Consider the following 56883-nt stretch of genomic DNA (forward strand, 5'->3'; position numbering starts at 1 on the left):
CGCGGGCGTCCCGGCGGAGCGGGTGCTGCTCGACCTGGTCGCGCCCGCGCAGGCCGAGGTGGGTGAGCGGTGGGCCCGCAACGAGTGGAGCGTCGCCCAGGAGCACGCGGCAACCCACATCAGTGAGCAGGTGGTGGCGGCGGTCTCCGCGCACGCGAGGCCGCAGCCGATCAACGGCCGGGTCGTGGTCGCCTGCATGGACGGCGAGTGGCACGCGCTGCCGCCCCGGCTGGTGGCCGAGGTGCTGCGCTTACGCGGGTGGCAGGTGACCTTCCTGGGCGCCAGCGTCCCCGCGGCGCACCTCGTGTCGTACCTGCACCGCCACGACGCGCACGCGGTCGCGTTGGCGTGCGCGCTGCCGATGCGCCTGCCGTACGCCCACCGCATGATCGAGGCTTGCCGCCGCTCCGACGTCCCGGTGGTGGTCGGCGGGCGCGGGTTCGGCACGGACGGCCGCTGGGCGCGTCGACTCGGGGTGGCCTGGGCACCGGACGCGCCCTCGGCGGCCGAGCTGATCGCCGACGAGCGGGCGCTGCGCGCGGCGCCGCCGGCGCGGCTGGCCCACCTGGCCGACGACGAGTACGCCAGCCTGGTGCGCCGTCGCGGTGAGCTGATCGACAGCGCGTTGGCGCAGTTGCGGGAGCGGGTGCCGGCGGCACGGGCGTACACCGCCGCGCAGCTCGACGCGACAGTGAGCGACCTGGGCCACATCGTGGATTTCCTGGCTGCCGCGGTCTACGTCGACGACCCGTCCCTGTTCACGGAGTTCGTGCAGTGGCTGTCGGGGATTCTGGGAAGTCGTGGGGTGCCAGCCGGGGCGGTTGTCCTGCCGCTGGAGCACTACGCCGCCACGTTGCGGGACTTCCCCCGGGCGGCGCGGGCGCTGGCGCTGGGATGCGCGGCGCTGCCCGGCACCGCCCGCTGAGCGGCCCGTCGGGGGCATCCGGATCGATCACCGCGCTCGGCGGCGGACGAGTCAGCTCTGCGTATACTTGCCGGACTGCAAACGTCCCACCCCCCGGGTGGAGCGAGGGGGAGAACGGTGACGTTCAGCGTCGACGACGTCGAGCGCGACGGGGAAGGCGCCTGCCTGCGGCTCGTGGGCGAGCTGGACCTGAGCACCGCCCCCACGCTGACCGCCGCCATCGACCGGCTCACGGCGGCGGGCGAGACCAGGGTGCTGCTCGACCTGACCGACCTCACGTTCTGCGACTCGACCGGGATGGCCGTTTTCGTCCGGGGCGACAACCAGCTGGCGGCCGACGGGGGGTGGCTCCGGCTCACCGGTGCCCACGGGCGGGTCGAGCGGGTGCTGCGGGTGACCGGCCTCGCCGACGTGTTGCGGTACGAACCGGAGCCGGTCGACCCCGCGTCCCGCAGTGCTTCCTGATGGGCTAGATTTCCCCGCCAGCATTTCCCCCGCCAACGCGGTGACCGTCAGGGTCCCGTCCCCGTCGACTCCGAGGCAGGTAGTGATGGGCGCAGACAGCCCGCAGCCGGTACGCATCCTGGTGGTCGACGACGACCCGGGTGACGTGCTGATGATCGAGGAAGCGTTGGCGGACTCCGACGTCGACAAGATCATCGACGTGGTGAGTGACGGCGAGGAGGCGATGGAGTTCCTCCGCGCCGAGGGGCGGCACGAAGATGCCCGCCGACCCGACGTGATCCTGCTGGACCTGAACATGCCGCGGATGGACGGTCGCCAGGTGCTCGGGGCGGTCAAGCAGGACGAGGATCTGCGGACCATCCCGATCGTCGTGCTGACCACCTCCAACGCCGACACCGACATCGTCGGCAGCTACACCTTGCAGGCCAACGCGTACGTCACCAAGCCCATCGACCTGGACGACTTCAACGACGTGGTCCGCCGCATCGACGAGTTCTTCGGCCGGGTCGTCGTGCTGCCCAAGCGGGTCTGAGGTCCGCGCGCCACCTGCGCGCATGCTGAACATTTTCCCCGAACCCCCTCGGCGCGAGCGGTAGCGGCCGAGGATCCAGGTGGGGAAGTAACAGCAGCTGCCTGGGGGCGACAGTATGAGGTTCTCCGTCGTTGAGACCGGTTACGACCAGCGGCAGGTGGATTACTGCCTGGACGAGCTGGGGGTGCGGTTGTCCCGGCTCGCGGCGCGGGCCGAGGGCGCGGCCGGGGAATGGGACGAGATCCGGCAGGAGGCAGCCGCGCTCGGTGGCCTCCTGCGACGACTCGACCTGGGCGACGCCGCTACCACCCGGCCCGCCGGTGACGCGGTGCGGCGCGAGGCAGCCGATGTCCTGGCCCAGGCCCGCGCCGAGTTGGACGAGGCCCGCGACGAGGCACGGCGGGTGCGGGAGCGGGCGTACGCGGAGGCCGTGCAGGCCCGACGAGACTTCGAGGCGGCGCTGGACGCTCGCCGACGGCGCGAGGTACGGGTGGACGAGATCCTCAGCCAGGTGACCGTCGAGCAGGTGCCCGCCGACACTCCCACGGCAGCCGCCGGGGTGCCGGGTAGCCGGGTCGGGGTCGGCGGCGTGGACGAGGGCGCGCAGCCTCCGCCGGGCCGTCGCTGAGACGCGCGGGCGTAGGAGCCCGGCTCAGGCGGTGAGCGCCGCCGCGACGGTGGTCGCCCGATCCTCGTGCTGGGCGTACGCGTCCGGGTAGGCGGAGATCTGCACGGACTGGGCGGCTGCCGTGACGCTCATGTCCTGCCAGCCGGGGATCTCGTTGAGCGCGCTGTAGAAGGCCCGCGCGGCGTACGACGGGCGCATCAGCTGGGCCACCGTCCCCCAACCGCTGCTGGGCCGCTGCTGGAACAGCCCGACCGAGTCGTGGTCGGAGCCGCTGCCCTGGTTCGGGTACTCCGCCGACTCCGGCAGGACGTCGCTGGCCAGGTTGTAGAGGTTGCTCTCCTGCATGGCGGTGGAGAGTGCCACCACCAGGGCGCGGCGCGGCATCTTCATCTCCAGGCCGACGTCCACGATGATCTTCGCGTTGTCCATCTGCGCCTGGTCGAGGCCGGCGACCGGCCGGGGGCGGCGGGGCTTGACCGGCTTCTTGGGTGCCTTGCGGACGGCGGTGGGACTGGGCGTGGGCTTCGCCGTCGGGCTGGGCGGCAGGATCCGGGCGGGGGCGGCGTCGCGGTCCAGCGACCGGGAGGCGCGCTCGTCGGCGATGGCGGCGCGATCGGCCACCGCCTCGGCCAGCGGCTCGACCGTACGGGGGGTGTCGTCGTTGCCGCGCGCGGTGGCGACCGCGACGAGGCTGAGGCAGCAGGTGACGCCGGTGGCCAGCGCCACCCGCACCGGGGTCGAGCCCAGCAGGGCACGCCGCGGCGGCTCGGCAGCGCGGTGACGGCCGATCGTCCGTTCGGTTGAGGCGGCGTCGTCCGAAGGGGTGGTCGGGCGCGCGTCGGTCAGCTTCTGGGCGGAGGGGTCGTCGGGGTGCACCTGACGAGGCTAGAGAGCTGAATGCCCGATGCCACCAGCCCGTACGGTGGCATGCGCCACAATTTGCCCTGATCATGCCGACTTCAAAGGGCAAAGCGGGAGTAGAGTCGATCAACCTCGCGACTAACGCCAGACGGTTATTCCCGACTTGCCGGGTGAATCCACTCGCCCGCCCCTCGGCTGGCTGCATCTCCAGCCACCGCCAGAGGTAGGCCGAAGAGCCGAGGCGCACCCCCACCAACCGGCCCCCGCCGACGTCTGCTCTGCCCACCCCGCTCTGCCCGCCCACCCCGCTCTGCCCGCCGGCCCCGCTCTGCCCGCCGGCCCCGCTCTGCCCGCCGGCCCCGCTCTGCCCGCCGGCCCCGCCGGCCCCGCCGGCCACTCGCCACTCGCCACTCGCCGCCCGCCGCCCGCACCGCCCCGGGATCCCACCCGGCTCGCCGATCTTGCAGTTTCTGTCGCGGCATAAGGGGCATATCCCTCATTCCGACGACCGAAAGTGCAAGATCGGCGCGACGGGGCGCGACGGGGCGCGATGAGGCGCGATGCGGCGCGTGTGCAAGGTCGGCGCGGTGGGGCGTGCGAGGGCGCTAGGTCGGCGCTCGGTGGGTGGCACCGAGGCCGTCAGTGCCACGGGTGGCACCGAGGCCGTCAGTGCCACGGGTGGCACCGAGGCCGTCAGTGCCACGGGTGGCACCGAGGCCGTCCGTGCCGCGCCCGGTGGGGCGTGTGGGTGCGAGGTGGCTGGGGCCTGGGTCAGTGGCGGCCGTTTTCGGCTGGGGTGACGGTCAGGCGGTGGCGACTGGCGTCGCTGCTGGAGAACGGCCAGAGCCGGTCGGCGTACTCGACCAGGTCGGCCAGCTGATCCCGGCTCAGCCCGGCTGAGGAGATCTCCGCGTGGACGTCGGCCCGGTACCTGCCGTCGTTGTCCCGCCCCAGCTTCGCCTCCGCGCGGACCTGCACGGTGTGCGCCTCGTCGGTGATCTCCCCGGCCACCTCCACCGCCGCGTGGTGCAGGCAGGAGGCGAAGGCCGCGGCCAGCAACTGTTCCGGGGTCAGCCCGGTGCAGTGCGGCGCCAGCGGTGAGGCCAGCGCGGTGGAGAGCCCGCCATCGTCGGTGCGTACGTGACCGCCCTCGGCGGTCGCTGTGGCCTCACGCAGCCAGGAACTCTGATCCGGCATCGCGTTTCTCCCGTCGCTCACCAGCCGGCTACCCCTTCGCCGCCCAGCGAAACGCCGCAGGGCCGCGCCCAGCGAAACGCCGCCGCAGGCCGCGCCCGGCGAAACGCCGCCGCAGGGCCGCGCCCGGCGAGACGCCGCAGGGCCGGCCGTCAGCGCCCGGCGGGCAGGTTCGGCTCGTCCACCAGCGCAACCGCCTCGGTGGCCTCCGCGGCGGCCCGTTCGGTCCACGGCGACGTCGGGGCCGGCCGGCGGGTCGTCGGGATCGTCATCGGCACGTACACCCGGGCGTCCACGGCCTCGGCCAGCAGCAGCGCGGCGACCAGGCTGGTCGGACGCTGCTCGGGGTCCTCGTCGAGGCAGGAGTGGCACAGCTCGGCGGCCTCCGGTGGGAGCCCCGGAATGTCGGGCAGCGGCTCCGGTGGCTGACACCGGCGGGCGACGAGCAACTCGCTGGAGGTGGTAGCGCGGTAGGGCAGGCGGGCCGTCAGGCTGTAGTAGAGCAGCACGCCGAGGGCGTACATGTCGGCGGCGGGGGTGGCGGGCGCCTCGTCCAGCTGCTCGGGCGCCAGGTACGCCGGGGTGCCGAGCACCATGCCGGTCGGCATCGGATCGGCCTCTCCGGCGGCGATGGCGATACCGAAGTCGAGCACCTTCACCCCGGCCGGGGTGAGGATGACGTTGGCGGGCTTGACGTCCCGGTGCACGATGCCCTCGGCGTGCGCGGCGGCCAGCGCGGCGGCGACCTCCGCGCAGACCCGCACCGCGATCTGCCAGTCCAGCGGCCCGGCGCGCAGGTGCACGGCGAGCGTCTCACCCTCGGCCAGCTCCATGACGATGTAGGGCACCGGTCGGCCCGGCCACGTCGTGGAGGTGCCGAAGTCGTGCACGCTCGCCACGTTGGGGTGTTCCAGCCGGGCCGCCGACCGCGCCTCCGCCCGGATCCGGTCCACCGGGCCGTCCCGATCGTCGCGGCCGGGCGAGATGAGCTTCACCGCTACCGGCCGGTCCAGCACCTGGTCGTAGGCCCGCCACACCTCGGACATCCCGCCCACACCGATGCGCTGTTCGAGCCGGTACCGCTCGTCCAGCATCCGCATCGACCGCTCCTCGTCTTCGCCCCGCCGACGGCCGGGTTGCTCCGATCGCGGTACCCGCCCCCCGAACTGGGCAAACCGAGGCCCGTTCGGGGCGCGCGGGCCCCGCACACCTCGCTGCGACGAAGCGGTGGGTGCGGTAGCTTGCGAGCCAGAGCCGGCGTCACCGATTGTGCCGGCACGGTCACCCAAAGGGGGCGCCGCGATGAGCGAGGTCACCGTACGCTTCGTCGGCGGGCCCGCGGACGGCCTGGTCCGACTGCTGCCGGCCGGGTCGGACGGCGCCCCACCCCAGCGTTGGATCATGCGGCACCCGGACGGCACCGGGCCGGTGCAGCCCGGCCCCGACCACCTCTACGAACGCGACCGGCCCGACGAGGCCGGCGGCTGGAGCATGCGGTTCGTGCGCACCGACGCGTACGGGGTGTCCGAGTGACCACGAGGCGGGGCTGACCGGTGGTGTCGCCGGCGTCGCGTCGGCCCGCCCGCACAGCTCGCGCACAGCTTCCGCTGGGGCGCGGCACAGGCGTGGCGGCCACCATGGGGCCCATGGTCATGAACGGGCAGGCCGCGCCGAGCCGGATCGAGCTGCGTCGCCCCGACGGGGAACCCGTCCGGGTTCTGGTGGTCGACGACGAACCCACGCTCACCGACCTGCTGTCGATGGCCCTGCGCTACGAGGGCTGGCAGGTCCGCACCGCCGGCAACGGCATGGCGGCGTTGAGCACCGCCCGACAGTTCCAGCCGGATGCCGTGGTGCTCGACGTGATGCTGCCCGACCTGGACGGCTTCCAGGTGCTACGCCGGCTGCGCGAGCACGCCCCCTCCGTGCCGGTGCTCTTCCTGACCGCCCGCGACGCGGTCGAGGAACGCATCGCCGGGTTGACCGTCGGCGGCGACGACTACGTGACCAAACCGTTCAGCCTGGAGGAGGTGATCGCCCGGCTGCGCGCGCTGCTGCGCCGTTCCGGGCTGGCGATCGCCGCGCAGGAGGAGGCGGTGCTGACCGTCGGTGACCTCAGCCTCGACGAGGACAGCCACGAGGTCCGCCGGGCCGGTCAGCTGGTCACCCTCACCGCGACCGAGTTCGAGTTGCTGCGGTACCTGATGCGCAATCCGCGCCGGGTGCTGAGCAAGGCGCAGATCCTCGACCGGGTGTGGAACTACGACTTCGGCGGCCAGGCCAACGTGGTGGAGCTGTACATCTCGTACCTACGTAAGAAGATCGACGCCGGCCGGGCACCGATGATCCACACGCTGCGTGGCGCGGGTTATGTCCTCAGACCCGCCGAGTAGGCGCCGCCGGCTGCGCGCCGCCCGTGGGTGGCTGGCCGGGCGCTCCCTGCGTACCCGACTGGTGTTTGCCCTGCTCGCGCTTCTCGCGTTGGTGAGTGTCGCGATCGGGGGCCTGACCACCGTGGCGCTGCGGCACTTCCTGATCGACCGGCTCGACGCCCAGCTGGCCCCCGCGACGGCCATGCGGGGCGACCGTCCGGGGCGGCCGGCCTTCCCCGGTGACGGACCGGGCATCCCACCCGGGCTGCCGTCCGGCACCGTGGTCGCCGAGATCACCGACGGTCGCGTGACCAGCGCCCGGACCCTGACCAGGAGCGTCTCCAACGAGTTCCCCGACCCGCAGCCCGTCCAGGTGGGGGAGGTCGCCGTCCTGGCCGACCTGCCGGTCGACGCCAGACCGCGCACCGTCGACCTCGGCGATCGCGGTGACTACCGGGCCGTGGCCCGCCAGTACTGGGAAGGCCGGGTACGCGTCGTCGCGATCCCCCTCTCCGGTGTCCAGGAGACCATCTGGGCGCTTGTCGCCGCGCAGGCCGGGGTGGCCGCGGTCGGGCTGCTCCTCGCCGGTGTGGCGGGCGCGTTGATCGTGCGGGCGACCCTGCGACCGCTGCACCGGGTGGCCGCCACCGCCACCCGCGTCACCGAACTGCCCCTGGACCGTGGGGAGGTGGCGCTCGCCGTCCGGGTGCCGGCCGCCGACACCGACAGCCGCACGGAGGTCGGCCAGGTGGGGGCGGCGCTGAACCGGATGCTGGGCCACGTCGCCGACGCGCTCTCCGCCCGGCAGGCCAGCGAGACCCGGGTACGCCAGTTCGTCGCCGACGCCAGCCATGAACTGCGGACGCCGCTCGCGGCGATCCGCGGCTACGCCGAGGTGGCCCGCCGTGGCCGCGACGAGGTTCCCCCCGACGTGGCGCACGCGCTGCGCCGGGTGGAGTCGGAGAGCACCCGGATGACCAGCCTCGTCGACGATCTGCTGCTGCTGGCCCGCCTCGACAGCGGCCGGCCGCTCGCTGCCGAACCGGTGGACCTGACCGCTCTGCTGGTGAACGCGGTCAGTGACGCGCACGTCGCCGGCCCCGAACACCGCTGGCAGCTCGACCTGCCCGAGGTGGCGATCCGGGTGCCGGGCGACGCCGCCCGGCTGCACCAGGTGGTGGCGAACCTGCTCACCAACGCCCGCGTGCACACCCCGCCCGGCAGCACCGTCACCACCACCCTTGCTGTCGACGCCGCGAGTGCCGTGCTCACCGTCGCCGACGACGGGCCGGGCGTGCCGGTGCAGCTGCAACCGGAGATGTTCGAGCGGTTCGCCCGGGGCGACAGCTCCCGGTCCCGCGCGCACGGCAGCACCGGCCTCGGCCTGGCGATCGTCGCGGCGGTGGTGGAGGCCCACCACGGGACGGTCGAGGTGCAGAGCCGTCCCGGTCGGACGGTGTTCACCGTCCGGCTGCCGAATCCCACAGCTGACGCATAGTCTGCGCACGGGGTCGCGCCAGCCTGGCCGCCGAGGCTGGCCGCATGGACAGAACAGAGACCCTGCCGACGGCGCCCGCCGCACCCGAGCCGCCGACGGCCGCCCGCCCCGACGAGGACTCGCCGCCGACGTGCCGCCCGCCGGCCTGGGCCCGGCCCGCGCTGGTGATCCTGCTGCTCGCCACCGGCCTGCTCTACCTGTGGGGGCTGGGCGCGTCGGGCTGGGCGAACTCGTTCTACGCGGCGGCCGTGCAGGCCGGCTCGGTGAGCTGGAAGGCGTTCCTCTACGGCTCGTCGGACGCCGCCAACTCCATCACCGTCGACAAGACACCCGCGTCGCTGTGGCTGATGGCCCTGTCCGTACGGATCTTCGGGCTGAACAGCTGGGCGATGCTCGTACCGCAGGCGATCTGCGGGGTCGCCTCGGTGGGCGTGCTCCACGCGACGGTGAAGCGCTGGTACGGGCCGGCCGCCGCTCTGATCGCCGGCGCGGTCCTCGCGGTCACCCCGGTGGCGACGCTGATGTTCCGGTTCAACAACCCGGACGCGCTGCTGGTCCTGCTGCTGGTCGCCGGGGCGTACGCCACCGTGCGTGCGCTGGAGACGGCAAGCACCCGGTGGATCGTGCTGGTCGGTGTGCTCGTCGGCTTCGGCTTCCTCACCAAGATGTTGCAGGCGTTCCTTGTGGTCCCGGTCTTCGCCGGCGTCTACCTGCTGGCCGCGCCGACCGGGCTGTGGCGGCGGGTCCGGCAGGTGCTGCTGGCGGGGCTGGCGGTGGTGGTCTCCGCCGGCTGGTGGGTGGCGCTCGTCGAGGTGGTGCCGGCGAGTGCCCGCCCGTACATCGGCGGCTCGCAGGGCAACAGCATCCTGGAGTTGACCCTCGGCTACAACGGACTCGGCCGGATCACCGGCGAGGAGGTCGGCAGCGTCGGCGGTGGTGGCCCCCGGCCGGGCGGCGGTGGTGGCCCGTTCTCCGGGCAGAACGGCGTGCTGCGGATGTTCGGTGGCGAGATCGGCGGTCAGGTCTCCTGGCTGTTGCCGGCCGCGCTGATCCTGCTGGTCGCCGGTCTGCTGCTGGCCGGGCGGGCGGCCCGCACCGACCGCACCCGGGCCGGGCTGCTGCTCTGGGGCGGTTGGCTGCTGGTCACCGGCCTGATCTTCAGCTTCATGTCCGGGATCTTCCACGCCTACTACACGGTGGCGCTCGCACCGGCGATCGGCGCGCTCGTCGGCATCGGTGTGACGCTGCTCTGGCGGCACCGCCGACTGCGGCCCGCGCCCGGCGACGCTGGCGGCACTCGCTGGCAGCGGTGGAGTCCGCTGGCCGCCACGGCGACCCTCGCCGGCACCCTCGCGGTCACCGTCTGGTGGGCGTGGGTGCTGCTCGGACGCAGCCCCGACTGGTACCCGTGGCTGCGGACCGCGTTGCTCGTCGCCGGCCTGGTCGGCGCAGTGCTGCTCCTGCTCGTCACCCGACTGCCCCGCCGGTTGGCGCCGGTGGTGCTGGGCCTGGGCGCGGCGGCGGCCCTCGCCGGCCCGGTGGCGTACGCGGTGCAGACCGCCGCGACCCCGCACACCGGGTCGATCCCGAGCGCCGGCCCGTTCGTGGCGGGCGGATTCGGCCGGGGCGGCTTCCCCGGCGGGCGACCGCCCGGCGGCATGGAACTGCCGGCCGGCGGCCAACTCCCCGGCGGCGGCCAGTTCCCCGGCGGCGGCCAGAACGGTGGCGGCCAGAACGGTGGCGGCCAGAACGGTGGCGGCCAAAACGGTGGCGGCCAGAACAGCGGCGGGCAGAACGGTGGCGGGCAGAACGGCGGCCGCAATGGCGGTCAGGGGCCCGCCTTCCCGGGCGGTGGTCGTAACGGCGCACCCGGTTTCCCGGGCGGTCAGGGCCCCGGCGCCACCGGCGGGCAGGGGCGCTCGGCCGGTGGGGGCATGGGCGGGCTGCTCGACGCCCGTGAGCCGAGCGCCGCACTGCGCGAGCTGCTGGAGCGCGACAGCGCGGACTACACGTGGGTGGCCGCGACCATCGGCTCGAACAACGCGTCCGGTTACCAGCTCGCCACCGGTGACCCGGTGATGGCGATCGGCGGGTTCAACGGTAGTGACCCGTCACCGACGCTGGCGCAGTTCCAGCGCTACGTGGCCGACGGGAAGGTCCACTACTTCGTCGGTGGCGGTGGCTTCCGGGCCAACGGCGGCAGCGCGGCCTCCCAGGAGATCGCCGCCTGGGTCGCGGAGACGTTCACGGCGCAGACCGTCGACGGGGTCACCCTCTACGACCTCAGCGCCACTGCGGGGGCGTCGTGACGATGCTGGGCGGACCACGGCCCGCCATCCAGGCCCGACCCACCGCCGCCGTGTTGGACGTGGTCATCCCGGTCCACAACGAGGAGGTCGACCTCGGGCCGTGCGTACGACGACTGCACGCCCACCTGAGCGCACACTTCCCGTACCCGTTCCAGATCACCGTCGCCGACAACGCCAGCGTCGACGACACCCTCAAGGTGGCCGACGGCCTGGCCGCTGAACTGCCCGGCGTCGAGGTGCTGCACCTGGACGCCAAGGGACGGGGACGGGCGCTGTCGGCCGCCTGGTCGGCGTCGTCAGCGCCGGTGCTGGCGTACATGGACGTGGACCTCTCCACCGACCTGGCGGCGCTGTTGCCACTTGTCGCGCCGCTCATCTCCGGCCACTCCGACCTGGCGATCGGCACCCGGCTGGCGCGTACCTCCCGGGTGGTGCGTGGCACCAAACGGGAGGTGATCTCCCGGGCCTACAACCTGCTGCTGCGCGGTGCGTTGGCGGCGCGGTTCTCCGACGCGCAGTGCGGGTTCAAGGCGATCCGGGCCGACGTGGCCATGGAACTGCTGCCGGTGGTGCGCGACACCGGCTGGTTCTTCGACACGGAGCTGCTGGTACTGGCCCAGCGGGCGGGGCTGCGCATCCACGAGGTGCCGGTGGACTGGATCGACGACCCGGACAGCCGCGTGGACATCGTCGCCACCGCCCTGGCCGACCTGCGCGGCGTGGGTCGGCTCGGCCGGGCGCTGCTGACCGGGACGCTGCCTCTGGCCGACCTGCGCGCGCAACTCGGCCGGGAGCCGTTGACCGGGCGGCGAGCGCAATCGGGCGAGACGCCGTTGACCGGGCTCCGTGTGCAGGCGGGCGGAACGCCGCTGACCAGGTCGGGGACCGAGCCCGGCTCGGCGCTGCCGGGGCAGCTGCCGGTCGGGTTGCCCCGGCAGCTGGTCCGGTTCGCGGCGGTCGGTGTGGCGAGCACGCTCGCGTACCTGCTGCTGTTTGTGGCCATTCGGGGCCTGCTCGGCGCGCAGCCGGCGAACCTGTTGGCATTGTTGGTGACCGCGGTGGCGAACACGGCCGCGAACCGGCGGCTGACGTTCGGCATCAGTGGACGCCGCCACGCCGCCCGGCATCACGCGCAGGGGTTGCTGGCCTTCGCCCTCGGCCTGGCGTTGACCAGCGGCGCGTTGGCAGTACTCCATGCCGTCTCGGCCGTGCCGGGCCGGTCGGTGGAGCTGGCCGTGCTGGTGGCCGCGAACCTGGCCGCCACAGTGTTGCGGTTCGTGCTGCTGCGCCTCGGCATGCACCACCGCTAGCCCCACCCCTCGTCGATCTTGCACTTCCTGTCCCGACAAGAGTGCGCAAAAGGCGCGCTATGACCACCGAAAGTGCAAGATCGGCGGGGCGGGGCGGGGCGGGGCGGGGCGGGGCGGTGGCCGGGGCGGGGTCAGCCGACCAGCATCTCGGTGAGGACCTCGACGACGCGTCGGGTGTGCCGCCCGTCGGGGTCCTCGTCGACGTTCAGGTCGGTCACGCTCATCCCGAGCAGCCGGTCGGCGCGGGCCAGCGGCGTGACCAGTGCGATCAGATCCGCCCAGCGCGGGCCGTCCGGTTCGGGGTAGGTCACCGCGGGCAGGTCGCGCGGGTCCACCACGTCCAGGTCGAGGTGCAGCCAGGCGGGTCCGTCGCCGTCGGCGGCCAGGCTCGCGCCGACCGTCGCCGCGCCCCGGCGCAGCAGCTCGGCGGCGTTGATCTGGTGGATCGCCGGGTCGATCCGGGCCGCCTCGACCCGGCTGCTCTCGTCGGTGGCGGGGCGGTGTCCGAGCAGGTGGACGCGGCCGGGCTCGATCAGCGCGCCGCCGGGGCCGACGGCGGCGGGGCCGTACCCGGTGACCACCGAGAGGTCCATGTCGGCGGCCTCACCGGTCGGTGAGGTCGTGCCGTCGAGGAAGTCCGGGTGGGCGTCGACGAACCACAGGTCGGTCGCCGGGGGTAGGGCCCGGCAGATGCCGGGCAGGATCGCGCAGTCTCCGCCGAGCACCAGTGGTCGGTGGCCGTCCGCGACCAGCGCGCCGATCCGCGCGGCGATGGCGCCGCCGGCCCGGACCAGGCCCGCCGCGCCGATCACCCCGCTGACCGGGTCGCGGTTCGGGTCGCGCAACCGCGCCTCGTCGATCTGCCCGTCGTCGTCGGCGACCAGGGCCTCGCGCAGGCCGGCGCGGCGCAGCGCGACCGGGGCCCGCTCCTCGCCGCGTCCGCTTCCGGAGGAGTCCAGCGGCGCGTCCACGATCATCCAGGGCACGTCCGCAGCGTACCGGCGCGGGCGGCCGTCCCGGCCGCATTCTGTGGTGCGGCTGGGAGTACGCCGATGTGCCGGCGACGGCGACGACCGGCGGCGTACGGTGAGGGACAAGTCCGGCTTTATGGGTCAAAAGCCTCATCGGTGTACGCCCTGGACGCCGGTGTCGAGGCGGCGAGGGCAAGGAGCGATCGGTGGAACATCTGGCCTACCTGGACGCGGGGTCCGGCAGCCTGATCGTGCAGGCGGTCGTCGGTGGGGTGGCGGGCGCCGCGGTCGCCGCGAAACTCTACTGGCGACGACTGGTCGACCGGTTCCGCCGGCAACCCACCGACCAGCGCTGAGCGGACCAGCCCCGACGATGGCGATCTCACCCACCGAGGTACGGCCCGAGCCGGCCTCCTTCCGCGACCCCGCCAACCGGGTCTTCCACGTCGGCGACGAGGTGCTGCGCGGGCTGGACCCCCAGGCCGCCGAGCACTGGCGGGCACTGACCGGCAGCACGTTCTTCCCGGCGCTCGTCGCCGCGCGCAAGATCTGCGCCACCGAGGACGCACCGCCCAGCCTGGTGCCGGCCGCTGGCGCCACACCGTGGGCGGCGGTGCTGCGCCACGAGCGCATCCCGTTCGTCTCCCACCCGTACGAGTGGTCGTTCAGCATGCTGCGCGACGCCGCCCTGCTGCACCTGGAGATCCTGACCGCCGCGCTCGGCGAGGGTTTCACCACCAAGGACGGCTCGGCCTACAACCTCCAGTGGCGCGGCGCAGAGCCGGTCTTCATCGACATCGGCTCCTTCGAACCGGTCCGCGACGGCGAACCGTGGGCCGGCTACCGGCAGTTCTGCCAGACCGTGCTCTACCCGCTGCTGCTCACCGCCCACCTGGGCGTCGACTTCCAACCGTGGCTGCGCGCCCGGGTCGACGGCATCGAGGCCGACGAGCTGCGACCGCTGTTCACCGGGACCCGCCGGCTGCGCCCCGGCGTGCTGACCCACCTGCACCTGCACGGGGCCATGCAGCAACGCAACGCCGCCGCCAGCACCACCGAGGTACGCGACCAACTGCGGGCCGCCGGCTTCTCCCGGGAGTTGCTGCTCGCCACCGTCCGCGGCATCGAGAAACTGGTGCGCAAGCTGGACCGCCGCCCGCCCGAGAGCCACTGGTCGGACTACCAACGCACCTGCGGCTACTCGGCCCGCGACCGGGTGGCGAAGGAGCAGTTCGTGGCCGTGGCGGTGGCCGCCGGCGCCCGCCCCCGGCTGGTGCTCGACCTCGGCGCCAACGACGGCCGGTACTCCCGGCTGGCGGCCGGGCACGCCGACTACGTGGTCGCCGTCGAGCAGGACCCCACCGTCGTCGACGAGTTGTACCGACAGCTGCGCTCCGAGGGGCAGCGCCGCATCCTGCCGCTGGTGCTGGATCTGGCCGACCCCTCGCCCGGTGGCGGCTGGCGGGGCGTCGAGCGGGCCGGCTTCGCCGAGCGGGCGTCCGCCGACGTGGTGCTCGCCCTGGCCGTGGTGCACCACCTGGCGATCGGGCGCAACGTGCCGCTGCCGGAGGTCACCGACTGGCTGGCCGGGCTGACCGCGCCGGGCGGCGCGGTGGTGGTGGAGTTCGTCCACCCGGAGGACCCGATGGCGACCCGGCTGCTGGCCAACAAGCCCGCCGGTCTCTTCCCGGACTACCGACGCGACACCTTCGAGGCGCTGCTGGCCGCCCGGGGACGGATCACCGACCGGCTGGAACTGCCCTCGGGCACCCGCACGCTCTACCGAACGGTGATCGGTGGCTGAACCGGTCGCCGCCGACCAACCCGGACCGGCCCCGGCCGGCGCGGTTGGTCCGGCCCCGGCCGGCTCGTCGGGCGTGCTGTCGCGGCCGGAGGTACGGGGCTGGCGTGGGGAGCTGGCACGGGTGCTGGAGATCGCCGCGCTGGTCGGTCTCGTGGTCACCCAACCGCTGCTGGACGTGCTCGGCCGCAGCCCCGACTTCTTCCTCTTCCACCGCGCCGACCCGGCTCAGATCCTGCTGCTGCTCACCCTGGTGACGGTGCTCCCCACGGCCGCGGTGGCGCTGCTCGGCGCGCTCAGCCGACTGGCCGGCCGGACCGCCCGCGCCGTCACCCACACCGGGCTGGTCGGGCTGCTGGTCGCCGCCCTCGCCGTGCAGGTGGGCCGACACGTCACGCCGCTTCGGGGCGTACCGCTGCTGCTGGTTGCCGTGCTGGTCGGAGCCGCCGGCGCGGCCGCGCACCGGCGGTGGCGGGCGCCGGGCCGGGTGTTGCGACTGGCCGCCGCCGGCCCGGTGGCCTTCGTGGCGCTGTTCCTGCTCGCCTCACCCACCTCGGCGGTCGTCCTGCCGCGCGGTGACGGCGGCGCGGCCGGCACGGCGCAGGGCTCGGCCGTGCACCCGCCGGTGGTCATGCTGATCCTCGACGAGCTGCCACTGGTCAGCCTGCTCGGCGCGGACGGAAAGATCGACGCCGGGCGGTACCCGCACTTCGCCGAGCTGGCCGGCGGCTCCACCTGGTACCGCAACTCGACAGGGGTCAGCGGGTGGACGCCCAACGCGCTGCCGGCGATGCTCACCGGCCGCTACCCGGCCAAGCCGGTCGCCCCGCACTACTCGCAGTACCCGGACAACATCTTCACCGCCTTCGGCGGCCTGTACGACATCCGCGCCGAGGAGAGCATCACCCGGCTCTGCCCACCCAGCCGCTGCGAGCAGCCGGTGACCCCGGAGCAGGGGCTCGGGGTGCTGGTCCGGGAGACCGGCAAGCTGCTCGGCCGGGTCGCCGGGCCCACCGACAGCGCCGTCGACCCGGAGGACTCCTACCGCGAGCAGACCCGCGCCGAGGCCGGCCTGGACGCCGCCGAACCGGTGCCGGCCGACCCGAAGTTCCGCTGGGACAGCCTGGACGACAACCAACCGGCCCGGTTCACCAGCTTCCTGGCCGGGCTGAAGCCGACCGCCCGGCCCACCCTGCACTTCCTGCACCTGCTGATGCCGCACTCACCGTGGGCGTACCTGCCGTCCGGGGCGCGCTACGACGCCCCCGAGGACCTGCCCAACGACGGCGCCGGCTGGGTCGACCTGGCCCGGGCGCGGCACCTCGCCCAGCTCGGCTACACCGACCGGCTGATCGGCGAGACGCTGCGGACGCTGCGCGCCAACGGCCTCTACGACCAGGCCCTCGTCGTGGTGACCGCCGACCACGGGGTCAGCTTCCGCCCCGGCGCGCAGGGCCGCGGCATGGACGCCATCAAGGCCGCCGCCGGCGAGGTCGCCTGGGTGCCGACGTTCGTCAAGGAACCCCGGCAACAGAGCGGCCGGGTGGACGACCGCAACTGGGAACACGTCGACCTGCTGCCGACCGTGGCCGACGAGGCCGGCATCCGGCTGCCCTGGCGGGTCGACGGGCGCTCCGCCCGGCAGGCCCCCCGCACCGACGGCACGAAACACTTCTACGACCGCCCCGGCGAGCCGGTCACCTTTCCCGGTGGCGTGCCCGTCCCACCACCCCTGCCGGCACCCCACCCCCTGGTCGGCACCGAGGTACGCGCCGCCCCCGCCGCCGGCAGCGCCCGGGTCGCCGACCTGGCGGCGTTCACCGCCACCGACCCGGACACCGGGACCCTTCCGGCACTGGTCTGGGGCGACGTCCCGGACCGGATCCCGGACGGCACCCTCCTCGCCGTCGCCGTCAACGGCCGCATCGGGGCCGTCGTCCCGGTGGTGCCGACCGACCCCGGCGGACGCCGGTTCGCCGCGCTGCTCGCCGACGACAAGCTGTTCCACGCCGGCACCAACCGGCTCGACATCTTCCAGGTCGCGACGGACGGTACGCTGCGACGCCTCACCCTCTCCTGACCTGGCTTCCGGGTCCGGTCCGGCCTGGGTGCCCGGGTTGATCCGGCTCGCCTCGCGGGCTCCGGCCGGTCCGGTCCCGTCTGGCGGGATACCGGGTTTCCCGGCCGCCCGGTCGGGAATCGGGTGACGCATACCTCACCGCCGAACCACGGCGGGCGTTGTCCCCCGAGCCGCAATTACGGTAGAAGCGAAGGCAATTCAACGTAGATCTGCCGGCGAAGCGAGGAACCACATGACGGAAGTCAAGCTCGATCACCCCGGTGGGCAGCTGTCGATGCCGGTGCATCCTGCGGTCGAGGGCCCCGCCGGTGTCGGGGTGAGCAAGCTGCTGAAGGAAACCGGGATGACCACGTACGACCCCGGTTTCGTCAACACCGCCGCTGCCTCATCCGCGATCACCTACATCGACGGCGACGCGGGCATCCTGCGTTACCGGGGGTACCCGATCGAGCAGCTGGCCGAGAAGTCCTCCTTCCTGGAGGTCTCCTATCTGCTCATCTACGGTGAGCTGCCGACCGAGCAGCAGCTGACCGAGTTCACCGAGTGGATTCGGCGGCATTCGCTGCTGCACGAGGAGATGCGCCGCTTCTTCGACGGCTTCCCCCGGGACGCCCACCCGATGGCGGTGCTCTCGTCCGCGGTGAGCGCCCTGTCCACCTTCTACCAGGACAGCCTGGACCCGTTCGACTCCGAGCACGTGGAGATCTCCACGGTCCGGCTGATGGCGAAGGTCCCCACCATCGCCTCGTACGCGTACAAGAAGTCCATCGGTCAGCCGCTGCTGTACCCGGACAACTCCCTGGGGTACGTGGACAACCTGCTGCGGATGACGTTCGGCGTGCCGGCGGAGCCGTACGAGGTCGACCCGGTGATGTCGAAGGTGCTGGACATGCTCTTCGTCCTGCACGCCGACCACGAGCAGAACTGCTCCACGTCGACCGTCCGCCTGGTCGGCTCCAGCAACGCCAACCTGTTCGCCTCGGTCTCGGCCGGCGTGAACGCGCTGTTCGGCCCGCTGCACGGTGGCGCCAACCAGGCGGTGCTGGAGATGCTCCAGCAGATCCACGCCGGCGACGGCGACGTCCGGTCCTTCGTCCGCAAGGTCAAGGACAAGCAGGACGGCGTCAAGCTGATGGGCTTCGGCCACCGGGTCTACAAGAACTACGACCCCCGGGCGGCGATCGTCAAGAAGGCGGCGCAGGACGTGCTGGGCCGGATGGCCAAGCCCGACCCGCTGCTGGACATCGCCATGGAGCTGGAGGAGATCGCCCTCGCCGACGACTTCTTCGTCTCCCGTCGGCTCTACCCGAACGTGGACTTCTACACCGGCCTGATCTACAAGGCCATGGGCTTCCCGACCAAGATGTTCACGGTGCTCTTCGCGCTCGGCCGGCTCCCCGGCTGGATCGCCCAGTGGCGCGAGATGATCAACGACCCGGAGACCAAGATCGGCCGTCCGCGGCAGGTCTACGTCGGCTCCGCCGAGCGGGACTACGTCCCCTTCAACGAGCGCTGACCTCCGCTCCTCGCTTCACCAGCAGGCCGTCGACCCCTCCGGGTCGGCGGCCTGTCGCGTGTCGCCCCTGCTCGGTCGCGACATGTCGGTCGGCCCCGCCGGGTCCTGGCTTGACCGACTCGGTTTCCCGGAAGTCGGGGCATCGGCGGCCCTGGGATACCACGCCTTCACGGGACCCGAGTCGATCACGGTTGACTGTCGGCCGGGGCGGGGTCAGAAGGCGGAGATGTCCTGCGCCCGCTCGCTGCGACTCAACGCGCTGATCAGCGCGGACTGACCACGGCGGCGGACGGCCAGGCGGACCAGCAGGTCGCGAACGGGGTCGAAGACCTCCGCCGGGAACTCCGGTGTGGGCACCCCGACGCTCACCGCGAGGTCGTCGGAGTGGACCACGATCTCCAACTGGCGGGTGAGCAGGAAGTCACCGCGCCGCAGGGCCCACCCCTGCCACGGAATGGGTACGACGTCCCCAGCCGCGCCGCGTGCCAGCAGGATGCCCGCCTCCTCCAGCGCGGCGGCAGATCGGGCGTGCAGGGCGGCGGGGCCTCGGGTCGCGTCGGCTTCGTCGTCGCTCGCGGCGACCGAGGCTTCGTCCGGGGTTCCCTCGCTGACCCACGCGGCCCGCTCGTAGTGGTTGTCGGCCGACTCCAGCACCGGCAGATCGCTCGGCGTCGGCAGCAGCTCCGCCACCCGGACCGCCTGCCGCCCCAGGTGGCACGCCAGGCCGCCGATGGACAGGTGCGGCAGCACACTCGGAAGCGACCACTGCTCCGACACCTCGGGGCGGCGGATCAGGTCCAGCGCGATCGAGGCGGCAACCGGGAAGCTGGCATCAAGGGCGTCGGCAGGACGAGACATTCGCACATTCTGACAGGCCCCACCGACGAGCGCCGGGCGGCGAGGTGCGCCCGACAGGGCGAGATCGACTCGCGTTGCAGGAAGTCGGGGTGTCCCCGGCACTGGGACACCCCGACTTCAAGGAAACCGAGTCGATCAACCGCGCCGAGCCGGGCCCAGACCGGGCCGCGCCGGGCCCAGACCGGCCGAGACCGGGCCGGGCCCAGGCCAGACCAGACCGGGCCGGCTGGGTCAGCGCAGGCCGGCGGCGGCCAGCAGGTTGCCCTCGGGGAGCGCCGGGAGGGCGCGGCCCTGCGACATCCGCTGCTCGGCGCGCTCGGCGGTGAACGCGGCGTCGTGGTGGATGGCAGCGGCGTAGCTGGCGGCGGTGCGCTGGGCGATCGCGGCCCAGCCGTACTGGTCGTGGACCGTCCGGCGGGCGTTGCGGGCCATGACGCGGGCGCGGTCGGGGTCCGACAGGAGCGCGTCCACGGCGTCGGTGAGGCTGTCCGGGTCGTGCGGGCGGAAGGTCATCCCGGTGACGCCCGGCTCGACGATCTCGCCGAGGCCGCCGGTGGCGGCGACGGCCAGGGGAGCGCCGGCGGCGGCGCCTTCCAGGGCCACCATGCCGAACGGCTCGTAGATGCTCGGCACGGCGAAGCAGTCGGACGCGGCCATCAGCGCCGGCAGGTCGGTGCCGCCCAGGAAGCCCGGCATGGTGACCATGCCGCCCAGGCCGCGGCGGTGCACCTCGGCCTCCAACTCGGCCCGGTACGGGCCGTCGCCGGCGATCACGGCCCGCAGGCCGGGGTGCCGCTCACGCAGTCGGGGGAGCGCGGCGATCAGGTGCTGGACGCCCTTCTCGTACACGAGACGGCCGGCGAAGGTGACGAGCGGGCCGTCCCCGGCGAAGCGGGCGCGGGCGGCGGCCACGGCGCGGGCGGGTACCTGCCAGCGGTGCGGCTCGACGCCGTTGGCGACCACGTCGACCCGTCCGGCCGGTACGCCGAACAGCGCGTTGACCTCGTCGCGCATGTAGCCGGAGCAGACGATCACCCGGTTGGACTCGCTGCTGAGCCACTGCTCGACGCCGTGGATGGTGCGGTTCATCTCCTCCGGGAGCCAGCCCTGGTGCCGGCCGGCCTCGGTGGCGTGGATCGTGCTGACCAGCGGGATGTCCAGGTGGTCGCGCAACGTCATCGCGGTGTGCGCGACGAGCCAGTCGTGGGCGTGGATGACGTCGTACGAGCCGGCCTGGGTGGCGCGCAGGGCGGTGCGGGTGAGGGTGTGGTTGAACGCCATCGTCCAGGCCAGCAGCGAGTCGGTGGCGAGGGGGAAGGTCACCGGGTCTTCGGGGGCGCGCAGGATGCGCACACCGTCGGCGTACTCCTCCAGCGGTGCGCCCTCACTGTGCCGGGTGACGACGGTGACCTCGTGGCCGGCGGCGGCCAGGGCCACCGACAGGGCGTGCACGTGTCGGCCGAGGCCGCCGACGAGCACCGGCGGGTACTCCCAGGACAGCATGAGGATGCGACGGGTCTGCGGGGGCACCCCGGGGCCGGGCTGCGCCGGCACGACCGCGCCGGGCTGCGCGGACAGGCCGGACGGCGCGGGAAGACCGGGCTGGGTCGGGAGCTGGGGCCGGGAGGTCAGGGTGGGCCGGTGGGCCCGGTCCTTGGTGGCAGCGAGCTGCTCGTCGACCCGCAGGGTCGTCACATCAATCTCCGTCCATGCATGGTGGTGCGCGCCGGCGTCGGTGGCGGCGGAGCGAGAGGTGTAAGGGGTGGCCGAGGGCCTGGCGGGCACGCGCGAACGCTTGTCCCCGATCAAGGAAAGTCCATCGGGCCCGAGAACGCACCTCGAAAAGGGCCATCGTGACGGAGGACACCCGAGTGGTGTTGCCCGCTCAGACGGGTGGTTTCCGGGCACCGCCTGGAAGGATGGATTGGCGCGCCCGGGTCGGGGGCACTACCTGCTGGCGCGCGGGCGGTCTCGGCCGGTGCGCACATCACCATGGGTTGAAGGAGCGACATGCAGGTCTGGCCGGGCGAGCGGTATCCCCTTGGCGCCACCTACGACGGGATGGGCACCAACTTCGCCATCTTCTCCGAGGTGGCCGAGCGGATCGAGCTGTGCCTCTTCGACGAGTGGGACACCGGCGCGGAGCGCCGCGTCGAGCTGCGCGAGGTGGACGCGTACGTGTGGCACGCGTACCTACCGGGCATCGAGCCGGGGCAGCGCTACGGCTACCGGGTGCACGGCCCGTACGACCCTGCGAACGGGTTGCGCTGCAACCCGCACAAGCTGCTGATCGACCCGTACGCGAAGGCCATCGACGGTGACGTGACGTGGGACCCGGCGGTCTACGACTACGACATGGACGCCCCGGAGCGGATGAACGAGACCGACTCGGCGCCGTTCATGCCGAAGTCGGTCGTGGTCAACCCGTACTTCGACTGGGGCAACGACAAGCCGCCGCGCACCCCTTACCACCACTCGGTGATCTACGAGGCGCACGTGCGCGGGCTGACCATGCGGCACCCGGACATCCCGGAGGAGCTGCGCGGCACGTACGCGGGGATCGCCTCCCCGCCGATGATCGACTATCTGACCCGGCTCGGGGTGACGGCGATCGAGCTGATGCCGGTGCACCAGTTCATCCACGACAACCGCCTCGACGACCTGGGGCTGCGCAACTACTGGGGTTACAACACCATCGGCTTCTTCGCCCCGCACCACGGCTACTCGGCGCTGGGCCGCCTCGGCCAGCAGGTGCAGGAGTTCCGGGGCATGGTCAAGGCGTTGCACGCGGCCGGCATCGAGGTCATCCTCGACGTGGTCTACAACCACACCGCCGAGGGCAACCACCTCGGGCCGACGTTGAGCTTCAAGGGCGTGGACGCGCCGAGCTACTACCGGCTCAGCGAGGAGGACCGGCGCTACTTCGTCGACTACACCGGCACCGGCAACAGCCTCAACGTGCGCAGCCCGCACTCCCTGCAACTGATCATGGATTCGCTGCGCTACTGGGTGACCGAGATGCACGTCGACGGCTTCCGGTTCGACCTCGCCGCCACCCTGGCCCGCGAGTTCTACGAGGTGGACCGCCTCTCCACCTTCTTCGAGGTGGTCCAGCAGGACCCGGTGGTCAGCCGGGTGAAGCTGATCGCCGAACCGTGGGACGTCGGCCCCGGCGGCTACCAGGTGGGCAACTTCCCGCCGCTGTGGACGGAATGGAACGGAAAATACCGCGACACCGTGCGGGACTTCTGGCGCGGCGAGCCGGCCACCCTCGCCGAGTTCGCGTCGCGCATCTCCGGCTCCGCCGACCTCTACCAGGACGACGGCCGCCGACCGTTCCACAGCATCAACTTCGTCACCGTGCACGACGGGTTCACCCTCAACGACCTGGTGTCGTACAACGACAAGCACAACGAGGCCAACGGCGAGGACAACCGGGACGGCGAGAGCCACAACCGCTCCTGGAACTGCGGGGTCGAGGGCGACACCGACGACGAGGCGGTCCTCGCGCTGCGGGCCAAGCAGCGGCGTAACTTCCTGGCCACCATGATGCTGTCGCAGGGCGTGCCCATGATCGGCCACGGTGACGAGTTGGGCCGCACCCAGCGCGGCAACAACAACGTCTACTGCCAGGACAGCGAGCTGTCCTGGGTCGACTGGGACAACGTCGACGAGCAGCTGCTGGAGTTCGTGCGCACGCTCACCGCGTTCCGCAAACGTCACCAGGTGTTCCGGCGTCGCCGATTCTTCACCGGCCTGCCGGTGAACGGGCGCGGCATCGACGAGCCGCTGCCCGACCTGGCCTGGCACACCCCGGACGGGCGGGAGATGACCGGCGAGGACTGGGGCAACGACTTCGGCCGTTCGGTGGCGCTCTTCGTCAACGGCGAGGGCATCCGCGAGCGCGGCCAGTACGGCCAGAAGCACCACGACGCATCGTTCCTGCTGTGCTTCAACGCCCACGACGCGCCACTGGACTTCACCATGCCCGGCAGCGAGTACGGCCAGAAGTGGGAACGGGTGATCAGCACCGCCGAACCCGAGCCGGACGACGCCACGATGATCAGCGCGGGCGGCACCATCCGGGTGCCGGACCGGTCCCTCGTCGTGCTGGAGAGGATGATCTGACATGCCGGCCACCCCTCCCAAGGCCACCTACCGGATCCAGGTCCGCCCCGGCTTCGACCTCGACGCCACCGCCGCGATCGTCGACTACCTGGACGACCTCGGCGTCAGCCACCTCTACAGCGCCCCGCTGCTGACCGCCACCCCTGGCTCGCAGCACGGCTACGACGTGGTCGACCACCGGGCGGTCAGCCCGGAACTGGGCGGGGAGGCCGCCCGGCAGCGGCTGCTGGCCGCCCTGCGTGACAGGGGGCTCGGCCTGGTCGTCGACATCGTGCCCAACCACGCCGGGGTCGCCGTCCCGGCTGCCAACCCGGCGTGGTGGGACGTGCTGCGCCGGGGGCGCGACTCGTCGTACGCCGACTGGTTCGACATCGACTGGGACCGGGGCCGGCTGCTGCTGCCGGTGCTCGCCGACGACCCGGCCGCCCTGGACGACCTCAAGCTCGTCGACGGGGAGTTGCGCTACCACGAGCACCGCTTCCCGGTCGCCGACGGCACCGGCGACGGCACCGCCCGGGAGGTCCACGACCGGCAGCACTACGCGCTGATCTCCTGGCGGCGCGGTGACGCCGAGCTGACGTACCGCCGGTTCTTCGCCATCGCGGGCCTGGCGGGCCTGCGCGTGGAGGACCCGGCGGTCTTCGCCGCCACCCACGAGCTGGTCCTGCGCTGGGCCGCCGCCGGGGAGGTCGACGGCATCCGGGTCGACCACCCCGACGGTCTGCGCGACCCGGCCGGGTACCTGGCCCGCCTACGGGAGGCCGCACCGGACGCCTGGCTCGTGGTGGAGAAGATCCTGGAGTACGGCGAGGAGCTGCCGGACTGGCCGGTGGACGGCACCACCGGCTACGACGCCCTGGCCATGGTCGGTGGGCTCTTCATCGACATCGACGCCGAGGGCGACTTCACCGTGCTGGACACCCACGTGACCGGCCGGCACACCTCCTGGGAGGACCTGACCCACGCCACCAAGCTGGCCGCCGCGACCCGGCTGCTCGCCGCCGAGCTGACCCGGCTGGCCGCCCTCGCCCCCGAGGTGCCGACCGAGCAGGCCCGCGCGGCGCTCGCCGAGCTGGCCGCCGCGTTCGCCGTCTACCGCGGCTACCCGCCGCACGGCGCCAGACTGCTCGCCGCCGCCCGCTCCGAGGCCGGTCGCCGTCGCCCCGACCTGGTCGGCGCCCTGGACCAGGTGACCCGCCGGCTGCGCAACCCCGACGACGAGCTGGGCATGCGGTTCCCGCAGCTCACCGGCGCGGTGATGGCCAAGGGCGTGGAGGACACCGCCTTCTACCGGTGGACCCGGTTCGTGGCGCTCAACGAGGTCGGCGACAGCCCGGTCCGCTTCGGCGTGCCACCCGCGGAGTTCCACCGCTTCGCCACCGCCCAACAGGTCCGCTGGCCGGCCAGCATGACCACCATCTCCACCCACGACACCAAACGGGGTGAGGACGTCCGCGCCCGCCTCGCCGTGCTCAGCGAACTGCCGGGCCGCTGGGCGGAGCAGGTCAAGAGCTGGATGGAGTACGCGCCGCTGCCCGACCCGGCGTTCGCCCACCTGCTCTGGCAGACCGCCGTGGGCGCGTGGCCGATCGAACGCGAGCGGCTGCACGCGTACGTGGAGAAGGCCGCCCGGGAGGCCGGGGCCTCGACCAGTTGGGCCGACCCGGACCCGGCCTTCGAGCAGGCGCTGCACGACGTGGTCGACCGGATGTACGACGACCCGAGCCTGCACGACGAGCTGACCGAACTCGCCGCCGCGATCACCCCGGCCGGCTGGTGCAACTCGCTGGGGCAGAAGCTCATCCAACTCACCATGCCCGGCGTGCCGGACACCTACCAGGGCACCGAGCTGTGGGACAACTCCCTGGTCGACCCCGACAACCGCCGCCCGGTCGACTTCGACGTACGCCGAGAGATGCTGGCCCGCATCGACGGCGGCTGGCGTCCCCCGGTGGACACCGACGGAGCGGCGAAGCTGCTCGTCGTGTCGCGGACCCTGCGGTTGCGCCGGGCGCACCCGGAGCTGTTCACCACCTACCGGCCGGTCCCGGCGCAGGGGCCGGTGAGCCGGCACGCGGTGGCCTTCGACCGGGGCGGGGTGATCGCCGTGGCGACCCGACTGCCGCTCGGGTTGGCACGCGCCGGCGGGTGGTGTGACACAGCCCTGTCACTTCCCGTTCACGAGATGAAGGACCTGTTCACCGGGCGGGTCTACAGTGGCGGAGAGACGCCGCTGGACACCCTCCTGGCCGATTACCCCGTTGCTCTGCTGGCTCCTCCCACCGCTGCCGAGGAGGCCGTTTCATGACCGAATTCTCCGTCTGGGCACCGGACGCCACGCGGGTGCGACTGCGCCTGGAGGGCGACACCGACCACGAGATGCACGCCGCCGCCGACGGCTGGTGGCAGGTCGACGTGCCCGACGCCGGCTCCGACTACTCCTTTCTGCTGAACGACGACGAAACCCCACTGCCCGACCCCCGGTCCCCGTGGCAGCCTGCGGGAGTGCACGGGCCGAGCCGCCGATACGACCATCTTGCGTTCCAGTGGAGTGATTCCTCCTGGACGGGCCGGCAGCTGCCCGGAAGCATCCTCTACGAGCTGCACATCGGCACCTTCACCCCGGACGGCACCTTCGACGCGGCAATCGACCGCCTCGACCATTTGGTGACCCTCGGTGTCGACCTGATCGAGCTGCTCCCGGTCAACGCCTTCAACGGCGAACACAACTGGGGGTACGACGGCGTCTGCTGGTACGCCCCCCACGAGCCCTACGGCGGCCCCGACGGCCTGAAACGGTTCGTCGACGCCGCCCACGCCCGCGGGATGGGGGTGATCCTCGACGTTGTCTACAACCATTTCGGGCCCTCCGGGGCCTACGCGCCGCAGTTCGGTCCGTACCTGGCAGAGCAATCGAACTCCTGGGGCCGCTCGGTCAACCTGGACGGGCCGCACTCCGACGAGGTGCGCCGCTACATCATCGACAGCGTGCTGATGTGGCTGCGCGACTACCACGTCGACGGGCTGCGGTTGGACGCCGTGCACGCCCTGCACGACTCGCGGGCTGTTCCTCTGCTTGAGGAGTTGGCGGTCTCCGTCGAGTCGCTGTCGACGCACCTCGGGCGGCCGTTGTCGCTGATCGCCGAATCCGACCTCAACGACCCGCGGCTCATCACTCCTCGGGAGGCTGGTGGGTTCGGGCTGCACGCCCAGTGGAACGACGACGCCCACCACGCGCTGCACACGCTGCTGACGGGGGAGCGGCAGGGCTACTACGGCGACTTCGGCTCGTTGGAGACGCTGTCGGACGTGCTGACCGGTGGGTTCTTCCACGCGGGGACCTGGTCCAGCTTCCGGAACCGGCACCACGGGCGGCCGCTGGATTCGCGGGTGCCTGGGCATCGGCTTGTCGCGTACCTGCAGAACCATGACCAGATCGGGAACCGCGCCACCGGGGATCGGATTTCGGCTTCTCTCTCGCCTGCGCTGCTGCGGGTTGGCGCTGTGCTGCTGTTGACGGCTCCGTTCACTCCGATGCTGTTCATGGGTGAGGAGTGGGCTGCCTCCACGCCGTGGCAGTTCTTCACCTCGCACCCGGAGCCGGAGCTGGCTTCTGCGGTGCGGACTGGGCGGCGGCGGGAGTTCGCGTCGCACGGGTGGCCGGAGGGGGACGTGCCGGACCCGCAGGACCCGGAGACGTTCACGCGGTCGCGGTTGGACTGGGCCGAGCTGGACAAGCCCGATCATGCGTCGATGCTGTCGTTCTACCAGCGGTTGATTGCTCTGCGGCGCTCGACTCCAGACCTGTCGGATCCTCGGATGCACGAGGTGTCGGTGCAGCACGGGGACCAGTTCCTGGTGATGCGGCGCGGGGACACGCTGGTTGTGGCGAATTTTGCTGGGCGGGGGCAGGGGGTGTCGTTGCCAGGGGTGGCGCGGCGGGTGCTCCTGGCCACGGGGGAGGGCGTCACCGTGATGCGGGACCGGATCCAGTTGCCAGCGGAGACTGCGGCGATCGTGGCGCTCTGAATTGCCCGCACACGGCAGTCGGCCTGACGTGTTGACGTAACCGTCCAGCTTGCGCCGGTATTCGCCACTCTCAGCACGATGGCCGAACTCTTCCTCACCAGTTTGTGGCTGACGCCTTGCCAAGAACAGCACGGCAGAGTGCGCCGCTAGCAACACCTGCAGTACGGATGGGGACTGGGCCCCCAGCCGCCAACTCGTCCCACCTCCGCGAGGCACTACTAGCCTCAGACCCCGGCTAAGCGCGGACGCACGGGGCGAGGACGGGCAGGCCAGACTGGACGCTGGTCACACGTGAGGCGGTGCCGCAGCCTAGGGACGCGACACCCTCTCAGCGGCAGGACAAGACGAGACCGTCGCTAGGCAGACTACGGCCAAGCGCTCTATGGACGCGCCCACGCCCTGCCCTGCATTCGAAACCGAGCATAGTTCACGATTGCTGCGTGGCGAAGGTGTGCTATGAAGGCTGCACCGACCCCGAGCATTGGCGGCTCTTCATGAGATACAACCCAAGCATGACTTATGCGGGCGCTCTCAAGATTCTGGGGAAACACGATCACCCACATCTCGAACGCATCAATGCACTTATCGGTGGAATTATTCTGCTTAGCCCGCTCGCGCCTGTCGCATGGCTCCGCGGACTGTGGGGACTTGTTGACCAGAAAAACGAAGCAGTCGCCAACGTGCGCCAACTTCTGGATGCTGGCTTTAACCGTTTGCTAAAGACGGGCGGCCTCGAAAGATATGACCTCATTGCGGCATCGCATACAACCCTCGTCGGCTGCGCATTCTTCGACGTGTTGCGGGAAAGCGTCGATAAGAAGGACTACGCTTCTCTCAAGATTACCTTCGAGGAAAAGATTAATCTTACGGCCGGCACGGATGGCTTGTTAGTGCAACCAGTCTTGGAGCGGCTTCTTCGAAGCCCGACTCCGATTCCGTCTGCGTCAGTTGGCTACTACGAGAACCTCGATCGAATACAACATCATTTCTCTCTCATGGCAACCGAGCTGCAGCGCTTCATAGCTCACCTGGCACAGTCTGCTGGCCAAGAGCGCCTGATCAGAACATTCGACAACTTAGAACGGCGCGACCGTATCGTGTTCGCTGCTTTGGAACGGTACAAGTCGCACTACGTTAAGATTGCCGCCGAGGTGCCGGAGTTTTTTGTCTGGGCAATGCTCGGCGAACATTCCTCTACTCGCAAGGAGATCGCAGTCTTGCGAGAGGAGGTCGCGCTGGCATTTGACTCCCAATCAAGGGCTCTTGCCTCGACGCAAGCGCTTCTCGCTACAGTGTCGATCACCAATTCACCACAAGATCGGACAGCCCGTCAAGCGCTGATGAATGCGTCACGGGGTCTCCTTCGTGAACCCATCGTTCCAGCGGATGCCTTTCACGGCCTGGATGATATTATCTTCCCGGCGGTCGAGGAAATTTACGTCGAGCCGCAGTTCAGGCATGCAATATTTGATAGAGAAAGCCAACCCGCCAACGATAACTGGTGGCAAGGCGTTCCGCTCTCGAGCAATCTAAGTATCTTCTTGGCAGCGCACTTGATGTCCCCGACGAGTGCGAGCTTTCCACTACTGCTCCTCGGTCACCCGGGGGCAGGGAAGTCGCTGTTAACGAAGGCTTTGGCCGCTCGCATCCCATTTGATTCATATACGGTCGTTCGCGTCGCTTTGCGTCGTGTCGACGCGACGGCACCTGTATATCACCAAGTTCAGCAGGCATTAGACGAGATTACCCATGGCCGGACCGACTGGCCAACCCTCGTCGAGCAGAGCAAGGAAACGGTCCGCGTAGTATTGCTGGACGGGCTCGACGAGCTACTACAAGCTACCGCGAATGACCGCGCCGGCTACCTCCAGGAAATCATGGAATTCCAGCAACGGGAAGCCGACCAGCATCATCCGGCTGTGGTAATTGTAACGAGCAGGACCGTTGTGACGGATAACGTCCGCATCCCTCGAGGTTTGCCGATCGTCCGGCTAGAGGAGTTCGACGACAATCAAGTCAAGACTTGGTTGCAGACGTGGCGGCGGGCGAATCAAGCCCATATTGAGGACGGGACGGTGGGAGAACTTAGCGCCGAAGTCGCTCTAGGTTATCCGTCCCTCGCCCGTCAGCCGCTCCTACTGCTCATGCTTGCCCTGTATGCTGCTGATCCCCAAGCCCCCATCCTGGCTCGAAAATTGTCGACGACTGCGCTATACGAGCGTTTACTGACGAACTTCGTTCGTCGCGAAGTCTTGAAACAGCTACAGGGCCGACGAAGTGAGGAAGTTGACGATGCAGTCCATGCACAGTTGTGGAGGCTAGGAGTTACAGCGTTCGGGATGGTCAATCGAGGTCGGCAAGATATTGCCGACAATCGGCTTGGGGACGACCTTGTAGCCTTGAGCGAGCCGGGTGCCCTTCGTGCCGACTCCCAGGGCATCCCTCGCGAGCAAATTGGTCAGCAGACAATCGGTAGATTCTTCTTTGTCTACGCGGCAGAGGCGAACGTTCATAGGTTGGACGGAGTTCGCCGGTCCTACGAATTCTTGCACGCCACATTTGGCGAGTACCTCGTGGCCAAATTCACCGTTCAGATGCTCCAGCAACTCGCGCCGGTGAGAGCAGAATACGGGGCACTGCCAGGTCAAGTTGCGGATGATAACTTGCTGTACGCGCTGCTTAGTCATCATCCGCTATCAGTGCGACAAAGCATTTTGGAATTTGTGTCCGAGATTTCCGCTTCTGGCGCCGAGTTGGCTCCTATTCAGGGCGTCATCGACATGCTGATAGGCTCTAGTCGCCAGCGCCGCATAAACCCGATCTACGCCTCGTACCAGGCATCGTCTAAAGACGAGATCCGTCGCCTTGCGGCTTACTCGGCCAACCTCCTCCTGCTGCGCGTTGCTGTCTCGGTCTCATATGTGCCGATCGATCAAATCGCTCCCGCCGAAACGGCAGCCGGAGATTGGTGGGAATCAACCGTCAATCTTTGGCGGGCGGGACTTGATCCATCCGGTTGGACGTCTCTTCACGACGCGCTCGATGTTCGGCCAGACCCGCTTTCTGTCGGGCGTCGTCTTCGTGGTTCTCCCGTCTCCCCCCACATCGCCTACTTCCGCCTGATCGGCGACAGGGAGGCGGAGGCCGACCTTCGTGCTGGTTTGGCACTACACACGGGCATTCATCCTGACAACGACGGCCACAATGACTACGGTGTCTTGGCGAGCCTACTCGCGGAGGGCTTCGCCCAGCCGTCGGAATTTTCGTCGGTCCGCCTAAAGCACCTGTCTGAGGCACGCGTAGCTCCGGCGGGCATCAGAGGAGAAAACCTCTGTCGTGTGATAGGGAACTACCTCTACCTCCACTCGGTGGCTACAAAGCTTGACGACATTGCTGTGCTGGTTCGTCTTTGTCTAGAGAATCGTCCCCCACATTCCCCCGTTCCGGAACTTGCCATTCCCGTAGCTATTCATCCGCAACTTGTTCAACATTTTAGTGAATTGAGGGACCCTTCGATCTATATTGGAAGTTCCGCCGAAGTGCCGATTTGGGTGTCGCTGGTTTTTGCTGCAGCCGCTTCCAACCCCGCGCTCTTGCCCAGTGACAGTGAAATGTTGGAAAGCTTCGCCGAAGCCGCTGCCACATCGGCCGGTTTTAGTAGGCAGCGCGTCAGTTCAGCCGAAGATGCAATGAGGTGGGTTCGTTATCTTTTGAGAATCGATCAGGTTATTCCCAACCGTTCCAACTGAGTGCAGGCCCGACCTGCGGCTAGGATCTTCGTCAGTGATTACGGTAACGTCATCGTTCATTGGAGGTAGCCGAACCGCTAGCAAGGTATATTGCGGCGCGTCGTTCACGGGCTCGCATTGCCGCATGAACTCGTGTAGCGACATTGCTGGGAAGTCGCTGCTCTGCCTCATCGCACGAAAAAAAGGCAACCTCCTCCAACTCTTGCCTGGGTAAAGTGAAGTTGTCGAGGTTGGCAATAGACCCGCAGTCGAACGTGAAGCTGATGATCGCCCTCGGCCGCTGTCCGGCGGAGGGCGCCCAGTCGACTACTAGAAGGTCGCCTACCGCGACAGCGATCCCTAACTCCTCTCGGATCTCGCGCGCGCACGCATCGTGTGGGTACTCGCCCTCGTCCACGTACCCGCCTGGGAATGCCCAGTAGTCGCGGTATGTGGGCTTTACGAGAAGCACGTTGCCAGTTGGGCCCGTGATGAAGGCCGCGGCTGCGGCGTAGAAGGAGGCCAAGTTGGCGTACCAGGTGGTGGGCTCCGTCCAGGTCACTCGGTGAGGCTAGCGGACAGGCCTCGCGGTGCTCACGATCTACGTGACGGCCGAAATGGTTCTGAGGGCATGCAGGACTCCTTTGACCTGCGGTGATGCCTGGTTTGGTCCCAGCACGGAGGCGAGTTCGCGGATGCGCTGTTGAAAACGGGCTGACTGGATGCCCGTAGGGTGCTGCGCTAGCCTCCGGCCCCAGTTGCAGGCGGCGTCGGTATCTCCAGCACGGGCATGAGTTAAGGCGACGAGGGCGGTGTGTAGGGCACGGGTTCGGGTGTTCTGGCTGCTGAGAGCGAGCGCATCAGGTGCGTGGCGAAGAGCCTGCCTGTACAGATGCAGGTCGCCAAGGCACCTCAGCGCGGCACCAGCCAGGTGAGCTGGGCTGAAGTAGCCGACCCAACGCGGGCCAGATTCTGTGCCAGCCCGATCGATAGCACGCTCAGCCTTGGTTAGTGCGAGCTGGCAGGCGCGTCGCTCGCCTGACTGTCCGTACGCGGTAGCGGCGGTGGCGTGTAGCCGAGCGCGGACGGCGGCGGGTGCACGGCCGGCACCGTCAATGGCTGCTTCGACAAGCCGGGCCGCCTCCCGGGCGTGCCCTAAGAACACGGCCTGGGTGGCGAGGTTGGCCAGCAGGTGAGCGCCGTACAGGCGATCATCAGCGGCCTTGGCGAGCCGCAAGCCGAGGACCGCATGCTGTTGTGCGATGGCTTGCTCGCCTGCGTCATACGACATAAAGGCGAGTTGGCCGGAGAGTGTTGCCGCCGCGCGCATGAGGTCGCGTCCCACGACATCGGTGTAGGTGCCTCGCAGCATGGGCGCGACCTGACGTACGAGGAAATCGGCCATGACGGCACGAGTGCGCGGAGAGCCGCTGCCGTGACATCGGTCGAGATCGGTGAAGTGGTCCGCCAGTGCGTACAGCGATTGAACGTCGGTGGGCGTGACTTGCTGCCGGCCGGATCGATTGACCGCCTCGTCGGGCAGGTCATAGCGCCAACTGAGTGCGGCCTGGAGGGTCTTGCCGCTGTCGAACGCTCCGCTGGAATGCTGTTCGAGGTGCTTGGAGAGCCTCATCCAGATCTGCTCGGCGGTGTCGATCGCACCATCGACGGACGCAGGGTAAGCACACGTTCCAATGCTGTCGGCTGCGCCGAACCCCAACTCCGTCTCGGCGACTAAGCGACCGAGCTTGCGGGCCAATGTCTCGGCCATGGCGGCTCGGACGTGCTCGCCAGGCCGACGACCGCGCAGCCACCAATAGACGCTGGCGGCGTCATACCGCCATGCACCCTGATTGCGGCCGGCGTGATTGAGCTGGCGAGCAAAGGCGGCGTGTGCGTTGCCGTAGCCGGCGGCCCGAAGCAGTCCTTCGAACGCCGCGTTCGTCACCGGTCGCGCCATCGCTTCACCTCCAGGCTTCAGCCGACTACTTCTAGTGACGAGCCTATGGGTTGACCCGATCCTATGGGGACCGGCGCAACCCCGCGCAACCCACGTCCTGCGCAGCGCAATGGGACGCATCGGTTGCCATCTGGCCTATAGCCGAGCAGCCGGCTTCGCTGATTAAGAAAGTTCATGGGCGACGGCGGAGATCAGTCCGTCGTGCTCAAACGACGGAGGTGGGCGTGCAAGGCGACGAGGCGTCGAGCAAAGGCGAGCAATCGGAGGCGGCCGAGCGGCAGGCTGCCAAACAGCGCATTCTCGATCAGGCCGAGGCGGAGCGCGTACCCGTGCAGGACACGACCCGCGCGGTCCCGGACCGGCGGTGGCGGCGTGACCAGCGATGACGTCCCGATCGGGCGTCGGGTGGCCCGGTGGCGGGTGCGCCGGTCGATGACGCAGCAGATGCTCGCCGACCGGCTGCGCAGGTCGAAGAGTTGGGTGGACAAGATCGAGCGGGGTGCCCGCACCCTGGACCGGTACTCGGTGATCCAGGAGGTGGCTCACGTCCTGCGGGTGGAGCCGGAGGTGCTGCTCGGCCAGCCGCGGAGCACTCCGGCGGGCACGCCGGGCGGGGTCGACGACATCCGGGCCGCGCTTGCCCGCTACGACATCCCGGAGGCTCCGCCGCAGACGGACGAGCTGAGACGCCAGGTCGGGCATGCCTGGTTGAGCTTCCAGCACGCGCACTACGGGCAGTTGGTGCGGGTGGTGCCGGGTCTGCTCGATGCCGCTCGGGCCGCGCAGAGGGCAGAGGCGCTGGTGCAGGCGTACCGGATCACGTCGTCGCTGCTGGTGAAGCTCGGCGAGGCCGACCTGGGCTGGCTGGCCGCCGACCGGGCGATGACCGCTGCCGGCGACGACAGGCTCCTCGCGGCGGCAGCGGCCATCTCGGTGGGCCAGGCCCTCCGGGCGCAGGACCGCGACCGCCTGGCCCTGGCCGCGCTCCTCCCCGCCGCCAACCGCGTCCTACCACCGTCAGCCCACTTCTGTGATCAAGAGGTTTGCGGCGCTTGTGGAGATCAAACGTGCCGCAAACGTCTTGATCACGAAGGCGGGAGCGAGGGGGAGGGGCAGGGCGGGCATCGGGGTTGGGCGGTGGGTGGGACGTTGCTGGTGCAGGCGACGCTGGCTGCCGCCGGATGCGGCGAGCACCGCCGCGCCGACGAGCTGATTGACCGGGCCGCGGGGGTCGCCGCCAGCCTGAGGGGGTACGACGACACGCACCGCACATGCTTTGGGCCGGTCGCCGTCGAGTTGGCCCGGGTTCTCATTGCGGCACAACGGGGTGACGCCGCAGAGGCGCTACGGCGGCACTCAAGCGTGGTGCGGCGGGAGGGGTGGCGGCGGTTGCCGGCCGAGTACCGGGGTGCGTACCTGGTCGACGTCGCGCGGGCGTACCTGCACCTGGGCGACGTGCGCGGGGCGGCGCGCGCCCTGGTGGACGCGGACAGTATCGCGCCGGCTGAGGTTCGGTGCCGGGCGTCGGCGCGTACCGTCATCGCGGATGTCGCCCGCGCGCAGCCGGCGCCGGCCGGTGTGGCGCGACTGGCGACGCTGGTCGGCCTGACCCGGTGACCGTCCCGAGGAGCGCGGCCCTGACCGGTGCGCGTCAACCGGCCGAAGGGTGCTGTCAGTTCACCGCGATGCCGTCACGGGACATCATCGGCGGCCCTGGCTCGCTAGGCTCTGCGGCCATGCGTACCCTTCGATCGGTCCGTGCCCTGGTGGCGGTCACCGGCGTGTCCGCCCTGCTTCTGATGCCGGTGCCCGCTGTCGCGGCCGAGCCGGGTGCGATCGCCCTGGTCGATGCGGCAACCGATGGCACCCCCGGCAACGGCGGGGTCGGCGGCTCGGACATCTCCGACGACGGCAGGTACGTCGCCTTCGCCTCCACCTCGGACAACCTCGTCCCTGGGGACACGAACGAGAACACGGACATTTTCGTCCGCGACACGGAGACCGGCACCACCACCCTGGTCAGCGGTGGCCTGGACGGGCAGCCGGCCAACAACGGGGCCGAGTACACCGCAGCGATTTCCGGTAACGGCCGGTACGTGGCCTTCACGTCCTACGCGTCGAACCTCGTGCCCGGCGACACCAACAACGAAGTCGACGTCTTCGTGCACGACCGCCAGACCCTGTTGACCACTCGGGCCAGCGAGTTCGCGGGTGGGCGGCAGATTCGGGGCATCAGCAGCAGTGCCACCATCTCCGACAACGGCCGTTACACCGCGTTCATCGTCACCTCGTTCACCGGCGACCTGGACGACCAGGGCCTCCGGCTCTACGGGCAGGTGGCGTACGTCCACGACTCGCAGCTCGGCAGGACCACACGGGTCAGCCTGCAGGCCGACGGCGGCACGAACCTCTCGGCGTTCCAGGTCGTCATCTCGGGCAGCGGGCGGCGGGTGGCGTTCAGCGGGTACGGCGACTGGGTCGGCGACGGCGGCACGAACGCTGGCGTCTTCGTTCACGACCTGTCATCCGGCGCGACGGTCCGGGCCAACCTGCCGGCCACCGAGGGCGAATTCCGCAGTGGATCGAGCCCGAGCATCAGTAGGGACGGCACCACGGTGTCATGGGAGTCGTACGAGCCGTACGTGCTGGCGGACACCAACGAGGCGGGCGACGTCTACGTCCGCGACCTGATCGCCGACACCACAGTGCTGGTGAGCGCCAGCCGCGGAACCGCGGGTGCGGGCAACAACTACAGCACGTCCGGTCGACTGGCGGCCGGCGGTCGTTACGTGTCCTTCTACTCCTCCGCCTCTGACCTCGTTCCCCGCGACGGCAACGGCGTCGGCAGCGACGTCTTCGTGCGGGACCTCAACACCGGTCGGACGACGGCGGTGAGCACCACCGCCGCCGGGGCGACCGGCAACGGTGAGAGCTTCGACGGAGTCACCTCTGCCAACGGGAGCCGGATCGTCTTCAGGTCCAGCGCGACCGACCTGGGGGTCGACCCGGGCGACGGTCACGAACACCTCTTCGTGCGCTGCCTGCGCAACTGCTGACCAACAAGAGTTCGCTGCCTCGGACCACGACGGTCACTGCCGACCGTGCGGTCCCGGTCGGTGGCATGCCCGACGCACCCTCTGCGTGCTGTGAAGGATCGCCCTCCCACAAGATCGGAATTCCTTGGCAAGGGAGAGCTGGCGGGGGTTCTTCGATTGAATAGCGGTCACGGTGCACACCAGGTTTCGTGATGTGCCTCGGGGGCCCTGCGGCTACCCGGCTTTGCGCTGACGACGGGCGCGCTCGAACTCGGCGGCATCTGACATCCAGGGACTGTGCTGGTCGAGTGCGGCGCAACCGCCGCTGACGAAAAGGCTCACCAGGTGCCGGTAGCCAACCATCCCGTCGACCAGGCTGTACTCGACCCGATACTCCGGGTCCGACCCGGCTTCACCCTGTCGCACGGTCGTGATCCGGGCGATGCAGTCCGAGTAGAACTGCAGCTGGATCCCCTCGCCCATCTCCTCGTCCTCGATGGTGAACACCTCGTTGTCGCCGGCCGAGCGGTCGGCGACGAACTCCCAGAACTCGGCGGAGGCGCTGCGCGGGCCGTCCCGTAGCCACTTCTTCTCGCCGCCCTTGTCGTCGGTGAAGGTCAGGGCCGCCTTCGTCGCACTCGTCCCAGAGTCGTCGTCCTCCGGCGGCGCGCTCCTGGCGCGGTCCGCGGCCTCCGAGCACATCAGGAAGGTCACCGTCCGCACCGCGTCATCAACCAGTTCCGGGTACGCGCGCCGCACGGTCGCGTCGACGGTCGCTTCCATCCGCTTCCAGTCGCGCTTGTCAGTGGCCCGGCGTCCCCGCCGCGGGTCGAGGCCGATCCGCATCCCGGCGCACGCCTGCTCGGCGGCGGCGATCACCCGCATCACCTGGGGCAGCAGCGCGGGGTCGACGTCATCGGGGTTGCGCCGCGGAATCGTCGCGCCGTGCAGGTACTGGCCGGTGTAGCGCAGGATCTGCGCGTCGAGTGGCCCGAGGACCATCCCCCGCTCGGCGCGGCGGCGGACCGCGTGATGCTCCTGGGCATGCTTCTCGTTCGCCGCCTCCGTCGCCGTGCGCATCGCCTCGCAGACCTGACCGCGCTCCAGGAGCCGGATATCGGCACCGTGGGCGACGAGCCGGCTCCGGTCCCAGGGGATGCGCCCAAACAGCGCGTCGACGTCTGCGGGCGGGGCGAGCAGGATCGGGTCCAGGAGTGCGACGGCGGCGTCCTGGTCGAGTTGGCCCCGGGTCCCCGCTGCATGGCACAGCGGTAGGACCGCACTCCACAGCAGCAGGTGCCGGGCCAGGTCTTCCCGGATCACCGCGAAATGGGCTTCGGAGATCGGGACCGTGAACGTGCGGGGCTCGTGGTTGGCGTCCGCCCCGGCGCCGAGCATCAGCTTCAGCTCATCGGCCTCGCGGATCACGGTCGGGATCCAGCCGCTGTGCCGTGTGAAGACGATGTCCTTCATCCCGTCACGACCACTGTTCGCATTGGGCGTCGAGGCGTGGGTCGGCGCGCACCCAGACTTCGCCCCGGGCGGCCTCTGCCGGGGTGTCGACCCGTTCGAGGCCGAGGAACTCGATCAACTGGAGCAGTTCGGCGCGGTCGGCCCGGTCGTCGTCGATGTCCTGCGAGTCGAAGAAGATGTAGTAGCTGTCGGTCGGGTCGACGTAGCCGGAATCGGCCCAGATCCGGCCCACCTCGTCGATCGCCGCTGCCTCCGTCGTGATGGTGGCGGCGCGGGCGGCACCCCGAGCCTCCGGTGACGCGTCGAGGTCGGCGAGGTCGGCAAGCCACTGGCCGAAGTGGTCGAGGCCGGCATATCCGTTCTCGAAGAACAGCATCGCGCTCGGCAGGTAGCGGTTGGGCCGGTCGACCCGGAGGTGTTCCGACCGTGGGTGATCGGCTTCCGTCACTCGGGAGATCACCCCCAGGGTGGGCATGAGCACCAGACGTTGCTTCGCCGGTTCGTCGGTGATGGTGTACGTGTCGGACTCCCGGCCCCGGAAGAACGCGGAGAACGCCACGTACGCCTCCTGCGGGTCGCCCACCGAGACGTGTTGATCGTTGCCGTCACCGCCTGCGAGGACGAACTGCTTCGGGCCGGGCTTGTAGGGGCGAGCCATGGGTTTCCTTCGTTCAGGGGTGAGAGTTCCGCCAGCGTAGTGGGTCGGGGTGACATACCTACGGCCCCTGATCGGGGCGGGGTTTCCGGCAACGTGAGATCCGGGCATGTATCTCGGCACTGCTGGAGGGGAGAGACAGCAATGCTGGTATTTGGTTATCTCGGCGCGGTGCTCATCGGCGCCCTCGTCGGCCTGCTCGGACGACTCATCCTGCCGGGGCGGCAGCGGATCGGTGTCTTCGCCACGTTCGTCATCGGCGTCGGTTCGGCGGTGCTGGGCACCGTGGTCGCCAGGGCGCTCGACATCGACGACGGAGCCAACGTGCAGGTGTGGGTGCTGCGCTGGGACTGGGTCGTGCTCGCGATCCAGGTCGGCCTCGCGGTCGTCGCCGTGGCGCTGGCTAACATGCTCACCTTCACCCGGCTGGCCGGCGGCGACGACACCCCGCGCCGGCGGACCCGTCGCACCAAGGCCAAGCGCGAGTCCTGACCGCCGGGTCGTGCCCGCCGCCCGCTCGGGCGGTCAGCGGGCTGTCGGCCGGGCCCCGCGCCGGGCGAGTTCGTCGCGGATGGCGAGAACGACGAGTGCGAGCGGCACGAAGACCCAGAGCTGAAGCACCGCGTACCGGCGCAGGTCCCCGCTGATGTCGACGCCGGCCAGCTCGGCGTCGAGGGCGCCCGGCCGCGTCAGTGCGATCGCGTACAGGGACAGCGGCGCGTAGTTGAGGCCCGCGCCGACAAGCCACAGGCCGTTCACCACAACGATGGTGCCAGCGGCGGGCAACCCGCGCTTGGGGGCGCGACGCCTGACCGGGCCGGCATTACGATGCGCAGATGGGCAGATTCCTCGCGCTCTTTCACGGCGCGGCCGACGAGGCCGGCAAGGCAGACCTCACCGAACAGCAGCAGACCGATTTCATCAACGCCTGGGCGTCGTGGGCGCAGGCCAACGAGAAGGCCATTGTCGACCCCGGCGCTCCCCTGAACGCGAAGAAGCTGGTCACCGCGCAGGGTGTCGAGGACGTCACCGACTCCCTGACCGGCTACACCATTGTCGAAGCGGGCTCGCACGACGAGGCCGTCCAGATCTTCGCCGGGCACCCGCACCTGGGGCTGTTCGCCGGCAACTCGATCGCGGTCCTGGAGTGCCCGCCCCCTCCCACTGCGTGATGCGCGTCAGGGCGTGCGCCGCGCGATGGCGGCCTCGACGCCGTCGAGGATCAGGTTGAGGCCGAAGGTGAAATCCTGGTCCTCCGGGTCCTCGCCCGGTTCGCTCTCGAACGCGCCCGCCGCGAACAGCGGCGCGGCCTCGGGGAAACGCTCCGGGTGGACGAGAGCAGCGAGGGCCCGGCCGTAGTTCTGCTCGACGTCGGCCTGGCTGAGCCCGGTGCCGCTGCGGCCCGCCGCCATCTGCCGGCCCTGCTGGATCGCGTTGCGCACGTAACCGCTGACGACGACGAGGACGCCTGCCTTCGTCCTCGGATCCAGGCCGGTGTCGTGCAGGGCCCGCAGGAACGCGTCCATCCAGCCGACGGCATTCGGCCCTCGGGGTGGGCCGGCGATTGGCACCTCCACGAGCCACGGGTGTTCGGCGTACCGGGCGCGGATCGCCTCCGCCCAGCGATGCACGCCGTCACGCCAGCCGTCCGTGTCCAGCCGGGGGGCGGGCCCGGTGGCGTGGTCGGTCATCAGTTCGACGAGTTCCTCCTTCGAGCCCACGTGCCGATACAGCGACATCTTGGTGAAGCCGAGAGTCTGCGCGACCTTCTGCAGGGTCACCCCGTCCAGCCCCTGGTGGTCCGCCAGGTCCACCGCAGCGCCGACGACCCGCTCGACGTCGAGTTCGGCGGGCCGGCCGCGCCGTGCGGACGTCGGCAGTCGCCAGAGCCGCGCCAGGTCGGCGGGCACGTCGTCGGCCATTGACGGCATATTGTGTCCCATGGATAGTATCTCCTGTACATTAAAGCTGTCGTCGGGCCGGACGGGGAGAAGAAGCATATGGACGTGTCAGCGGGCGCGATCGCCGCCACGACGAGCCGGTCGAGCGCCGGGCAGCGCCTCCACGACCTCGACGCGCTGCGCGGCTTCGCGCTGCTCGGGATCTTCGTCGTGAACATCACCTTCATGGCCTCCGGTTACCCGGGCAACCTGATCACCGACCCGGCGTTCTCATCGGCCCTCGACGACGCGGCGCGGTTCCTGTCCGCGGTGTTCGTCGACATGAAGTTCTACATCCTCTTCTCGTTCCTGTTCGGATACAGCTTCACCCTGCAGATGGAGGCGGCGGGGCGCGCGGGCGCCGCGTTCGCGCCGCGGATGCTGCGCCGGATCGCCGGCCTCTTCGTCCTCGGCGCCCTGCACACCGCGCTCCTGTACGGCGGCGACATCCTGATGACGTACGCGGTGGTCTGCCTGGTCCTGCTCGCGATGCGCCGGGTCCGCGACCGCACGGCGCTGCGCGTCGCCGGCGTGCTCTACGGGCTCGTGCTGCTGAGCCTGCTGGCCAGCGGGCTCTTCGTGAACTCCTCAACGTTCCTGCCCACCCGAGCCGAGGCACTGGCCAACGCCGAGAAGGCGACCGCCGCGATGCTCGGCGGATGGGGCGACGTCATCGGTCACCACCTCTCCGGGCTCCCCCTGCTGGTGCTTCAGTCCGCGACGTTCCAGGGGCCGACGGCGCTGGCGATGTTCCTGCTCGGCATGGTTGCCGGCCGACGGCGGCTCCTCGCCGGCGTCAGCGGTCACGAGCCGGTGCTGCGGCGGATCCAGCTCATCGGCTTCCCCGTGGGTATCGCGGGCGGCCTCGCGTACGCGCTCGGCGGCGGCAACGGCGAGTCACTGGCCGTGGGTGTGAGTGCGGCGACCGCGCCGCTGCTGACGGCCGCGTACGTGGCCACGCTGCTGCGGATGATGCACAGCCCGCGCTTCGGGTTCGTGCGGTCGGCCCTGGCACCGGCGGGGCGGATCGCCCTCACCAACTATCTGGGGCAATCATTGCTGGGGCTGCTCATCTTCAGCGGGATCGGGCTCGGCCTCGCCGGGAGCGTGTCGCCGGCGGGGACGACCGGACTGGCATTGCTGATCTTCGCGGCGCAGCTCGCGGTGAGCGCGTGGTGGCTGCGCCATCACCGGTACGGGCCGGCCGAGTGGGCGCTACGGCGGGTGACGAACGGACGGGCGGCAGGGGCCGGCGTCCCGTCAGTCGAGCACCGACTCGCCGCCCGGGTAGGCGAACGACGCGCGCGGTGAGTAGAAACCCCACACGACTGTCAGCGGGTCGGCCGGGCGCAGCGCGTACACGGGGTGGTCGGGTTCGAGGAACTCCAGCGACTCGACAGCGAACGGGTCGACCGGCTCCGCCACGAACGGGTAGTTGCCGCTGTGCAGCCTGCCGTCGAGCCGGGTGAGGTAGCGCAGTTGACCCCGGTTGACGGCGTCGCCGGTGCGCCCGACGCGGGCCGTCGTCCTGATCACGGGTACGCCGTCCGCCTCGGTCGTGGCGATCAGCCGATGCCCGCGTACCTCGATGGTGGTGGTGCCCGGGGTCGCCGGCACACCGCGGGCGGCGGCGTAGGCCCGGACGGCCGGGCTGGAATTGACGTAGTGGGTCCACCAGCGACCGGGCGTGACACCGTCGGGGGCGTCGACCCCGGAAAGATCCGGACCGATGTACGTCAGCGAGTACGCGCCGAAGCCGGAGGTCTGCCCGGCGTCGTCGACGACGTACTGGTTCATGAAGACCTGGTGGTTCGGTGCCGGCGTGAGGCCGTCGGGCACCAGGGCGGCCACCGCGCCGGGGTCGGCCGGCAGCCAACCGAAGTAGATCATCCTGCTGTTCACGACGAGCTGCGGAGCGACGAGTTCGGACACGAGGGGTCCTTCCGCTGGGCATCGATTCGTAGTCGCGACGCTACGGAGTTGCCCGACGCCGCGACAACGACGGATTGCCGACATGCGAACCGTTCGGCGGGACGCAGCGGAGGGACCACCCGTCCGAGTGGTCCCTCCGCTGATGTACCGACGTGGCTAGACTTCAGGTTGGCAGTTCACCTGTGCTCTGCTGCGGCGGGCGCAGCCTCGGGAGGGTGTTCCAGCACCCTCTCGAGGGGCCGTCTTCGTCAGACGGCGCCTACTCGCAGAAGACACGCACGGTGGCATCGGGGGAGTCCACCTCCACCGTCACGTCGTCGAGGTGCTCCACGAGCGCCTCCAACTGCTCGGGCTTGAGCTGCGTCAGGTCGATCGGCACCCCCGACTCGCTGAGCGAGGCGTTGGCCTTGACCAGGGCCTGTGGCGGCACCAGGGCCGCCAGCCGTACGCCGGCCCGCAGCAGTTGCAGTGGCACCCGCACGTTGACCCGTGACGGTTCGAGGTTGTCGGTGGCGTCCACCATCACCCGCAGGTACTTCACCGTGCCCTTCGGCCGGGCGTCGTGACCTGCCGCCGCCGGTGCCTGGGCCCGTTCGAGGGCGGCGATGAGCTGCTCCGCCTCATCCGCGGTGATCTTGCCAGCGGCAAGCATGTCGAGGATGTCCTTGCGTTGTTCGGTCATGCGAACCTCTCCTATCTGATGGCCACGAGCACGGCCGTGCGGCCCTGCTCGATGTCGAAGCGGGCGCCGGGCAGCGCGGAGATGACGCGCCAACCGGTGCCGAGAGCCCGCACCACACGGATGCGGAACACGAGGCAGGCCACGATCGCCGCGAGGACGACCATGACCACGACCGGCAGGAGTACGAGCGCCACGGGGAGCACCGGAACCCAGAAGCGGACAGGCCGACGATCCGGGCGGTCGACCTTGACGGTCACCAACTGCGGCATCACGACCGGCCGTCCAGCTCGGCCAACGCCTGCTGTGCGGTGATCTCACCGCGGCGCAGCCTGTCGATGATGTCGGCCCGCGACGGTGCCGGGTCGGTCTCGACGAAGTCGAGCATCTGCGTGATCCGGTTGAGTCGCGACTTGATCGTCGGGTAGCTCACCCCGAAGATGCGTTCCATCTCCTTGATCGAGCCGTGGCAGCGCACGAACGCCGTCACGAAGACCTGGTCCTCGACGTTGAGCTGAGCCAGTTGCGGTAACCCGAACTCGCCCTCGATCGCCACGCCGTTGCTCGCCAGGCGCACCCGCTCGACGACGAACGGCTGCCCCCGGGTCAGGCTGGTGAGTTCCTGCCAGTCCATCGCCTGATCTGTCATAACTGAAGTATCAACCCAAGAGTAATCAACTTTCAAGAAGTTGATCTTAATTTTATTAAGAACGCGGGCCTTGAGCCGCCTGCGATCAGCCCGCCTTCACGGACGTCGGGGTGTCCCGACTCTGGGGACACCCCGACGTCACGGAAACCGAGTTGATCCCTCGACTTCCGGCCACACCAATCGGACCCGATTGGTCAGTGAAGGGCCAGGCCACGCGTCCGGATCACTCGAAGAACTTGATGCTGAACCCGGTGTCGGCCGTCGGGCCGGGCACGTTGGCGCGGCGGTAGGTGGTGTTGCCCCACCAGCAGAAGGTGCCGGTGTACCAGTAGCGGTTCGCCCAGGAGTACGCGGTGCCCTTGGGCACCCCGTGGTACATCAGCGGGAACCTCGGCCCGGCGGGCGGGCTCGTCGCGATGTCGCCGTTGAGCAGCACGAAGCTGTGGTGGCCAGGCCCGTTCACGTGCAGGGTGGGGTCCCAGCCGGCCATCATGGTGGCCCGGTTGGAGCCGAACAGGCAGCCGTTCGACTTGTACCAGTCCCACACGTACGTCGGGTCGCCGCCGGCGCGCAGCCGCAGGTCGGCGAGGCAGTACTGGTCGCTCCAACTGCCGTTGGCCGAGTAGACGATGTGCAACTGCCCGTTGGGATCCCGGATCGCCTCGGGGGACTCGTTGATGAACGGGTTGCCGACGACGCGCTCCCAGCTCTCGCGTGGCTGGGAGATGACGTACCGGCCGCCGGTCGGGGTGAGCGGGTCGCTCATCCGGCTGAGGTAGATGTTCTGCTCGATATTGGTGTCCCCGGCCCAACCGGACCAGACGAACCACCGCTGCCCGTTGAAGGTGAACAGGCTGCCGTCGATGGCCCACCTGCCGTCGGGCAGCGCGAGCTGCCGTTCGGCCGTGTAGCCGCTGGCCGGCGACGCCGAGTGGATCGCGTACATGCGGTGGGCGGCGCCGCGTCCGGCCGAGAAGTAGATGTAGTAGCGCCCGCCATCGGTGACGATCTCCGGCGCCCAGACCTCACCGAGGTCGCGGCTGTCCGTCCAGACCTGCCGGGCGGACGCGGCGGCCAGCGCGTCGGGGGAGGCCGCCTGCCGCACGGCGATCCCGCCGTTGACCGACTGTACGGAGATGTAGGTGCCGCCGACGCGGATCACGCTCGGGTCGGCAGCGCGCAGGCCGGTCTGCCCGGCCGCCGCCGGCGCGACGCCGACCAGGGACAGGTCGATGGCGAGCACGACGGCCAGCATTATGGAGAGGAGTCGCGGAAGGGTTCGGCTATCGACGTTCACCATCGGATACCTCTCCTCGAATGGAGCTGGCGGGCAACGATCGACAGTCATAGATTAGGGCAAAGGGTGCCGCGCCACAGTGTTTCCGCCAGCCGGTCTCGACGTTCGCGGGCATCGGTGCGCTAGCGTCTGGCCTCATGGAACCCGTGGACGTGGTCCTGGCCGTCGTGTGCGCCGCGGCCAACCTGGCCATGGCCACCGTGCTGCTCGTCCGGAGCCGCGGAGGCGTGGCCGCGCCCCGGATCTTCGGCCGCCCGCAGCCTCTGCCACGCCTGCGGGCCGCGATGCATGTCTGCCTGGGGCTGGGATTGGGCGGCGGCCTTCTGGTCAAGGACGTCTTCCCGCCGGATTCCACGGGCGACGCGGTGGTGTTCCACGTGGTGAGGATCCTGCTGGTGGCTGGCTTCGTCACCGCCCTGCTCGGCGCCTTCCGGGACCCGCGATCCCTCTCTGGCAAGGCCGCCCGGTAGCGGCGACGGGCCGGGGCGACGGGCTCCCCGGTCACACCTCCGACAGCGGGTCGCCGACCGCGCGCTGCGCGCCCCGATCCGGGACGGAAGTCCGACGTTACGTGTCCGCCCGCTCACGCAGGGTCCAATCTGGAGACCGGCTTGCCGTGGGGGCAGCCGGTACACAATGGACAGTGGAGGCTCGGATGCTGATCATCGCGGAGGAGAAGGACGCCTACCCACCGAACGGTCAGATTCCCAACCTGGAAACCGACGAGAAGGCGTGCGGCGACATCCTGGCCAGGATCGAACCGCTCCTGCCCGTCGACCTTCGGGGGGAGGTGGTCGGCGTGTTGGTGAACTGGTCGGAGAGCGCGTTGAAGCCCGATCAGAGCTTCGGTACCTGGGCCGAGGCCGTCACCGCCGCTATCGGCTACGCGCAGCGCGATGCCGCGCGTGCCACCGACAGCGCTCAGCGGCGTCGTGACCAGGCCACTGACGGGGTCGACCTGGTGAAGCTCAACGCGGCGGTGGGAAGTACGGGCAGGACCGGCGACCCGCAGATCGCGTTGCGCGACGAGAGCCGCAGGTGGGCCAACTGCGGAATGGCGGCGTTCCAGATTCGCGAGCAGTTGCGCACCGCGGGCGGCAAGCCGGCCCGACTGTCGCACGACACCTACGGGGCTGGCGGCGGCGAAGCGCTCAGGAAGGCGCTCCTCGCCACGCCCGCCAGCGACGCTACCGTCCTGCTGCTCGACTGCCAGTTCCCGCAGGTGCACAACTTCATCATCGAGGTGCACCGCGACGGGTCGCGCTACCTGGCCCAGGGCTACCAGGGCACCTACTTCGCCCACTGGTGGCTCGGGCTCAACAACAGCTACTCCGGAGAGAAGGCCCCGCCCGGGATCCTCGCCCTGCGTGAGCGGTACGGGCTGGGTCGGGCGATCACCGCGGAGGACTATGCGACCCTGCTCGACGGCCTGGTCGCGGCCATCTCGTCCGACTGGCAGGCGACCGCGGACCAGTGGCCGGCGCTGCCGTTCAACCCCGACCGGCAGGAGATCGACGGGATCCGCCGCCGGTCCGGATCGCCGACCCTCCTCGTCGAGGTGTTCGAGCTGAACGAGCCGGCCGTGGCTCGCAAGGTGCTCGGCGACAACGGCGTCGCGTCCCTCAGCGAGCTGGCCACCCGAGGAATGGCGACCGCCTGACAGGAGTGGTCCCGGCCGGCGTGCGGCCGGCCGGGACCACGAAACTGCGGCGATGACGTCCCCATGTTCGAGCGAACGGTAGCCGCGCCTATGCGCCTGCGATGGCCTTGAGCGCGGTGTCGAGTGCCTGGTCCGCCGGGACGGGCACGTCGGGGACCACTCCGACGCCTTCCCAGTTGGTGCCGGTGACGCTGTTAATGGTGCGGGCGGTCGGCACCGTCACGAGGATGTGCGCGGTGACCGGATGGCGGGCTGTGGGATGCGCGCCGCCGCGTGTCGTCTCACCGACGACGACGGCCCGGCCGTGCGCCTGAAGGGTGTACGCCACGTCCTCGCCCCCGGAGAACGTCGTCGCGCTGGTCAGCACGTACACCGGGCGGTCGACGTAGCGCGGCGCGGGAAGGTGCGCGGTCGTCCAGAACTGGCGCGTCGCGCCGGTGGACCGCTCGTAGAAGTCGTTGAGGTGCACCTGGTCGTCGCGGAAGAAGTAGCTGCACCACATCGCGGCTCCCTCCGGTGCTCCGCCGGAACAGGTGCGCAGGTCCAGGATGAGCGCGGAGCTGAGGGCGACCAGTTGCAGGGCCGCGCCGATCGCGGCAGCGCCCTCGTCGGCGTACGCGATGCGCCGCACGTCGATGAACCCGACGTTGCCGGCCAGGTGCTCGACCCGGCGGATGCCCTGGTTCTCCGCCCTGAGCAGCGCGAGGAACGCCGCCCGCCCGCCGTCCTCGTCGGCTGGATCAAGCGACTGCGGCTGGTCCGACCACAACAGCCGCAGATGCTTGTCCGGGCACACCTGCTGAAGGTGTGCGGTGACCGTCTCGCAGAGCGCCGGCCCGTCCAGGCCGTCGTACTCGCCCGCCGCGAGACGACGCCGGATCGCAGCGTCGATGTCGGCGACCTTCTCGGGAAAGACGTAGCCTGCCCCGATCCGATCCAGCGCCTGTCCGACTACCTCTTCGTGTGCGAGCACGGCTGGCACGCTAGACCGCGAACAGCGTCATGGCCAGCGAATTGCGCGCAGCCACTCAGGAGCGCGGCAGCATGCCCACGAGCGACGTGATGATCACGACCCGCAGGGCTGTCCGTAGGTCGACGTGGTGGACCGCGAGCGCCGGCTCGGACTCGTAGACGGCCAGCAGGCTCGGCGGCGGCGAGGTGTAGGCGGACAGCGCGCCAGCCATGATCAAAGCGTTCAGGCAGAACAGCTCGGCGTTGTCGCCGGTCTCGGGCAGGTGCCGCCGGACGAGGTCGGCCATCACCGCGAGGTTGCCCAGTGCGGCCCGTTTGTGCCGGCGGACCACCTCGACCGAGACGTTGTGTTCGAGCACCCCGCCCTGAGCGCCGAAGAGATCGCAGAGCACCGTCTGGGCGGCGAGCGAACGGCTGAGCACGTCGGCCGTCTGCTCCACCCGTTCCATCGCCGGCCGGCTCACGTCGACACCGTGGGCCAGTTCCTGGGCCAGCCCGGCCAGCCAGGTCGTCGTCCGGTCGTCCAGCAGGTCGAGCAGGATCGCCTCGCGGGACTCGAAATAGCGCAGCACCGCCGTCTTGGCCAGGCCGACCCGCCGGCTCAGCTCGTTCAGAGTCACCTCGGCCACGGGCATCTCGTCGAGCATCGCCGAGGTCGTCTCCAGGATGGCCCGGCGTCGGACCTCACGCTGCTCCTCGCTGCGCGCCCGCTGGAACGTCATGACACCAACCCTAGCTTAGGTACCGGCGGTCCCTTGACACGGTACCGGTGGTACTTTACCGTTCAGTCATAACTTACCGGCGGTACTTTAAGGGGTTTGGCATGAAGTGGACCGAGCAGCAGATTCCGCGCCAGGACGGCCGGGTGGCCGTGGTCACCGGCGCCAACACCGGGCTGGGCTTCGAAACCGCCCGGCGGCTCGCCGAGCGCGGGGCGTCGGTCGTGCTGGCCGTGCGCGACACAGGCAAGGGCAAACTGGCCGCCGCCCGCATCGACGGCGACGTCTCCGTACGGGAACTGGACCTGACCTCGCTGGAATCGGTGCGCGCCGCCGCGGCCGACCTGTGCGCCACCCACCCGCGGATCGACCTGCTGATCAACAACGCCGGCGTGATGTACACCCCGAAGCAGCGCACCCGCGACGGCTTCGAGATGCAGTTCGGCACCAACCACCTGGGCCACTTCGCGTTCACCGGCCTGGTGCTCGACCTGCTGCTGCCCGTGCCCGGCTCCCGGGTGGTCACAGTCAGCAGCGTTGGTCACCGCATCCGCGCCGCCATCCACTTCGACGACCTTCAGTTCGAGCGTTCCTACGGCCGGGTCGCCGCCTACGGCCAGTCGAAGCTCGCCAACCTGATGTTCACCTACGAGTTGCAGCGCCGGCTCGCCGCGCACGGCACCACCATCGCGGTGGCCGCACACCCCGGCGTCTCCAACACCGAACTGGTCCGCAACGCCCCGGCGGCCGTCCGCGGACCGATCACCTGGCTCGCCCCGATGATCACCCAGCCCGCGACGGCCGGCGCACTGCCCACCCTGCGGGCCGCCACCGACCCGTCAGTCCTCGGCGGGCAGTACTACGGCCCCGACGGCCTCGGCGAGACGCGCGGCTACCCGAAGCTTGTCACGTCCAGCCCCGACTCCTACGACGTGAGCGTGCAGCGACGCCTCTGGGCTGCCTCGGAAGACCTCACCGGCGTGCGGTTCCCGGTGGGCGAGGCGGCCGCCGCGGTGTGACAGTGGCGAGGGTGGGCGGGTGGTGCCGTTTTCCCCGGTAACCCTTCGCAGGCCACGGTTACCCTCTCGGCCATGGCTTCTCAGACGACGCCGCCGACGGCAGGCGACCGCCCGCGCGTAGTTCGGGCCGCCTCAGTCGCGGCCGACCCAGGTGGCGACGCACGCCTCGTTGCCCTCGGCGTCGGCCAGGACCCACCACATGGGCGCGTGCGCGTCGGACACCAGGCGGCCGCCGGCGGCCAGGGCAGCGGCGATGCGAGCCTCGGCCTGATCGTGCGGGACAGCTATGTCGAGGTGCATGCGGTTGCGGTGTGGGCGCGCCTCGGCCATGTGCTGCAAGCCGAAGCCCGGGCCGCGCCGTAACGGATCGAACAGGTGGTCGTCGCCGATCTGGCGGTAGCCGAGCAGCGCCCGCCAGAACGGCAGAACGTCCGCGCTGGTGAGTGCGTCGAGGGTGATGTTGACGAGTTGGACGGCGGTCGGATCGGCGCGGATGTCCAGCTCCTCGGCTGCGGCCGAGATCCGCCGCGCCAACGCGATGTCGCGCCGCGCCAGGCTCACGGTCACGCCGGTGCCGCGCAGGTCGACGCTGAGGTACTGCTGCTGGGTCTCGTCGGTGAGCCGGCCGATCTCATCGACGAGCGCGATGCCCTCGGCCAGTGAGCCGGTCGGGAAGTGGGCCGAGACCAGGTGGTAGAGGGAGCGCCAGTCCTCGACCCCGTCGGCCGCGTGGAAATGCGCGGCCCTGATCTGCGCAGTCATGTCGGCGAACCTAACATCGGCGGTGCTGCCTCCTGGCGTTCACAGCTGGGCGACGACCACCCGGGTGGCCCGGGCGATGAGCGCGTCGTCGGGGGTGGCGTCCTTCGTGTCGCGACTGGACAGCACCGCCAGCACGATCGGGGCCCGGTCGGGCGGCCAGATCACCGCTATGTCGTTGCGGGTGCCGTACCCTCCGGTCCCGGTCTTGTCGCCGACCACCCAGCCGGGCGGCACCCCGGCGCGGACCAGCGCCGCGCCGGTGGTGTTGCCCCGCAGCCAGCCGCGCAGCACGTCGCGGTCCGCCGGTTGCAGAGCAACCCCCACGGTGTACGCCCGCAGGTCGCCGGCCAGGGCCCGCGCGGTGCTGGTGTCCCGCTCGTCGCCAGGTGTTCCCTCGTTCAGCGCGGTCTCGTAGCGGGCCGCCTCGGTGACCGTGTCGCCGAGCGCGCGCAGCTTCGCCTCGAACCCTGCCGGGCCGCCGAGGTGGCGCAGCAGCAGGTTGCCGGCAGTGTTGTCGCTGTAGCGCACGGCGGCGTCGGCCAGAGCGCGCAGGCTCATGCCCTCGCCGACGTGCTTCTCCGTGACAGGGGAGTGCGCCACCAGGTCCCGCGCCGGATACCGCACCACCCGGTCCAACTGGGCGTCGGTGGTGCCGTCGAGCACCTGGGCGGCAGCGAGGGCCTTCCACGTCGAGGCGTACGCGAACCGCTCGTCGGCGCGGTACTGGACGGTGCGACCGGTGCCCGTGTCGATGGCGTAGATCCCCAGCCGCGCCCCGAACTGCTCCTCCAGCCGACGGAACTCCCCATCGGCGGCCGGTGACGGTGCGAGCGTCACCTCCGGGTCCGGCGTCGTCCGCGCCTCGGTGGAGTCGCGGTTGTCGCCGCCGCTGCACCCCGCCAGCGACACCACTGTCGCTACTGTGGCCACCACTGTCGCCAGACGGCGGAACGGGAACGCCATGTCATTCCTCCTGCGGGTGCCGTCGGTCAGGGCAGGATCTCGACGTACCCGGCACTGCCGTGCACGCGGATCCGCTGCCCGTCGCGAATCAGCCGGGTGGCGTCGAGCACGCTGACGACGGCCGGCAGGCCATACTCCCTCGCGATCACCGCGCCGTGCGTCATCAACCCGCCGACCTCCGTGACCAGGCCGGCGATGCCGACGAACAGCGGCGTCCAGCTCGGGTCCGTGTGGGCCGTGACGAGGATGTCACCCGCTTCGAGGTCGGAGTGCGCCATGTCCAGGAGGACGCGGGCACGTCCCTCGACAGTCCCGGCGGACACCGGCACACCGGCCAGGGCGCCCGCCGGCAGGTCGTCGCGCCGGTACGCGCCGGTGATGACCTCACCGTCGGAGGTCAGCACCCGGGGCGGGGTGAGCGCCTGGTGTGCCCGGAACTCGTCGCGACGCTGCCGGATCAGCTCGGCGTCCACCCGGTGTGTGCGGACCACCTCGTGGAACTCGTGGAACGTGAGGTAGAAGACGTCGTCGGGCTCGGCGAGCACCCCGGCGTGCGCCAGCCGCTCGGCCTCCGCCAGCAGTGCCTGCTTGTAGAGGAAGTAGCGGCTGACGATGTCGTACTTCGGGTACTCCCGGTAGCCGATGAAGGCCCGCACCCGGTCGATCATCCGCGCGGTCTCGTCGGCCTTCTGCTGCCCGTCCGGCAGCGCCCGCAGGCGCGTCAACACCTCCTGTGCCCGCTGCCGCGCCTGCTGTTGGCCCTGCTCGAAGCGCCGCCGGGCCGCGCCCGGCTCGAAGAGCCTGACGTTGTCGAGGAGTACGGGCACGAGCGTGGCGGGGCGTTCGCTCCACCGTGGCCTGGTGATGTCGATCTCGCCGACACAGCGCATCCCGTACCGGTCGAGGTATGCCTCGATGGCGGCGCGCGCCTCGGCCCCGCCCTCGACCTTCGGCAGCTCGTCGAGGAAATCGTCGTCCTCGACACCGTGCAGGAACGCCACCACCTCCGGGTGCGGACGGATCACGTCGGCGACGTCGAGCAGCGCCAGCCCCATCTCCGACGTGACGTTGCCGGGGGCGGAGAGGGTGAGGGTGTCCGCGGCGTTCTTCTCGCCCAGCCACTCGTGCAGCCGGTCGTTGAGCCACCAGGTGGCCTCCATACCCGCCATGATCGCCCGCATGTTCAACGGATCACTGAGGACCCGCTTGTGCTCCTGGAACGCCTCATGCAGGAAGTCGAACAGCGCCGTACCGGTCACCGTCGCGATGTCGCGTCGCAGGGCGGCGACGGACGCCGCGCTGCGCTCGATCAGCTCGGTCACGATCGCCGGGTCGGCCTCGCCCGAGGTGGACGGGCCGCCGGTCGTCGGTCCAACCGGACCGGCCTGGTCCGGCATAGTCGCAACGAAGTCCCGGCGGTCGAGCAGAGTCTCCAACGCGTCGCGCATCAGCGGATCGTCGCGCCCCGCCATTTTCAGGAAGCCGGCGCGGCTGGCGGGGGAGGCCAGCAACCGGGTCGCGTCGACGAACAACCTCCCGCCGGCCTCCAGCATCGGAGCCATCGCCGTCAACCGCCACATCGAGAGCCCCAACGGCCGCATGGCATCGGTCATCATCTGCTGGTGACCGACCGACAGGTAGACGTGGTTCTCCTGGTCAGCGACCGGGGGCACCGGGAACAGCGTGGTGATCGGCCGGCTCTGCACGATCTGGAAGTCGTCGTCGACCAGGCACCACTCGATGTCCTGCGGGCGGCCGAAGTGCGCCTCGATCCGTCGCCCGAGCCGTACCAGCCGCAGCGCCTGAGCCTGTGTCAGCGCCGGCTGCTCCCGCCGCTGGGGGTCGATCGCCACCTCCCGCGTTCCGCCGCCGGGCAGCGCGGCGACGGCACGCTCCTTCGCGGCGACCGTGCTGGCGACCACCTCACCGTCTCGTACCGTGAAGACGTCCGGGTTCACCAGACCGGACACCAGGGCCTCGCCGAGGCCGAAGCTGGCGTCCACCGTCGCGACCTTCCGGTTGCCCGTCACCGGGTCCGCCGTGAACAGGATGCCGGAGGCATCCGGAAGAACCATCCGCTGTACGACGACAGCCATCTGAACGGTGCGGTGGTCGATGCCGTTGCGCAGGCGGTAGATGACGGCCCGCTCGGTGAACAGTGACGCCCAGCATCGGCTGACGTGCCGAAGGACCGCCTCCGACCCCACCACGTTCAGGTAGGTGTCCTGCTGGCCGGCGAAGGACGCGGTGGGTGTGTCCTCCGCCGTCGCGCTGGACCGCACGGCGTAGGCGGCCTGCTCGCCGAACCGGACGAGCGTGCCGGTGATCGCCGCGGCCAGGTCGCTCGGAACCGGTGTCTCCTCGACGCTGCGGCGGATCTTCGCGCTGAGCGTGCCAATGGCCTCCCGGTCGTCCGGGCTCAACCGCGACAGCTGATCGAGCCGATCGTCGATCGACGGCGTCTGCGCCATGACCCTCCGGAAGGCTGCCGTCGTCACGCAGAACCCCACCGGTACCCGGACGCCGTCGATCCGGGACAGCGCGCCCAGGTGCGCGGCCTTGCCGCCGACCACCGACACCTGCGTCTCGTCGACCTCTCGCAGATCCAACAGTGGTGCCCGGTCGCTGCGGTCCCCGTCCATCGACAACACACCCACGTCGCGCCCCCGTTACCTCGTTTGTGCTGGTCCGGCCGCTGATTCTGCGCCACGACCGGGGTCTTGCGGCAAGCCCCCAGGTGCGATATACGTTAGAGGTGGCAGGGAGAGTGATCTCCTTGCCGTTTGTCTGTGGCGGGTCGGCCGAGCGGGACCGGCGCTCAGTCGTGGGGGAGTCGGCGCGGCTCGACTTCCAGCCCTCGGCCGAGCTGCCAGGAGGCGGTGGGCCAGGCCGCGATGAAGCCAGCGATCAGCCCGAGCTGACCGGCGAACCAGAACGTGGCGCTGTCGGGCCGCAGGGGTGGCTCCGGCAGGACCACCCGATGCGCGAGCGTCAACCACGCGAACAGCGCCACCTCGAACGCGGTGATGGTCAGCAGCTCGATCCTGCCGACCTTCGACAGCGCGTGCCAGACCTTGCCGAGGCTGCGACCGGGCCCGGCGAAGTACCGGAAGAGCACGGCGATCGTCACCGCCATCAGGTAGTCGCCGCCGTAGCCGACCCACAGCGGGTCCTCGGCCGGGTCGAATCTCACCGCGTACAGGGCGACCTCGGCGACGATGAACCCGAGGGCGCAGTGCGCCCCGCAGCGGGACACGTGGGTGACGACGATGCCCCGGCGGGGCCGTCGCGGCTGCCCCTCCCGCCGGCGACGGGTGAACGCCTCGGGCCTGCCCCAGTTCCAGTAGAGGCGGACGGCGGCCGGGCCGATGTAGAGGACGGTCACCAGCCAGACGATCTCCATGACCCGGACCGGCTGACGGTGCCCGCGCAGATAGGTGTCGGCCAGCACGACCGCGAAGCTGACGACGCCGACCGCGAGCGAAGCCCAGGAGAGCGCCACGAGCCAGGTTGGTTGCATCCCCGCCCCTTCCGCCAGCCGGGCGAGTCTTTCATGTCGTACTCGTCCGGATCGGCGGTTCGGGCGTTCCCGGCCTCGTGCCGGAGCGGGCTGGCCCCGTCCGCTGCGGTCAGTCGTGCTCCAGGCCGGCGAAGACGACAGTGAGCGTGCGGGCTTGCAACTGCTGGTCCCACCCACCATGCAGAGCGCCCTGGCACAGGCTGGTGAGCAGCGCCATCGTCTCGGGTAGCCGTACCGAGTCGGCGACGGCTCCGGCGGCCCGCGCCTGCTCCAGCAGGCTGCCCACCGCCTCCTCCAGGTGACTCACCGCATCGGGAAGCCGGATGTCCACCCCGGACCCGGCGAGCAGGTCGACCACGGTCTTCTTCGCGGCGGCCTGCGCCACCAGGTGGGTGAAGAACGTGAAGAGGTCATGCTTTCCGGCCTCCTCGACGAGTTGCGCGAGCAGCCGCTTCATGATCGCGGCGAGCAGGTCGTCCTTGGTGGGGAAGTGCCGAAAAACCGTACCGATGGCTACGCCGGCCCGGCGGGCCACCTCCTCGGTGGATGCGCGGGTGCCGAACTCGGCGAAGATCGCCTCGGCGGCGTCGAGGATGCGTGCCCGGTTGCGCTGCGCGTCAGCACGCAGGGATGTCCCCTCTATCAAAGTGAGTCTCCACTCATTATTCTCGAACGGACAAGTCGAGTCATGACTCATTATCCAGGAGGACGATGTGACACCACGCGAGATCTTCGACAGCATGCGCGCCCGGTGGCTCGCGAACCTGCCCACCTACGAGGCCGACTCGCTCGCCGACGACGTGGTGCTCGAGACGCCGTTTGCCGTCCCCGGCAGCCCTACCCGTATCGACGGCAAGCAGCGGGTCCTCGAACACACGCGGGCCGGCCGCGCGATGTTCCCGGTCCGGTTCGACGACTGCCGCAACGTGGTCCTGCACGAGACCGCTGACCCCGAGGTGATCGTGGTCGAATACGAACTGGTCGGCACCCACACGGCGACCGGGCTGACCGCCTCGGCGCCGTTCATCGGGGTGCTGCGGACCCGGGACGGCAAACTGGCCCACTGGCGCGAGTATCAGCACACCCTCGCCATCGCCCAGGCCGTTGGTCAGGGATAGAAGAGGCATCTCCGCGCTGGCACACTCTCGGTCATGGTCGACTGGTACACGCGGGCCGAGGTGGACGGCGACGTCGTCCGGGTCTCGGAACCGCACGTCAACGAACTGTTGTCGGCGAACTTCTGGTGGTTGCGGGGCAACGATCGGGACATCGTGATCGACGCCGGGCTCGGCGTCGTCGCTCTCCGGAAGGCGATTCCGAGCCTGTTCGAGCGCGATCCGATGGTCGTGCTCACCCACGCGCACCTGGATCACGTCGGTGGGGCGTCGGCGTTCGGGGACCGGGCCGCCCACCCGGCCGAGGCGGAGATCCTGGCAGCGGGCGTACCGGCGAGCCTCTACGGGGTGGAACTCTTCGACAAGCTGGGCATCGACGGCGCCGGCGAAGAGATCCCGGATCTCATGATCGATGTTCTGCCCGATCCCGACTACGACCCGGCCGCCTACCGCGTCGCACCGATGACGCTGCACCGTCTGCTCGACGACGGCGACCGGATCGACCTGGGCGGCCGGGTGCTGACCGTGCTGCACCTTCCCGGCCACACGCCCGGGAGCATCGCCCTGCTGGAGGAACACACCGGAACGCTGTACTCAGGCGACATCATCTACGAGGGTGCCCTGATCGACAATCTGCCGAACTCCGACGTGGCCGCGTATCGGCGAAGCATGCAGGTCCTCGTCGACCTCGACGTGTCCGTCGTCCACCCCGGCCACGGGGACAGCTTCGACCGAACGCGCCTTCGCCAGCTGGCCGAGACCTACCTGAGCAGGACAGCTGCCAGCGCCACATCTCCCGAAAGCTGACCTATTGCATAATTCTGGACGTGCCTCCCCAAAGGGAAAGTCCACGGCTCACCCGTAGCCCGAGCCGGTTGCTGGCCTTCAGCGACGGTGTCTTCGCGATCGCCGTGACGCTCCTCGTGCTGGAGATCCAGCCGCCCGACGACTTCGGGCGCCTCGTCCACGGGCTCGGTGCGCTGTGGCCGTCGTACCTGGCCTACGCGTTGAGCTTCCTGCTCATTGGGCAGGTGTGGGTGAATCACCACGTCATGTTCGACCGTGTCCGGCACGTCGACCGAGGGGTGCTGTTCCTCAACACGTTGCTCCTGATGGTCATCGCGTTCCTGCCGTTCTCCACGTCCCTGCTCGCCGAGGCGTTACGCGCGGAGCAGGGGCTGCGCGCGTCGGTCGTCGTCTACGGCGGCACCCTGTGGACGGCAGCGGCTCTCTTCAACATCGTGTGGGCGCACCTTCGCCGCGCCACACTGCTGGACCCCGGCCTCGGTCCCGTCGGTGCCCGGGCCATCGGTCGCCGCTTCGCGCTC

At 70.2% G+C, this 56883-nt stretch carries 53 protein-coding genes (2 of these 53 running past the window's edge); 29 read left to right on the forward strand and 24 right to left on the reverse strand.

Features of this window, described 5'->3' with window-relative positions; translation table 11 throughout:
* The 4 genes from AB0877_RS21985 to AB0877_RS22000 form a co-directional block, all read left to right on the forward strand.
* Positions 1–925, forward strand: partial view of a cobalamin-dependent protein gene (locus AB0877_RS21985; RefSeq protein WP_366611072.1) — the 3' portion only. The gene continues 113 nt to the left of window position 1, outside the view; the window shows 925 of its 1038 coding nt (coding positions 114–1038); its start codon lies beyond the left edge, outside the window; it ends in the stop codon at positions 923–925.
* A gap of 117 nt (positions 926–1042) precedes the next feature.
* Positions 1043–1390, forward strand: coding sequence for an STAS domain-containing protein (locus tag AB0877_RS21990; RefSeq protein WP_366611073.1), 348 nt, complete (start codon positions 1043–1045; stop codon positions 1388–1390).
* Between the two features lie 85 nt (positions 1391–1475).
* Positions 1476–1922, forward strand: a complete 447-nt coding sequence (locus AB0877_RS21995) for a response regulator (RefSeq protein ID WP_355009026.1) — start codon at positions 1476–1478, stop codon at positions 1920–1922.
* A 115-nt stretch (positions 1923–2037) separates the two neighbouring features.
* Positions 2038–2550 (forward strand): ATPase, encoded by a 513-nt coding sequence (locus AB0877_RS22000; protein ID WP_366611074.1) that lies wholly within the window; start codon positions 2038–2040, stop codon positions 2548–2550.
* Positions 2551–2574: 24 nt separating this feature from the next.
* Here the strand turns inward: AB0877_RS22000 and AB0877_RS22005 are convergent, their stop codons facing one another.
* The 3 genes from AB0877_RS22005 to AB0877_RS22015 form a co-directional block, all read right to left on the reverse strand.
* On the reverse strand, positions 2575–3426 hold the full coding sequence (locus tag AB0877_RS22005; protein ID WP_366611075.1) for a hypothetical protein: 852 nt from the start codon (positions 3424–3426) through the stop codon (positions 2575–2577).
* A 756-nt stretch (positions 3427–4182) separates the two neighbouring features.
* Complete coding sequence (locus AB0877_RS22010; protein WP_124819422.1) at positions 4183–4608, reverse strand: OsmC family protein; 426 nt, start codon at positions 4606–4608, stop codon at positions 4183–4185.
* 149 nt (positions 4609–4757) lie between these two features.
* Positions 4758–5705, reverse strand: a complete 948-nt coding sequence (locus AB0877_RS22015; RefSeq protein WP_366611076.1) for a serine/threonine-protein kinase — start codon at positions 5703–5705, stop codon at positions 4758–4760.
* A gap of 202 nt (positions 5706–5907) precedes the next feature.
* Here AB0877_RS22015 and AB0877_RS22020 point away from each other — a divergent pair, with 202 nt between their 5' ends.
* The 5 genes from AB0877_RS22020 (at position 5908) to AB0877_RS22040 (ending at position 12094) form a co-directional block, all read left to right on the forward strand.
* Positions 5908–6138 (forward strand): hypothetical protein, encoded by a 231-nt coding sequence (locus tag AB0877_RS22020; RefSeq protein WP_091408172.1) that lies wholly within the window; start codon positions 5908–5910, stop codon positions 6136–6138.
* A gap of 113 nt (positions 6139–6251) precedes the next feature.
* On the forward strand, positions 6252–6998 hold the full coding sequence (locus tag AB0877_RS22025) for a response regulator transcription factor (protein ID WP_366611078.1): 747 nt from the start codon (positions 6252–6254) through the stop codon (positions 6996–6998).
* Positions 6999–7029: 31 nt separating this feature from the next.
* Positions 7030–8475: an ATP-binding protein gene (locus tag AB0877_RS22030; RefSeq protein ID WP_366611316.1), complete on the forward strand. Its 1446-nt coding sequence runs from the start codon at positions 7030–7032 to the stop codon at positions 8473–8475.
* A 44-nt stretch (positions 8476–8519) separates the two neighbouring features.
* On the forward strand, positions 8520–10784 hold the full coding sequence (locus AB0877_RS22035) for a glycosyltransferase family 39 protein (protein WP_366611079.1): 2265 nt from the start codon (positions 8520–8522) through the stop codon (positions 10782–10784).
* 2 nt (positions 10785–10786) lie between these two features.
* Positions 10787–12094, forward strand: a complete 1308-nt coding sequence (locus AB0877_RS22040) for a glycosyltransferase (RefSeq protein ID WP_366611318.1) — start codon at positions 10787–10789, stop codon at positions 12092–12094.
* A 131-nt stretch (positions 12095–12225) separates the two neighbouring features.
* On the opposite strand, the gene AB0877_RS22045 is transcribed toward AB0877_RS22040, so the two are convergent.
* The gene (locus tag AB0877_RS22045; protein ID WP_366611320.1) at positions 12226–13071 is read right to left on the reverse strand and encodes an arginase family protein; all 846 of its coding nucleotides are present in this window, start codon (positions 13069–13071) and stop codon (positions 12226–12228) included.
* A gap of 200 nt (positions 13072–13271) precedes the next feature.
* Between AB0877_RS22045 and AB0877_RS22050 the strand changes: the two genes are divergently transcribed.
* The 4 genes from AB0877_RS22050 (at position 13272) to AB0877_RS22065 (ending at position 18462) form a co-directional block, all read left to right on the forward strand.
* The gene (locus AB0877_RS22050) at positions 13272–13421 is read left to right on the forward strand and encodes a hypothetical protein (protein ID WP_165947858.1); all 150 of its coding nucleotides are present in this window, start codon (positions 13272–13274) and stop codon (positions 13419–13421) included.
* Positions 13422–13438: 17 nt separating this feature from the next.
* A complete protein-coding gene (locus AB0877_RS22055) occupies positions 13439–14869 on the forward strand; it encodes a methyltransferase (RefSeq protein ID WP_366611081.1) in 1431 nt (476 codons plus the stop codon).
* Between the two features lie 73 nt (positions 14870–14942).
* The gene (locus tag AB0877_RS22060; RefSeq protein WP_366611322.1) at positions 14943–16946 is read left to right on the forward strand and encodes a sulfatase-like hydrolase/transferase; all 2004 of its coding nucleotides are present in this window, start codon (positions 14943–14945) and stop codon (positions 16944–16946) included.
* Between the two features lie 232 nt (positions 16947–17178).
* Positions 17179–18462, forward strand: a complete 1284-nt coding sequence (locus tag AB0877_RS22065) for a citrate synthase (RefSeq protein WP_355009019.1) — start codon at positions 17179–17181, stop codon at positions 18460–18462.
* Positions 18463–18675: 213 nt separating this feature from the next.
* On the opposite strand, the gene AB0877_RS22070 is transcribed toward AB0877_RS22065, so the two are convergent.
* Positions 18676–19320: a maleylpyruvate isomerase N-terminal domain-containing protein gene (locus AB0877_RS22070; RefSeq protein WP_366611083.1), complete on the reverse strand. Its 645-nt coding sequence runs from the start codon at positions 19318–19320 to the stop codon at positions 18676–18678.
* 231 nt (positions 19321–19551) lie between these two features.
* Positions 19552–21015: a glycosyltransferase family 4 protein gene (locus tag AB0877_RS22075; protein ID WP_366611084.1), complete on the reverse strand. Its 1464-nt coding sequence runs from the start codon at positions 21013–21015 to the stop codon at positions 19552–19554.
* A 315-nt stretch (positions 21016–21330) separates the two neighbouring features.
* Between AB0877_RS22075 and glgX the strand changes: the two genes are divergently transcribed.
* From glgX to AB0877_RS22095, 4 genes are all read left to right on the forward strand, one after another.
* A complete protein-coding gene (glgX, locus tag AB0877_RS22080) occupies positions 21331–23448 on the forward strand; it encodes a glycogen debranching protein GlgX (RefSeq protein WP_366611085.1) in 2118 nt (705 codons plus the stop codon).
* Position 23449: 1 nt separating this feature from the next.
* A complete protein-coding gene (gene treY / locus AB0877_RS22085) occupies positions 23450–25756 on the forward strand; it encodes a malto-oligosyltrehalose synthase (RefSeq protein WP_366611086.1) in 2307 nt (768 codons plus the stop codon).
* On the forward strand, positions 25753–27477 hold the full coding sequence (gene treZ / locus AB0877_RS22090) for a malto-oligosyltrehalose trehalohydrolase (protein ID WP_366611088.1): 1725 nt from the start codon (positions 25753–25755) through the stop codon (positions 27475–27477). Before treY ends, treZ begins: the two co-directional genes overlap by 4 nt.
* Before the next feature lie 440 nt (positions 27478–27917).
* Positions 27918–31226, forward strand: coding sequence for an AAA family ATPase (locus AB0877_RS22095; RefSeq protein ID WP_366611090.1), 3309 nt, complete (start codon positions 27918–27920; stop codon positions 31224–31226).
* A gap of 49 nt (positions 31227–31275) precedes the next feature.
* Here the strand turns inward: AB0877_RS22095 and AB0877_RS22100 are convergent, their stop codons facing one another.
* Positions 31276–31767: an NUDIX hydrolase gene (locus tag AB0877_RS22100; RefSeq protein WP_366611091.1), complete on the reverse strand. Its 492-nt coding sequence runs from the start codon at positions 31765–31767 to the stop codon at positions 31276–31278.
* A gap of 39 nt (positions 31768–31806) precedes the next feature.
* A complete protein-coding gene (locus tag AB0877_RS22105; protein ID WP_366611093.1) occupies positions 31807–33165 on the reverse strand; it encodes a hypothetical protein in 1359 nt (452 codons plus the stop codon).
* Between the two features lie 224 nt (positions 33166–33389).
* On the opposite strand from AB0877_RS22105, the gene AB0877_RS22110 reads away from it, so the two are divergent.
* The 3 genes from AB0877_RS22110 to AB0877_RS22120 all read left to right on the forward strand — a co-directional run bounded on the left by AB0877_RS22110 (position 33390) and on the right by AB0877_RS22120 (position 36221).
* Positions 33390–33551, forward strand: coding sequence for a hypothetical protein (locus AB0877_RS22110; protein ID WP_366611094.1), 162 nt, complete (start codon positions 33390–33392; stop codon positions 33549–33551).
* Positions 33538–34782, forward strand: coding sequence for a helix-turn-helix domain-containing protein (locus AB0877_RS22115; protein WP_366611096.1), 1245 nt, complete (start codon positions 33538–33540; stop codon positions 34780–34782). Before AB0877_RS22110 ends, AB0877_RS22115 begins: the two co-directional genes overlap by 14 nt.
* Before the next feature lie 119 nt (positions 34783–34901).
* On the forward strand, positions 34902–36221 hold the full coding sequence (locus tag AB0877_RS22120; protein WP_366611097.1) for a hypothetical protein: 1320 nt from the start codon (positions 34902–34904) through the stop codon (positions 36219–36221).
* A 213-nt stretch (positions 36222–36434) separates the two neighbouring features.
* Here the strand turns inward: AB0877_RS22120 and AB0877_RS22125 are convergent, their stop codons facing one another.
* Positions 36435–37673, reverse strand: coding sequence for a DUF6357 family protein (locus AB0877_RS22125; RefSeq protein WP_366611098.1), 1239 nt, complete (start codon positions 37671–37673; stop codon positions 36435–36437).
* Positions 37674–37677: 4 nt separating this feature from the next.
* Positions 37678–38331: a hypothetical protein gene (locus tag AB0877_RS22130; protein ID WP_366611100.1), complete on the reverse strand. Its 654-nt coding sequence runs from the start codon at positions 38329–38331 to the stop codon at positions 37678–37680.
* Between the two features lie 141 nt (positions 38332–38472).
* Here AB0877_RS22130 and AB0877_RS22135 point away from each other — a divergent pair, with 141 nt between their 5' ends.
* A complete protein-coding gene (locus tag AB0877_RS22135) occupies positions 38473–38820 on the forward strand; it encodes a GlsB/YeaQ/YmgE family stress response membrane protein (RefSeq protein ID WP_366611102.1) in 348 nt (115 codons plus the stop codon).
* A gap of 33 nt (positions 38821–38853) precedes the next feature.
* On the opposite strand, the gene AB0877_RS22140 is transcribed toward AB0877_RS22135, so the two are convergent.
* Entirely contained in the window at positions 38854–39087 is a 234-nt protein-coding gene (locus AB0877_RS22140) for a hypothetical protein (RefSeq protein ID WP_366611103.1), read from the reverse strand.
* 77 nt (positions 39088–39164) lie between these two features.
* Between AB0877_RS22140 and AB0877_RS22145 the strand changes: the two genes are divergently transcribed.
* Complete coding sequence (locus tag AB0877_RS22145; protein ID WP_366611105.1) at positions 39165–39500, forward strand: hypothetical protein; 336 nt, start codon at positions 39165–39167, stop codon at positions 39498–39500.
* A 6-nt stretch (positions 39501–39506) separates the two neighbouring features.
* Here the strand turns inward: AB0877_RS22145 and AB0877_RS22150 are convergent, their stop codons facing one another.
* Entirely contained in the window at positions 39507–40250 is a 744-nt protein-coding gene (locus tag AB0877_RS22150) for a TetR/AcrR family transcriptional regulator C-terminal domain-containing protein (protein WP_366611106.1), read from the reverse strand.
* A gap of 78 nt (positions 40251–40328) precedes the next feature.
* On the opposite strand from AB0877_RS22150, the gene AB0877_RS22155 reads away from it, so the two are divergent.
* On the forward strand, positions 40329–41579 hold the full coding sequence (locus AB0877_RS22155; protein WP_366611107.1) for a DUF418 domain-containing protein: 1251 nt from the start codon (positions 40329–40331) through the stop codon (positions 41577–41579).
* Here AB0877_RS22155 and AB0877_RS22160 read toward each other — a convergent pair.
* The 5 genes from AB0877_RS22160 to AB0877_RS22180 all read right to left on the reverse strand — a co-directional run bounded on the left by AB0877_RS22160 (position 41529) and on the right by AB0877_RS22180 (position 44828).
* Positions 41529–42200: a hypothetical protein gene (locus AB0877_RS22160; RefSeq protein ID WP_366611109.1), complete on the reverse strand. Its 672-nt coding sequence runs from the start codon at positions 42198–42200 to the stop codon at positions 41529–41531. The two genes, AB0877_RS22155 and AB0877_RS22160, sit on opposite strands and share 51 nt — an antisense overlap.
* A gap of 259 nt (positions 42201–42459) precedes the next feature.
* Positions 42460–42882: a hypothetical protein gene (locus AB0877_RS22165; protein ID WP_366611110.1), complete on the reverse strand. Its 423-nt coding sequence runs from the start codon at positions 42880–42882 to the stop codon at positions 42460–42462.
* A gap of 11 nt (positions 42883–42893) precedes the next feature.
* A complete protein-coding gene (locus AB0877_RS22170) occupies positions 42894–43076 on the reverse strand; it encodes a hypothetical protein (RefSeq protein ID WP_366611112.1) in 183 nt (60 codons plus the stop codon).
* A 74-nt stretch (positions 43077–43150) separates the two neighbouring features.
* A complete protein-coding gene (locus AB0877_RS22175) occupies positions 43151–43528 on the reverse strand; it encodes a DUF2089 domain-containing protein (protein ID WP_366611113.1) in 378 nt (125 codons plus the stop codon).
* 223 nt (positions 43529–43751) lie between these two features.
* Positions 43752–44828, reverse strand: a complete 1077-nt coding sequence (locus AB0877_RS22180) for a glycoside hydrolase family 43 protein (RefSeq protein ID WP_366611115.1) — start codon at positions 44826–44828, stop codon at positions 43752–43754.
* A 134-nt stretch (positions 44829–44962) separates the two neighbouring features.
* On the opposite strand from AB0877_RS22180, the gene AB0877_RS22185 reads away from it, so the two are divergent.
* Together AB0877_RS22185 and AB0877_RS22190 are read left to right on the forward strand one after the other, a co-directional pair.
* Positions 44963–45295, forward strand: coding sequence for a hypothetical protein (locus AB0877_RS22185; RefSeq protein WP_366611116.1), 333 nt, complete (start codon positions 44963–44965; stop codon positions 45293–45295).
* A gap of 185 nt (positions 45296–45480) precedes the next feature.
* Positions 45481–46485, forward strand: a complete 1005-nt coding sequence (locus AB0877_RS22190; RefSeq protein WP_366611118.1) for a hypothetical protein — start codon at positions 45481–45483, stop codon at positions 46483–46485.
* Positions 46486–46573: 88 nt separating this feature from the next.
* On the opposite strand, the gene AB0877_RS22195 is transcribed toward AB0877_RS22190, so the two are convergent.
* Positions 46574–47458: a S41 family peptidase gene (locus AB0877_RS22195; RefSeq protein ID WP_366611120.1), complete on the reverse strand. Its 885-nt coding sequence runs from the start codon at positions 47456–47458 to the stop codon at positions 46574–46576.
* A gap of 55 nt (positions 47459–47513) precedes the next feature.
* Entirely contained in the window at positions 47514–48179 is a 666-nt protein-coding gene (locus AB0877_RS22200) for a TetR family transcriptional regulator (RefSeq protein WP_366611121.1), read from the reverse strand.
* A gap of 101 nt (positions 48180–48280) precedes the next feature.
* On the opposite strand from AB0877_RS22200, the gene AB0877_RS22205 reads away from it, so the two are divergent.
* Positions 48281–49195, forward strand: coding sequence for an SDR family NAD(P)-dependent oxidoreductase (locus AB0877_RS22205; protein WP_366611123.1), 915 nt, complete (start codon positions 48281–48283; stop codon positions 49193–49195).
* A 132-nt stretch (positions 49196–49327) separates the two neighbouring features.
* Here the strand turns inward: AB0877_RS22205 and AB0877_RS22210 are convergent, their stop codons facing one another.
* From AB0877_RS22210 to AB0877_RS22230, 5 genes are all read right to left on the reverse strand, one after another.
* Positions 49328–49957: a VOC family protein gene (locus AB0877_RS22210; RefSeq protein WP_366611124.1), complete on the reverse strand. Its 630-nt coding sequence runs from the start codon at positions 49955–49957 to the stop codon at positions 49328–49330.
* Positions 49958–49996: 39 nt separating this feature from the next.
* On the reverse strand, positions 49997–50920 hold the full coding sequence (bla, locus tag AB0877_RS22215; RefSeq protein ID WP_366611126.1) for a class A beta-lactamase: 924 nt from the start codon (positions 50918–50920) through the stop codon (positions 49997–49999).
* Between the two features lie 26 nt (positions 50921–50946).
* The gene (gene rph, locus AB0877_RS22220) at positions 50947–53562 is read right to left on the reverse strand and encodes a rifamycin-inactivating phosphotransferase (protein ID WP_366611127.1); all 2616 of its coding nucleotides are present in this window, start codon (positions 53560–53562) and stop codon (positions 50947–50949) included.
* 176 nt (positions 53563–53738) lie between these two features.
* Positions 53739–54440 carry a DUF4396 domain-containing protein gene (locus AB0877_RS22225; RefSeq protein WP_366611129.1) on the reverse strand — a complete coding sequence of 234 codons (702 nt, stop codon included), beginning with the start codon at positions 54438–54440 and terminating at the stop codon, positions 53739–53741.
* A 109-nt stretch (positions 54441–54549) separates the two neighbouring features.
* The gene (locus tag AB0877_RS22230) at positions 54550–55086 is read right to left on the reverse strand and encodes a helix-turn-helix domain-containing protein (RefSeq protein WP_366611131.1); all 537 of its coding nucleotides are present in this window, start codon (positions 55084–55086) and stop codon (positions 54550–54552) included.
* A gap of 67 nt (positions 55087–55153) precedes the next feature.
* Here AB0877_RS22230 and AB0877_RS22235 point away from each other — a divergent pair, with 67 nt between their 5' ends.
* The 3 genes in view from AB0877_RS22235 to AB0877_RS22245 are tightly spaced (at most 33 nt apart) and all read left to right on the forward strand, a layout consistent with a single transcriptional unit that may run on beyond the window.
* The gene (locus AB0877_RS22235; protein WP_366611132.1) at positions 55154–55558 is read left to right on the forward strand and encodes a nuclear transport factor 2 family protein; all 405 of its coding nucleotides are present in this window, start codon (positions 55154–55156) and stop codon (positions 55556–55558) included.
* A gap of 33 nt (positions 55559–55591) precedes the next feature.
* Entirely contained in the window at positions 55592–56362 is a 771-nt protein-coding gene (locus AB0877_RS22240) for an MBL fold metallo-hydrolase (RefSeq protein WP_366611134.1), read from the forward strand.
* A gap of 20 nt (positions 56363–56382) precedes the next feature.
* A protein-coding gene (locus AB0877_RS22245; protein ID WP_366611136.1) for a TMEM175 family protein crosses the window boundary here: on the forward strand, positions 56383–56883 show its 5' portion. It continues 150 nt past the right edge of the window; 501 of the gene's 651 nt are visible here — the first part of the coding sequence; the start codon lies at positions 56383–56385; the stop codon falls past the right edge of the window.

Origin of the sequence: Micromonospora sp. NPDC047644, assembly GCF_040704315.1 — a bacterium.
In the GTDB taxonomy this organism is placed as follows: Bacteria; Actinomycetota; Actinomycetes; order Mycobacteriales; family Micromonosporaceae; genus Micromonospora.

Coding starts and splice junctions, on each gene's coding strand:
- AB0877_RS22010 (WP_124819422.1), bottom strand. CDS start 4,608: ATGCCGGATCAGAGTTCCTGGCTGCGTGAGGCCACAGCGACCGCCGAG.
- AB0877_RS22200 (WP_366611121.1), bottom strand. CDS start 48,179: ATGACGTTCCAGCGGGCGCGCAGCGAGGAGCAGCGTGAGGTCCGACGC.
- bla (WP_366611126.1), bottom strand. CDS start 50,920: ATGGCGTTCCCGTTCCGCCGTCTGGCGACAGTGGTGGCCACAGTAGCG.
- AB0877_RS22205 (WP_366611123.1), top strand. CDS start 48,281: ATGAAGTGGACCGAGCAGCAGATTCCGCGCCAGGACGGCCGGGTGGCC.
- treZ (WP_366611088.1), top strand. CDS start 25,753: ATGACCGAATTCTCCGTCTGGGCACCGGACGCCACGCGGGTGCGACTG.
- AB0877_RS22130 (WP_366611100.1), bottom strand. CDS start 38,331: ATGGCTCGCCCCTACAAGCCCGGCCCGAAGCAGTTCGTCCTCGCAGGC.
- AB0877_RS21995 (WP_355009026.1), top strand. CDS start 1,476: ATGGGCGCAGACAGCCCGCAGCCGGTACGCATCCTGGTGGTCGACGAC.
- AB0877_RS22125 (WP_366611098.1), bottom strand. CDS start 37,673: ATGAAGGACATCGTCTTCACACGGCACAGCGGCTGGATCCCGACCGTG.
- AB0877_RS22065 (WP_355009019.1), top strand. CDS start 17,179: ATGACGGAAGTCAAGCTCGATCACCCCGGTGGGCAGCTGTCGATGCCG.
- AB0877_RS22045 (WP_366611320.1), bottom strand. CDS start 13,071: ATGATCGTGGACGCGCCGCTGGACTCCTCCGGAAGCGGACGCGGCGAG.
- rph (WP_366611127.1), bottom strand. CDS start 53,562: ATGGACGGGGACCGCAGCGACCGGGCACCACTGTTGGATCTGCGAGAG.
- AB0877_RS22150 (WP_366611106.1), bottom strand. CDS start 40,250: ATGGCCGACGACGTGCCCGCCGACCTGGCGCGGCTCTGGCGACTGCCG.
- AB0877_RS22180 (WP_366611115.1), bottom strand. CDS start 44,828: ATGGTGAACGTCGATAGCCGAACCCTTCCGCGACTCCTCTCCATAATG.
- AB0877_RS22210 (WP_366611124.1), bottom strand. CDS start 49,957: ATGACTGCGCAGATCAGGGCCGCGCATTTCCACGCGGCCGACGGGGTC.
- AB0877_RS22105 (WP_366611093.1), bottom strand. CDS start 33,165: ATGGCGCGACCGGTGACGAACGCGGCGTTCGAAGGACTGCTTCGGGCC.
- AB0877_RS22025 (WP_366611078.1), top strand. CDS start 6,252: ATGGTCATGAACGGGCAGGCCGCGCCGAGCCGGATCGAGCTGCGTCGC.
- AB0877_RS22145 (WP_366611105.1), top strand. CDS start 39,165: ATGGGCAGATTCCTCGCGCTCTTTCACGGCGCGGCCGACGAGGCCGGC.
- AB0877_RS22035 (WP_366611079.1), top strand. CDS start 8,520: ATGGACAGAACAGAGACCCTGCCGACGGCGCCCGCCGCACCCGAGCCG.
- treY (WP_366611086.1), top strand. CDS start 23,450: ATGCCGGCCACCCCTCCCAAGGCCACCTACCGGATCCAGGTCCGCCCC.
- AB0877_RS22175 (WP_366611113.1), bottom strand. CDS start 43,528: ATGACAGATCAGGCGATGGACTGGCAGGAACTCACCAGCCTGACCCGG.
- AB0877_RS22190 (WP_366611118.1), top strand. CDS start 45,481: ATGCTGATCATCGCGGAGGAGAAGGACGCCTACCCACCGAACGGTCAG.
- AB0877_RS22120 (WP_366611097.1), top strand. CDS start 34,902: ATGCGTACCCTTCGATCGGTCCGTGCCCTGGTGGCGGTCACCGGCGTG.
- AB0877_RS22225 (WP_366611129.1), bottom strand. CDS start 54,440: ATGCAACCAACCTGGCTCGTGGCGCTCTCCTGGGCTTCGCTCGCGGTC.
- AB0877_RS22185 (WP_366611116.1), top strand. CDS start 44,963: ATGGAACCCGTGGACGTGGTCCTGGCCGTCGTGTGCGCCGCGGCCAAC.
- AB0877_RS22165 (WP_366611110.1), bottom strand. CDS start 42,882: ATGACCGAACAACGCAAGGACATCCTCGACATGCTTGCCGCTGGCAAG.
- glgX (WP_366611085.1), top strand. CDS start 21,331: ATGCAGGTCTGGCCGGGCGAGCGGTATCCCCTTGGCGCCACCTACGAC.
- AB0877_RS22020 (WP_091408172.1), top strand. CDS start 5,908: ATGAGCGAGGTCACCGTACGCTTCGTCGGCGGGCCCGCGGACGGCCTG.
- AB0877_RS22040 (WP_366611318.1), top strand. CDS start 10,787: ATGCTGGGCGGACCACGGCCCGCCATCCAGGCCCGACCCACCGCCGCC.
- AB0877_RS22070 (WP_366611083.1), bottom strand. CDS start 19,320: ATGTCTCGTCCTGCCGACGCCCTTGATGCCAGCTTCCCGGTTGCCGCC.
- AB0877_RS22135 (WP_366611102.1), top strand. CDS start 38,473: ATGCTGGTATTTGGTTATCTCGGCGCGGTGCTCATCGGCGCCCTCGTC.
- AB0877_RS22015 (WP_366611076.1), bottom strand. CDS start 5,705: ATGCGGATGCTGGACGAGCGGTACCGGCTCGAACAGCGCATCGGTGTG.
- AB0877_RS22155 (WP_366611107.1), top strand. CDS start 40,329: ATGGACGTGTCAGCGGGCGCGATCGCCGCCACGACGAGCCGGTCGAGC.
- AB0877_RS22000 (WP_366611074.1), top strand. CDS start 2,038: ATGAGGTTCTCCGTCGTTGAGACCGGTTACGACCAGCGGCAGGTGGAT.
- AB0877_RS22240 (WP_366611134.1), top strand. CDS start 55,592: ATGGTCGACTGGTACACGCGGGCCGAGGTGGACGGCGACGTCGTCCGG.
- AB0877_RS22055 (WP_366611081.1), top strand. CDS start 13,439: ATGGCGATCTCACCCACCGAGGTACGGCCCGAGCCGGCCTCCTTCCGC.